General features: G+C 37.5%; 46 protein-coding genes (2 of these 46 only partly in view). 2 read left to right on the top strand and 44 right to left on the bottom strand.

Annotated features, from left to right (window positions below; genetic code table 11):
• The 26 genes from asnB (EGN73_RS00955) to EGN73_RS00830 all read right to left on the bottom strand — a co-directional run.
• On the bottom strand, positions 1-1,451 hold the 5' portion of the coding sequence (gene asnB / locus EGN73_RS00955) for an asparagine synthase (glutamine-hydrolyzing) (protein ID WP_219286198.1). The gene continues 418 nt to the left of window position 1, outside the view; only the first 1,451 of its 1,869 coding nucleotides appear in the window; it begins with the start codon at positions 1,449-1,451; the stop codon falls past the left edge of the window.
• A gap of 1 nt (position 1,452) precedes the next feature.
• Positions 1,453-2,502 carry a glycosyltransferase gene (locus EGN73_RS00950; protein WP_219286196.1) on the bottom strand — a complete coding sequence of 350 codons (1,050 nt, stop codon included), beginning with the start codon at positions 2,500-2,502 and terminating at the stop codon, positions 1,453-1,455.
• A gap of 16 nt (positions 2,503-2,518) precedes the next feature.
• On the bottom strand, positions 2,519-3,403 hold the full coding sequence (locus EGN73_RS00945; RefSeq protein WP_219286194.1) for an NAD-dependent epimerase/dehydratase family protein: 885 nt from the start codon (positions 3,401-3,403) through the stop codon (positions 2,519-2,521).
• 64 nt (positions 3,404-3,467) lie between these two features.
• Complete coding sequence (locus EGN73_RS00940) at positions 3,468-4,661, bottom strand: glycosyltransferase family 4 protein (protein ID WP_219286192.1); 1,194 nt, start codon at positions 4,659-4,661, stop codon at positions 3,468-3,470.
• 37 nt (positions 4,662-4,698) lie between these two features.
• Complete coding sequence (locus EGN73_RS00935) at positions 4,699-5,805, bottom strand: glycosyltransferase family protein (protein WP_219286190.1); 1,107 nt, start codon at positions 5,803-5,805, stop codon at positions 4,699-4,701.
• Positions 5,806-5,807: 2 nt separating this feature from the next.
• Complete coding sequence (locus tag EGN73_RS00930) at positions 5,808-7,004, bottom strand: phenylacetate--CoA ligase family protein (RefSeq protein WP_219286188.1); 1,197 nt, start codon at positions 7,002-7,004, stop codon at positions 5,808-5,810.
• A 119-nt stretch (positions 7,005-7,123) separates the two neighbouring features.
• Positions 7,124-8,539: an O-antigen ligase family protein gene (locus EGN73_RS00925; protein ID WP_219286186.1), complete on the bottom strand. Its 1,416-nt coding sequence runs from the start codon at positions 8,537-8,539 to the stop codon at positions 7,124-7,126.
• Between the two features lie 68 nt (positions 8,540-8,607).
• Complete coding sequence (locus tag EGN73_RS00920) at positions 8,608-9,777, bottom strand: acyltransferase family protein (protein ID WP_219286184.1); 1,170 nt, start codon at positions 9,775-9,777, stop codon at positions 8,608-8,610.
• The gene (locus tag EGN73_RS00915) at positions 9,777-10,751 is read right to left on the bottom strand and encodes a hypothetical protein (RefSeq protein WP_219286182.1); all 975 of its coding nucleotides are present in this window, start codon (positions 10,749-10,751) and stop codon (positions 9,777-9,779) included. Before EGN73_RS00915 ends, EGN73_RS00920 begins: the two co-directional genes overlap by 1 nt.
• A gap of 13 nt (positions 10,752-10,764) precedes the next feature.
• Entirely contained in the window at positions 10,765-11,853 is a 1,089-nt protein-coding gene (locus EGN73_RS00910; protein WP_219286180.1) for a glycosyltransferase, read from the bottom strand.
• Between the two features lie 7 nt (positions 11,854-11,860).
• Positions 11,861-13,006, bottom strand: coding sequence for a glycosyltransferase (locus EGN73_RS00905; protein WP_219286178.1), 1,146 nt, complete (start codon positions 13,004-13,006; stop codon positions 11,861-11,863).
• Between the two features lie 8 nt (positions 13,007-13,014).
• Positions 13,015-14,166, bottom strand: coding sequence for a glycosyltransferase family 4 protein (locus EGN73_RS00900; RefSeq protein WP_219286176.1), 1,152 nt, complete (start codon positions 14,164-14,166; stop codon positions 13,015-13,017).
• A 13-nt stretch (positions 14,167-14,179) separates the two neighbouring features.
• Positions 14,180-15,553 (bottom strand): hypothetical protein, encoded by a 1,374-nt coding sequence (locus EGN73_RS00895; protein ID WP_219286174.1) that lies wholly within the window; start codon positions 15,551-15,553, stop codon positions 14,180-14,182.
• A gap of 1 nt (position 15,554) precedes the next feature.
• Complete coding sequence (asnB, locus tag EGN73_RS00890; protein WP_219286172.1) at positions 15,555-17,246, bottom strand: asparagine synthase (glutamine-hydrolyzing); 1,692 nt, start codon at positions 17,244-17,246, stop codon at positions 15,555-15,557.
• A 6-nt stretch (positions 17,247-17,252) separates the two neighbouring features.
• The gene (locus EGN73_RS00885; RefSeq protein ID WP_219286169.1) at positions 17,253-17,954 is read right to left on the bottom strand and encodes an acylneuraminate cytidylyltransferase family protein; all 702 of its coding nucleotides are present in this window, start codon (positions 17,952-17,954) and stop codon (positions 17,253-17,255) included.
• A 68-nt stretch (positions 17,955-18,022) separates the two neighbouring features.
• Complete coding sequence (neuC, locus tag EGN73_RS00880; protein ID WP_219286168.1) at positions 18,023-19,177, bottom strand: UDP-N-acetylglucosamine 2-epimerase; 1,155 nt, start codon at positions 19,175-19,177, stop codon at positions 18,023-18,025.
• 18 nt (positions 19,178-19,195) lie between these two features.
• Positions 19,196-20,194, bottom strand: a complete 999-nt coding sequence (locus EGN73_RS00875; protein WP_219286166.1) for an N-acetylneuraminate synthase family protein — start codon at positions 20,192-20,194, stop codon at positions 19,196-19,198.
• A complete protein-coding gene (gene asnB / locus EGN73_RS00870; RefSeq protein WP_219286164.1) occupies positions 20,191-22,074 on the bottom strand; it encodes an asparagine synthase (glutamine-hydrolyzing) in 1,884 nt (627 codons plus the stop codon). The genes EGN73_RS00875 and asnB (EGN73_RS00870) overlap by 4 nt, the downstream gene beginning before the upstream one ends.
• A gap of 5 nt (positions 22,075-22,079) precedes the next feature.
• Positions 22,080-23,117 (bottom strand): glycosyltransferase family 4 protein, encoded by a 1,038-nt coding sequence (locus EGN73_RS22735; protein ID WP_219286163.1) that lies wholly within the window; start codon positions 23,115-23,117, stop codon positions 22,080-22,082.
• Positions 23,118-23,161: 44 nt separating this feature from the next.
• Positions 23,162-24,964, bottom strand: a complete 1,803-nt coding sequence (locus EGN73_RS00860; RefSeq protein WP_219286161.1) for an ABC transporter ATP-binding protein — start codon at positions 24,962-24,964, stop codon at positions 23,162-23,164.
• A gap of 30 nt (positions 24,965-24,994) precedes the next feature.
• A complete protein-coding gene (locus EGN73_RS00855; protein WP_219286159.1) occupies positions 24,995-27,352 on the bottom strand; it encodes a GumC family protein in 2,358 nt (785 codons plus the stop codon).
• Positions 27,353-27,357: 5 nt separating this feature from the next.
• Positions 27,358-28,101 (bottom strand): polysaccharide biosynthesis/export family protein, encoded by a 744-nt coding sequence (locus EGN73_RS00850; protein ID WP_219286157.1) that lies wholly within the window; start codon positions 28,099-28,101, stop codon positions 27,358-27,360.
• Between the two features lie 678 nt (positions 28,102-28,779).
• The gene (gene rfbA / locus EGN73_RS00845) at positions 28,780-29,652 is read right to left on the bottom strand and encodes a glucose-1-phosphate thymidylyltransferase RfbA (protein WP_219286155.1); all 873 of its coding nucleotides are present in this window, start codon (positions 29,650-29,652) and stop codon (positions 28,780-28,782) included.
• A 245-nt stretch (positions 29,653-29,897) separates the two neighbouring features.
• Positions 29,898-31,298, bottom strand: coding sequence for a UDP-glucose 6-dehydrogenase (locus EGN73_RS00840; RefSeq protein WP_219286153.1), 1,401 nt, complete (start codon positions 31,296-31,298; stop codon positions 29,898-29,900).
• A 97-nt stretch (positions 31,299-31,395) separates the two neighbouring features.
• Entirely contained in the window at positions 31,396-32,184 is a 789-nt protein-coding gene (locus EGN73_RS00835; RefSeq protein WP_219286151.1) for a glycosyltransferase, read from the bottom strand.
• Positions 32,185-32,298: 114 nt separating this feature from the next.
• A complete protein-coding gene (locus tag EGN73_RS00830; RefSeq protein ID WP_246611409.1) occupies positions 32,299-33,816 on the bottom strand; it encodes a capsule assembly Wzi family protein in 1,518 nt (505 codons plus the stop codon).
• 179 nt (positions 33,817-33,995) lie between these two features.
• On the opposite strand from EGN73_RS00830, the gene EGN73_RS00825 reads away from it, so the two are divergent.
• The gene (locus EGN73_RS00825) at positions 33,996-35,342 is read left to right on the top strand and encodes a pectate lyase (protein WP_219286147.1); all 1,347 of its coding nucleotides are present in this window, start codon (positions 33,996-33,998) and stop codon (positions 35,340-35,342) included.
• 2 nt (positions 35,343-35,344) lie between these two features.
• On the opposite strand, the gene EGN73_RS00820 is transcribed toward EGN73_RS00825, so the two are convergent.
• From EGN73_RS00820 to EGN73_RS00735, 18 genes are all read right to left on the bottom strand, one after another.
• Positions 35,345-36,628 carry a TolB-like translocation protein gene (locus tag EGN73_RS00820; protein WP_219286145.1) on the bottom strand — a complete coding sequence of 428 codons (1,284 nt, stop codon included), beginning with the start codon at positions 36,626-36,628 and terminating at the stop codon, positions 35,345-35,347.
• Positions 36,595-37,461 carry a glycosyltransferase family 4 protein gene (locus tag EGN73_RS00815; protein ID WP_219286143.1) on the bottom strand — a complete coding sequence of 289 codons (867 nt, stop codon included), beginning with the start codon at positions 37,459-37,461 and terminating at the stop codon, positions 36,595-36,597. Before EGN73_RS00815 ends, EGN73_RS00820 begins: the two co-directional genes overlap by 34 nt.
• A 217-nt stretch (positions 37,462-37,678) precedes the next feature.
• Positions 37,679-38,941: a hypothetical protein gene (locus EGN73_RS00810; RefSeq protein ID WP_219286141.1), complete on the bottom strand. Its 1,263-nt coding sequence runs from the start codon at positions 38,939-38,941 to the stop codon at positions 37,679-37,681.
• A 1-nt stretch (position 38,942) separates the two neighbouring features.
• Complete coding sequence (locus tag EGN73_RS00805; RefSeq protein WP_246611433.1) at positions 38,943-40,001, bottom strand: glycosyltransferase; 1,059 nt, start codon at positions 39,999-40,001, stop codon at positions 38,943-38,945.
• Between the two features lie 43 nt (positions 40,002-40,044).
• Positions 40,045-41,106 carry a GumC domain-containing protein gene (locus EGN73_RS00800; RefSeq protein WP_219286137.1) on the bottom strand — a complete coding sequence of 354 codons (1,062 nt, stop codon included), beginning with the start codon at positions 41,104-41,106 and terminating at the stop codon, positions 40,045-40,047.
• Entirely contained in the window at positions 41,087-42,217 is a 1,131-nt protein-coding gene (locus tag EGN73_RS00795; RefSeq protein WP_219286135.1) for a glycosyltransferase family 4 protein, read from the bottom strand. The genes EGN73_RS00800 and EGN73_RS00795 overlap by 20 nt, the downstream gene beginning before the upstream one ends.
• Entirely contained in the window at positions 42,195-43,304 is a 1,110-nt protein-coding gene (locus EGN73_RS00790; RefSeq protein ID WP_219286133.1) for a glycosyltransferase family 4 protein, read from the bottom strand. Before EGN73_RS00790 ends, EGN73_RS00795 begins: the two co-directional genes overlap by 23 nt.
• Before the next feature lie 4 nt (positions 43,305-43,308).
• Positions 43,309-44,205 (bottom strand): glycosyltransferase, encoded by an 897-nt coding sequence (locus tag EGN73_RS00785; RefSeq protein ID WP_219286131.1) that lies wholly within the window; start codon positions 44,203-44,205, stop codon positions 43,309-43,311.
• Positions 44,198-45,190, bottom strand: coding sequence for an NAD-dependent epimerase/dehydratase family protein (locus tag EGN73_RS00780; RefSeq protein WP_219286129.1), 993 nt, complete (start codon positions 45,188-45,190; stop codon positions 44,198-44,200). Before EGN73_RS00780 ends, EGN73_RS00785 begins: the two co-directional genes overlap by 8 nt.
• Complete coding sequence (locus tag EGN73_RS00775; RefSeq protein WP_219286127.1) at positions 45,183-46,397, bottom strand: ATP-grasp domain-containing protein; 1,215 nt, start codon at positions 46,395-46,397, stop codon at positions 45,183-45,185. The genes EGN73_RS00780 and EGN73_RS00775 overlap by 8 nt, the downstream gene beginning before the upstream one ends.
• Positions 46,398-47,252, bottom strand: a complete 855-nt coding sequence (locus EGN73_RS00770; protein WP_219286125.1) for a sugar-transfer associated ATP-grasp domain-containing protein — start codon at positions 47,250-47,252, stop codon at positions 46,398-46,400. It lies immediately after the preceding gene.
• Between the two features lie 130 nt (positions 47,253-47,382).
• Positions 47,383-48,477, bottom strand: a complete 1,095-nt coding sequence (locus EGN73_RS00765) for a DegT/DnrJ/EryC1/StrS family aminotransferase (RefSeq protein ID WP_219286124.1) — start codon at positions 48,475-48,477, stop codon at positions 47,383-47,385.
• Complete coding sequence (locus EGN73_RS00760) at positions 48,474-50,264, bottom strand: ABC transporter ATP-binding protein (protein ID WP_219286123.1); 1,791 nt, start codon at positions 50,262-50,264, stop codon at positions 48,474-48,476. Before EGN73_RS00760 ends, EGN73_RS00765 begins: the two co-directional genes overlap by 4 nt.
• Positions 50,265-50,283: 19 nt before the next feature.
• Positions 50,284-52,851 carry an SLBB domain-containing protein gene (locus EGN73_RS00755; RefSeq protein WP_425515016.1) on the bottom strand — a complete coding sequence of 856 codons (2,568 nt, stop codon included), beginning with the start codon at positions 52,849-52,851 and terminating at the stop codon, positions 50,284-50,286.
• Between the two features lie 225 nt (positions 52,852-53,076).
• Positions 53,077-53,583: an ArsR family transcriptional regulator gene (locus EGN73_RS00750; RefSeq protein ID WP_219286122.1), complete on the bottom strand. Its 507-nt coding sequence runs from the start codon at positions 53,581-53,583 to the stop codon at positions 53,077-53,079.
• 152 nt (positions 53,584-53,735) lie between these two features.
• Entirely contained in the window at positions 53,736-54,107 is a 372-nt protein-coding gene (locus EGN73_RS00745; RefSeq protein WP_219286121.1) for a hypothetical protein, read from the bottom strand.
• Positions 54,108-54,115: 8 nt separating this feature from the next.
• On the bottom strand, positions 54,116-56,539 hold the full coding sequence (locus EGN73_RS00740; protein ID WP_219286120.1) for a penicillin acylase family protein: 2,424 nt from the start codon (positions 56,537-56,539) through the stop codon (positions 54,116-54,118).
• A 134-nt stretch (positions 56,540-56,673) separates the two neighbouring features.
• Positions 56,674-57,252 (bottom strand): DUF2911 domain-containing protein, encoded by a 579-nt coding sequence (locus EGN73_RS00735; RefSeq protein WP_219286119.1) that lies wholly within the window; start codon positions 57,250-57,252, stop codon positions 56,674-56,676.
• A gap of 228 nt (positions 57,253-57,480) precedes the next feature.
• Here EGN73_RS00735 and EGN73_RS00730 point away from each other — a divergent pair, with 228 nt between their 5' ends.
• A protein-coding gene (locus EGN73_RS00730; protein WP_219286118.1) for a M24 family metallopeptidase crosses the window boundary here: on the top strand, positions 57,481-57,671 show its 5' end (the start). Its footprint extends 1,153 nt past the window's final position; only the first 191 of its 1,344 coding nucleotides appear in the window; it begins with the start codon at positions 57,481-57,483; its stop codon lies off the right edge, out of view.

The following is a 57,671-nucleotide window of genomic DNA, read 5'->3' as shown; positions in this document are numbered from 1 at the left end:
GTCCTATCGTTCTTGTCATTTAGGGAATGTAGATGTGAGTGTTGTTCCAGGTATAGTAACTGCCTATACCTGTTTTTGGGATAAAGTGCTTTAGCTTCCTCAAGGACATCTACCCTATATTGCGGCATCAGGCTGGATGATAAAATCCCAAGCCTTTTTATATCTGATAGATAAACTTCATTGGCATTCATAATCATTTGGGCATCCGGATTCCTAAGTGACATGTATCTTTTGAGTTTTTTCAACCTGTCCTGTTTGAGAAAGCGATCGGGAACAAGATTCATCAGTTCCAAAAGCCTGTATCGCATGGCTCCATCATGCACCTTATACCTGACATATCCACCAAGCACCTCATCTGCACCTTCACCTGTAAGTAAAACAGTAACCTTCTTTTTGGCTTTTAGACTAAGTCCCAATAAAACATTGTCGGTAAAGTGCATCAAAGGCTCATCATTGATCTGAATGGCTTTTTTTGTCAGCTCCACCTGCTCAGTTCCCAGAAATTCATGACCGTTATAATTCACGCCCAATTCCTCGGAGAATCTTTTTGCAATATGGGATTCATCATGTTCATAGCCTTTGAACATCACGTTCCAGGAACTGAGGTCCTTAAAGCCCTGTGATGCTTGGCTCAATACAATTCCGCTACTGTCCAGCCCTCCGCTAAGAAGTGTACCTACGGGGACGTCAGCGATCATCCTAAGCCTTACACTGTCATTAAAAGTCTCTTCAAACCACTCATAGGGTTTGGAAATGCTCCCAAAATTTCTTGCAGCATCCGCAAGGTGAAACCACCTTTTGGTCTTTACTTGTTCAGCATTGGTAGATAATGTCATTAGGTGTCCGGGAAGCAAACGTTTGATACCTCTGAATATGGTATTCTCTCCTGATACATATCTGTAAATAAACAACTCATCCAAGTGGTCTGGATCTACAGCCTTTGAAACACCTCCTGCAAAAATACCTTTTGGCTCACTTGAAAAGCTGAATCCTTCTTTGCCAAAATGATAGAATAAAGGTTTAACCCCAAACCTATCCCTTGCCAAACTTAGTGTTTGCTTCCCCTTATCCCAAAAAGCAAAAGCAAAGAAACCATTGAGTTTTTCAAGTACCTCAAAGCCATATTCCATCAGAAGAAATAAAAGTACTTCAGTGTCTGAGGTGGTGTTAAATGAATAACCTTTGGCTTTCAGCTCTGGATAAAAGTCCTGAAAATTAAATATCTCTCCATTGTAAACTAAGGTATAATTTCCACAAGGAGAGTGAAATGGCTGGTTTGCATGTTCTGAAAGATCAAGAATTGAAAGCCTCCTGTGCCCTAAAGCCAGCTTGCCTTCAAGAAAAGAGCCCTCGGCATCAGGCCCCCTGTGATAAATGGCATCACTCATATTTTTCAGTCTACCCAAGGAGGCTGGCTCATGATGCTGCCAAAACCCTACAATTCCACACATATTATTTTCTTTTTTTCTGTTCCAAAAGCTGTAAATACCGAGCAAAGATAAGCTTCATATTCTTATCAAAACTTACCCTGGATTCAATAAAATCCCTATTCAATTGAGTTTGAATTCTATAATCATTCTTATTTAAAATAAATTTTTCAATAGCTGATGCTAAAATATCCGGCTTGCCTACTGGTACAAGAAACCCATTTTGTCCTGGTCGTATGAAAGCCCTATTGGCTGGCAAATCAGTTACAATTGGAAATGAACCGCATGCCATTGCTTCAAAAAGAGATGCTGAAACGCCTTCTGTTTCCGGTACAGCAAGGTAAAAATCGCTTTCTTCTAACAATTCAGGCAATAATTTATTGTCTATCCTACCAAAAAACCTTATCCGATCTTCAATTTTAAGGGCTTTACTGATACCTTCTAGCTTATCCCTTAAGACACCATCCCCAACAATCCAGCAATCGACTTTTACCCCCTTTTCTTTAAGGATTTGAAAGGCTTTCAGAATATCTTCATGCCTGTAAATCTCAGACAGAGACCTCGTAACTATCCCAATGGGGTCATGATTTTTTTCCGAAAAAGTTCTGTAATTATACAGAGAGAGGTTGATGCCTTTTGGCAAGACCATAATTCTGGAAGGAGGCGCTCCTGACTCCAACATCGCATAGGTCATTACATTTCCCCAAGCATGGATCAAATCCACATTTTTGTATACCTTCCTTTGAAAATATCTTTTATAAACTCCTGTAAATCCTGACTCCGGAAAAGCATCAGTAATTCCCTGCTGTGCCACAACTTTCAATTTAGACTTGACCAGCAATGCAAAAAAACCGTAACTCGTCGCTCTTTCGGCCAGAACAATATCATATGGTTTTTTGAACCTCAAGATAAAAAGTTCGCCCAAAAACCTAAGGAAATAAAGAATGCGTTTCCATCTTTGGGGAGTAAAAGGCACCTCCTTCGTCTCAACTTTTTTTCCAAGATTCAGTTCTACACCTTCTATCCAGGTTTTTGCATCCGCTCTGTACGTTTCACCTAAGAATAATACTCTCATAATTAATCTCTATCCATTAAGATTTTAAAAATTCCAAGACAGAGCTTGGTCTCCAGCCTAATTTCCTGCTGGCCAAATTATCACTAAAGGTAAGTGAGGAAGTAAGTTTTTCAAGACGATAGGAATTCAAAGGAAAGAAAGAAAACCTGTCACCTAACCATGCAAATGGCTGTAAATAGGAAATCGGGATTCTTCTGATCTTTTTTTGGTACTTTTTGGCAATGGCTTCCTCTATATCATACATACTTGGATGGATAGTATCAGTTAGATTAAAAATACCACTTTTTCCTTCAAGATTGGGGATAAAAGCTGCAACATCCTTCGCAAGGACAGCTGATTTTCTTGACGAGCCATCCCCTATGCCTAGATAATAGCCCTTTCGGATGGCCTTTTCCAAGGCACCAAGATTCCCCGGTGCATTGTTACCAACAACCAAAGGCAACCTTAAAATCACCAGATTTACCTCCTTGTTTTTACACCAATTTTCCAGACATTCCTCAGCCTGAATCTTACTCTTGGCGTAAGGCGTAATTCCAAGTAAAGGAAACGTTTCATCTATTTCCTGACCCTCTTCCCTCCCGTACACAGCTACTGTGCTGATAAATATGAAATTTTGTGGCAAATTTCCGGAGGATTCCAAACCACGAAGCAGGTTTACCGTCCCCTGATAATTGATTTTAAAAAAAGCCTCTTTTTCTTCCTCTGTCTTTGGGACTACATGAGCTTTCCCTGCACAATGGATAAAAGTTCTTACTCTAGGAAGTTCCATTCTCTCACTTTCCAGATCGAATTGTATATCATTTTCAGCCCCTCTTCCAAGGGTATAACAGTCATTGGCAATCTTTTTGTGAATTTCTTTTCCCAAAAACCCGGATGCTCCTGTCAATAGATAATTTTTCATTTGATCAAAAAAAAATAAATAAATTTTTAAAAGCTGGGACTGCTTCAGATAATCCCAAATTAAATTACAGTTCTTTAATTCTTTGAAGATAGCGCAAAGCCAGCTTCCCCCTGTCAAATGTTTCTTTGGCTACTTTTTTTGCTGCATCAGCCATCGCCTGCCTTTGTTCAGGTTGGGAATGTAACAGTAAGATAGCATCTGAAAACGTCTTAGGATCATTAGGATCAACATTGATTCCGCAGCCTGTCTCATTCACAAAATCCTTGATCCAGCCTTTTGTAGACTGTATGATAGGTACTCCTGCAGCAAATGAATCAAACATTTTATTAGGTGAATTTGTATGGAGCACTGGAATATCCTTAAAAGTGACAAAACTGGCTTTTGCCACTGAAAACCATTTCACAACCTCACGCTTTGGGATCAATCCAAAAAATTCAACGGTTTCTTGCAATCCCAGTGATTCTACCAAGCCTTGTAGATGCTCTCTTTCAGCACCATCTCCTATGAAAGCAATTTTGATATCCTCATGGTTTACCTTGGAGATTCCCTTGATAATCTGAGAACACTCATCCATTAAGCCTAAAGAACCCGCATATATAAAAACCGACTTTCCCTTCCAATATTGAGGAAATTTATCTGGGTATACGCTTTCTGAAAGGTAAAACAAATCGTTATCAGATGAATTGGGAATTACTAGAGTGGGTGATTTTGCGTTAACCTGTAACACCCCTTCTTCCATTCCTGGAGAACAGGCCACTACCAAGTTGGCATTTTTGTAAATCCATTTTTCAAATGCAAAGCCAATTTTGACAGCTATGGGATTTTTGATTTTCTCCAGTTCAACAGCGCCTCTTGGCCAAAGGTCCCTAACCTCAAAAACAAATTTCTTTCTTCTAAATACAGAAGCAGCTAAACCAGGTAATGCTATAGTAATTGGTCCAGAGCTACACAAAACTACATCATATGACAATTTAAGAGCATAGAATACTGATACAGAGGAAAAAATAAAGGCGTTGAGCATTCTGCGGAATAAACCAGCCTTATTTGAATCAGGAGAATTAATTACAATTAAATCAATATTTTCTATCCGCTGTTTAGAGATGAATTTATCGGCTTTGATATCAGACTTATAGTATGGCGAAGTCACTACTGTCACCTGATGGCCTTCGTTACCCCATCTTTTTGCAAACTCGTAAAATCGGGTACTCCACCCTCCGTTAGGTGTGCCGAAATACTGATAAAAAATAAGGATTTTCAAAATATTATATCTTTAAATGGGTGGGATTAATTATTTACTACCTGTTTTCAAAATTCTCTTTTGCCTTTTCAAGGATCCCCCTAAAGTGCCTGACAAATTCAGGACCTGAAATTTCAGGATTGATAGCATTATCAAAATCCATCTTCCCCCTATCGGCCAAATGCTGGTATGCACTGGGGTCAGCTAAAACCCTGTTTATCTTTTCTTCAAGATCTGAGGCATCCCAGTTGTAACTGATATGGTTTTCTGGTTTGTAAATATCAGGATAAGTATCAATATGGCTCATGTCAGGCTTAAAGAGCAATGCGCCTGATTTAAAGGATTCAAAGTCTCTGTAACATATTTCTCCCCAACCAAATGGGGATAGACTGATTATAGTATTTTTCATCTGGTCCAAGTAAGCCTTTGGACTGATTTTAACATTCGCTACAGATGTGGTGACAAGGTCAAACTTTTTAAAAACCCTTAAAGTCAAAAGGCGGTGAAGCCTGAAAACATCATGGTCTTCCGGGAAAAGATTGCCCCTAAACATAATTTTGATTGATCTCTGATCAAGGGGATTCACAGCCTCTGGGGATATGACACTGTTGTTTTTGGTGAAAATTTTAAAGTACTTTTTAAGCTTGTTGCTGGATTGCGTTTTCCAGTCTATGAGTGCTAAATTCCAAGAAACCCCAATTTTTGGCAAATGGCTTTTATCCAAAGCAATAGGTTCGAAATCACCTGCATTTTTAAATTTAAATTGGTTCATCATTTTATCTCTGAAAAAATGACGTTTCAAGGGTTTAAGGTAGATTGATTTGTCTTTGAGAAGTTGCTTGACTAAAAACAAGTCCACTTCCTCTACAAAACTGGGAAAAATAGGACCTGTAGCATCATTGGCCGACAGAAATACTACGGGACAATTTTGAGTCTTTCTTAGCACCTTCAAAAAATCCAGCTTGGTAGACCTTCCCTTTAAAAGCTGCGACAGAGAAATATCCGAAACTATCAGAAAATCTACCTTAGTTGTTAAAGCCTCTTTATAGGAATGAATATAAACAAATTTCAGTCCTTCCCTGCGAAGCGCTTCTTTGAATGCCAAAAAAGGGAATATGGAGTTGTTACCTTCTCGATGAAGCGAATAAATAACACCTATTTTCATAGCTATTCCTTTACATCATTTATGATGAGTTGAAATTTCCCTGATTTGCTTCTGGGTAATTTTTCAACAAGCTTGAATTCAAATATTAAGTCCTCCTTAAAAAGAGTATTGAATGATTGCTGTACATTCCTTTGACTTACTTCTGATAATTCCTGGGAAGCAATGTACTGGAGCTGAAATTTGTTTCTTTCTTTTTGGATAAGCGTAAACTGTTCAACCTCTGGGAAAAATTTCAAAACTCTAACTACAGTTTGAACAGTTATATATTTGTTTTCTGGAGTTTTCAAGAATTCCGTAGTCCTTCCCAACACTTCTTCAATCATGGGCAAATCCAAACCACAATCACATTTTCCATTTTTACTTTTGATTACCAAATCGCCGATTTCGTATCGGATCAGTGGAGTTGTGAAATTATCCAAACCGGTCAGTAACACTCGCCCCATTTCACCCGGTTCTACCTCATTCCCTTTTTCATCCACTATTTCGAGGTAGACATGTGGTGTCATGACATGATATGAACCATGACTACACTGGGAGGCTACCATCAGACCTTCAGAGCTACCGTAGGTATCGTACACTTTGCAATGAAAAGCCTTTTCGATAGCTTCTCTGAAATTGGGCAATAGCTTTTCACCTAAAGAGATTACTGATTTGAATTTAATATCCAGGATACCATTTTCCAGTGCGGTTTTCGCAAACAGATATAAACTGGAAGCATACGCCACATAGTGATCTTTTGGAGTCTTTCTCAAACCTTCCAGTTCCTCCAGAATCTCCTGTTCATTGTGCTTGAGCGCCTCAATATACTTTGTCCTGAAAAATAAGTCCTTAAGTCTTTTTTCTCTCGACCGATTTAAGTTTACACCTGTCTGTAAAATACTGTTGCCATATTCGTATCCCGCCCAGGACCACCAAGTGAGTTGTACTGCCCTAGTAGCAGCCATTTCTTCTTTGTTGAAATACACTTTGCTTGGGGGGCCAGTAGAACCACTGGACATAACAGATTGCAAACCATGGAGAGACTTTACTGTAACCAGTTGATCAATTTTTTCCCTAACGGTTTGTTTATCCAAAACAGGAAATTCTGAAAGTAGCTGCACTGGATCATCAGAGGGACTAATATTTAATGCTTGGTAATAGGGGCTATTTAACAAAGCGTATTTAAGGATCTCATTAAGCTTATTTTTTTGAAGCGTCATAAGCTCGCCCTTGGGTAGCTGGCTCAACTTTTGAAGATTCTTGATTTTTTTCGGCAGCCCACCTCCCAAAAATTTATCTCCAAAAGGAAGTAAAAAGTTTTTTAACAGAAACGAGTAGATCATAATATGTTCAAAACAGGTTTTTGCTTTTCTTCTGACTTTAATTTTTTAATTGGTTTTTTCCTCTTCGGCTGAACCACAAAAAGAAGGCTTAAACCAATCATCATGGGTGATATAAAAGTACGCATGGCTGCATGAAAACTGGTATATATTCCGACCAGAAAGAATGCCAATAAAAGTCCCCTAATCATAGGGTTTCGGTGTCTTTTGAAGTTGACCAATCCCACATAGCAGAGTAAAATAAAATAAATCAACCCCAGAAGCCCATGTTCTGCTAACAATCTGCTCAACTCAACATGGGCAGCAACTTCCTCCATGGTATTTCTGAGATACCTCGAAGCTCCTGCTCCAACACCCAAAAGAATGTTCTCTTCCCATAAATCCAGATCACCTGTAAAAATTTCAAACCTGCCTGTAGTATATGTATTCAAATCCTTTTCCTTGGCTCCTGCAAGTGTACCAGCAGTCTCTCCCTGATACCTCAGTAAGAGCATACCTCGTGTAAGTTCATTGGCAACATAAAAAGCTGAAACAATCAACAAAATTGCTGGTATAACATAAATGCCAATTTTAGGAAGCCTGTAGCGTCTGATTTGCTCTCCCGAGCTCATCGAGAGGAAGAACAATACTACAACAACACCGACTACCGTTCCAAACATTCCTCCCCTAGAAAAAGTAAGTAATCCTTGCACACTGAACACCAAAAATATAAGCGCATCTATCCACCTTAGCCCTGAAAGTTTCCATTTGTTCAACCAAATCACAAAAACCAAAAAAGCACCCAAGCCCAAGGCTGTGGAAACCTGATTTGATCCGAAACCTGCACTAGCAAGGGTATTGGCACCAAGCTCAAAATCTACATCATCAAAATCAGGGATTCTGTATAGTGTAAAACTTAAAACTGAAACCAAGGGCAATACAGCCAGCAATATAGTATATGAAAGTACCTTTTCAGGAACCCTTTTCTTATAAAAAAACCAAACAGCTAAAGCCACATTTAAAGGCCCCAAAACATTGAAAACCAAATCAAGCCACTCAACTCTTCCAGATTCATCAATAATCAATGCGGGAAGCAAAAGAGCAAACATAACCAGGCCTATATAGCTTTTGGTCTGGTACATGAACACTCCAAAAATCATTAATGCAAACAAAAGATATTTACCAAGCTCATAGGGAATGAAGGGCGAGGTTCCAGCCATCCTGGCTAACAGTTCAAATGAAGTCAAATAAACTGTATAGAGAATAAGTGGGGCTGGTGAACGGGTAGACTGCAATACCCAGAAAATAGATGATATAGCAACCAGGTAAAACCAAACAATGACCGGTAATGGTGAAAATGCCGATGCCAAACCCAAAAGCGCATGGAATGCCAGCCAGATCATGGGGTATTTGGATGTAACTATATACTTCAGCAATTTTTACCCAGTTTAAATGTTTTTCAAATTAGAAAGGCGATATAAAATATCCTGAAAGATACGCTCCTTTAATTTATCAGGTTTGACACTTTTGCTTTTATTTTTTTTGGCCAATCCTTATTCATACATGGTTTTTCCACAAGGACGAAAAATATTACTGAAACCAACAATACCAATGGAATTCCAATTCCTAATTGCCAAAGTAGATTCAGTAAATAATCATTCGATACTGAATACTTCACCATAAATTTCATCAGCAAATGAAAAAAAGGATAATGAATCAAGTAAATGGTGTAACACATTCCACCTATTAAATAAATAATTGATCTAGAAAAAAACCAGTTGAATAGGTTCCCTTTGAAAGTCGCTATGAAAAGCAGAAGTATTGACAGGTTAAAAAGAAAGTTGTTCAACATATCCACTTGCGGCTTATAAAAATAAAAAAGTGTGAAAATGGAGATCAAACCAAAAACATCCCATAAAACAGACTTTGTCTTGAAATAAACCTGATAATGCAAGTATAGCAAGGCAAAAAAGAAACCTGTCAAAAAATTACTTAAGAAGACGAATACTGTAAAATCCCACCCAGGAGTAACGTGGGAATAAATGTAATTTTTTGCAAAAATCGATGCCATAAAAAATAGCAATAAGCTTAAAAGAACCCACACACTATGTTTTTTTAAAAAAATCACCATGGCCAAAAATGGAATTATGGTGTAAAATTGGACCTCAGTCTCCAAGCTCCAAGTAACCGGGTTGATGATGGATGGCATCTCATATACAATTGTATGCAGGTAAAACAGGCTAACCCAAAAATGCGGCAGCATTTCAGCGGTGTCTGCTCCAAGTACAAGAATATGTACCAGAAAAAACAAAACCAAGGTCACAATAAATGGTGGTTCGAGTCTTGTCAGTCTTCTGATAAAGTATTGCTTCAGGGAAATTGCCCTACCACCATACCAATAGTGTTTGATAAAAGGAACCGCCAATATGAACCCAGAGATACCGAAGAATACTTTCACTCCCAGATCCATTCTTACAATCCACCAACCTATATTTAAAAAACTGTGATCCGGCAGATAGACCAACCAATCCACGCCTAACTCTCTGGAATAGGACGTATTGAGATGGAATATTAGAACTGTGAAAATAGCAAAAAATCTTAGACCGTCAATTTCAGGAATGAAGTTTCCACCCGAAGTCTTTCTCCTTAATAAAGTTGTAAATTTCCAATTCATTATTGACTACTCTGAAGGGGACTTGTATTACCTGAAAGTACATCGATCAAGTAGCTTACCTGTGTTTCAGGCTTGCAATACTTTTCAAAATATTGTTTTCCCCCAAAAGCAATTTTTTTGTGATATGCTTCATTTCGGGCTATAAAGTTGATCACATCAGGCAACTCTCCACTGTCATGAATGTAATGTATTTCCTCTTCGTGTCTGGGCATGACAGGAAGATAAATTTTGAAAGGAAAAGATAAGACAAAGGACCCAAAATTCAGGCTTTCGGCCAATCTCCAGCTAACTGCTCCCAATACAGCTGGGTTGTTAAATATGATCATGGACTTCTTGGACCTCTTTGCAAAATCCGACGGGCTGTAAGCCCGGTTGTTCAACAAGTGGTCATAAGCACCATGAGCTCCATCTTTTCTCCTTACAAAGCCACCCTCAAATTCTATTGATGGGTTTTGTTTGCAAGCTTCAATAAAAGCTGCCCTAAGTTCATTGGCCCATTTTTCCTTTTTCCATATAGATCCCGAAAAAAAAACATAATTCGAAAAGCTGTAATTCAAAACCTCTTCCTTATAATTAGTTCTCAAATTTTGAGCATATAATTCCTTCAAAAGAGCAATTGGAGGGATTTTGATGAAAGGCTTTAGTTTAAAGACGCTGAAATAATCTTTATGCACATTGACGGGGTAATGGGGGAACAAAGGGAATACATTTTCTCTTTCATAAGCCTCGTGTCCTTTCACCTTGTTGGTGGCAAAATAAAAGTCGACTTTATCAAGAAGTTTTTCATCTACCCCCATGGGGTCATGATTGTCAACTACCCCAAGCTTTCCGCTGATTTCAAAAATCAGAAATCCTCTGTTGTTATAGGTTTCAAACTCTTTGGAACAGGTAAACTCCAAATCTGCTGCTTTATTAAAACCATGCAAATAGTAAGAAGAATAATAATTTGAAATGTTATGAATGTAAACTTTCAATGGGATACTAATTTTAATTTTCTAAACCTAAACCAGCTTCGCGGAAAAATTCAAAATATGCTGTCAAAAACTGTTTGCTTCCATAAACTTCCTTTACATGATACTGGAAATCCATGGCTTTTTTTTCTGATGAATTAATTTCCTGGGACACATGCTGAATAGCCAATGCCAATTTATCCGGACTGTTGGCAGGGACAACACTTCCGAATTTGCCGTGTCCCAACACTTCAGCACATATACCCACATCTGTAGATATGACTTTTAAGCCTGCCAATCCATATTCAAGTAATGCCACAGGTAAACCCTCCCTATCTGAACACACAAGACCTATATCACCGCTCTGGAGAACTTTCCCAATATCTTCCACAGGCCCAAGTATACTTATTTTTTCGGCCCACCCATTGGAATCTATGAGTTTCTTTATTTCCTGGTAAAGCTCCTCATCCATGATCTGTCCGATAAGCTTCAAACGAAAATCAAATTGTTGACTTATCAGAATTTCTACAGCCTTAAGAAGATTTAGGTGACCTTTCTCCTTTCTGAAATTGGCCACATGTAAAATAATTGGAATTCTGTTTGACACTTTTTCCCCCTCAATATTCAAAAATGGAAAATTTTTGATATATCTTATTTTTTTTGGAGAAAAGTCAATCGTCTTTATCCACCAGTCCCTTATCTCAGAGTTTACCGTGATTATGCCATGGAAAAACTTGCTGAGTATCTTTAGCTCCTTTCTAGGATTTTCACTGATCACTTCCTCATTCACTCCAAGATGATCATGCCATACCAATTTCAGTTTAGGAAAAAAGAGTCGGACTGCTACTGCCCAATAAATGGAGGTGGAGTGCGCATGAAGCACATCAGGTTCAATATCTTTTACCAGTTTTATCAGTTTTTTGAAAGCTGCAAAGTCTAAAGTTTTTCTTTTTCCTAGGCAAAAAAAACCCACTTGTGGCAGCAAAAATTTTGCAAGTGGTCCCTCCTTTCTGGAAACAACCAAAAAAGACGCTAATCCGTCTTCACTAAGTGCATTAGCTATATTGACAGCCATTCTTTCCGCTCCGCCCATTTCCAATGTATCAATAATTTGAAGAATCTTCATGCTTGAATCAGTTACTTAGGATGTTAATTATTTCCGATTCAAACTTTTCAAGGGTGAATTTTCTGGACCATTTCATGGCATTCATCGCTTTTACAGTATAGGTTTTAGGAGATTCCAGGTAGTTTTCGATTTTTGAGGCTATTTCTTCTACATCATCACCTACCAAATCTCCCCTTAGGTCATTTCCCAGCATATAGGGAACGCAAGAAACAGGAGAAGTCAATGGGAGACAAGCCCAGAACATAGATTCGGCCACAACTTTTGGCCAACCCTCACTTTCAGATACAAAAATGAGGAAATGAGCATTTTGAAATCCATTTTTCACTTCCCGAGCAGGAACATTTCCATGAAAACTCACTACATCAACCAGTTCGTTTTCTAAAGTATATCTTTTCAGGCTATCTAATTCTGGTCCTTGTCCATAAAAATCAAGCAGAACACTATAGCCTTTTTCCACTAAAACTTTACAAGTTCTTAAACTAAGCATAGGGTTCTTGGCTTTTTGTAGCCCACCCACAAAAATCAGCCGAATAGGCAAGTTTTTCTGTAGAATTCTGGGTTTACAGGCTTCCATCTCTTTTTCAGAATATGACGCCGTGAAAAAAGGTATGAGATTGGGGTTTCCCGGTTCCCAATCTCCATAAGTCAACACAGATATGTTCTTGCTCAAGACTGTGTTACTAACCAGTTTCTGCTGAAGTTTGTAAGTGAAAGGTTGGCGACTTTTGGGATCCCAGTTTGCTGCATACTTCACCGTCTTGGATTTCTTGGGGAAAAACAATTGAGCGATTGCCCCAAGCATTCCCATATTTCCTGGACATCTCAGGTGAATATGGTCAGCTCTATTCATCTGATAACATAATTTCACCATAATAAAAGGCACATTCAGTAGTGCCTTTAGTATAGACTGAACACCTATTAAGTCAAAACCTTTAACTGACTCGAAATTAATCTGCGCATGCTGATAGCTTAAATCAATCGGATCGGGCTCTTCATCATTGCTCAAAGGAGCAACAATGGTGACTCCTTTAACTTGTTTGAGCCAAATATTCATTTCTTTAACATATGGCCCATAAGCCCAGTATTGACCATTTCTCAACACGTGAGGGACATGCGTTACTATCAGAAAATTTGAAACTTGCTTCCCTCCCATGGGAACAATCAGTTTTGTTTGTTTTGAACCAACTTTGAATAATAGGCAATGCTCTGGTCGGCTATGGTCTCCAAGGAAAACTCTTTCAAAACCTTTTTTCTGGCATTTTCTCCCAACCGGACTTTCAATGCCTCATCCGACAATATCTCCATAATTTTGGAAGCTAGTTCATCATGGTCCAAGGGGTCTGCCAACAATCCGGAAACCCCATCATCAACCAGTTCAAAAGCGGGTCCTATTTTAGTAGCTACAAACGGTTTACCCATACTCATTACCTCAATCCATGCCAAAGGCATAGCTTCCATATGTGAGGGGTAGACACAGATTTCACTTGACTCTATCCATTGGGGCACATCTAAATTGGGCAATACTCCTAAAAAATGGATGGAAGACTTGATTTCCTCCTCAATAATCTCTTTGATTTTTTCAGTATATGAGCTACCGTCAGGATAAGTCCAATCCCTTCCAGCCAAGTAAAGTTCTGTATGTGGAAATTTTCTTTTTACCTGATGGAATGCTTTGATGATTTGCCGGACTCCCTTCTTTTCACAAATAGTCCCTGCAAAAAAGAGTCTTCCGGAGACTGCCTTTTCGGGATCTGCTTTGTAAAAATTTGTAAAATTGGCTGGATTAAAAATCACTGGGCCTTGCTTTTCTGAAAAATCAATATAATTTTTGGTATGCTCCATTACATAATTACTCACCCCGCAAACTGCATCTGCATTCTCAAATGACCTTTTTTCTTGATAGGCCTTCCACCTGTCTACCCTCCTTTTCTCAGCCTCGGAAAAAAAATGATGGCCGCCGTTCATCCTGATCAGATACGTTACACCTGGTATTTTTCGAATGAATGAAAATGACATTTCAGGTCCTTCGACCACATCTATTTTCAATTGTCTGTTAATTTCTTCCAAGGCCTTGTTGATTTTTTTGAAATTAAACAGAGCCTTCACTTTAGGTGTTTTGGAGAAAGGAATGGTGATTACCTTTACGCCTTCCACTGTAACTGACTGCATCTGAGAAACATCTCCAAGACCCAAAACTGTTACCTCATGCCCTCTTCGTGCAAGCTCGGGACAAAGAAGTTTTAAAAAAGTACCAACTCCTCCATGAATGACACCTTCAAGCGGATATTCATTCGTCAGAAAAACTATATGCATAATGCGTGATAAATTACTGTGTTAGTGATCGGACAATCCTTTCGGAAGAAGTATGATTTTTATCAGGCTCCACAATTCTATGGAACCACTTTAATCTGTCGGGCCCGATACTTTCAGGCCTCTCCAATGCTGCATTGACTTTAGAAAGAATATCCTCTTCAGCATCTATCCAACCTACGGGATCTAAGCCCTTCATGGTCGAAAAATGCTCGTAATTATAGATATGTTTTACAAGCCTTTCTTTTTCATATGGCTGGTCATATCTCAGGTAAAGTCCATTGCTATTGAAAACTGCAAAATCCAGTGCCATTGTAGATCCTAGGTTGATGACTACATTACAGTGATAGGCTAAGTTTACCAAAAGCCTAATATCACTAGGCATAGGAAAAAAGCTGCCCCATTGAGAACTTTTTACCCATTCAGGAGATATATTAATGATTTCAGGATGCTTTTCAAAAACTTTTTGAAACCTTTTATTGGATTCAACTGGGACCTCTCTAAAAATCAATTGCACATTTTCATTCTGTCTAAGAGCGCATGCTATCTGCTCCAGGTAATCCGGATCATGGGGAGAAGAAATACTATCGGAACCAGAATAACACACCCATTTTCTAGTAGGGTTTAAGCCATACTTCTGGGCAAATTCTTCCCTGGAATAAATTAGTTCTTTTTTCCTATAAAAATCAAACTGGGGAGTACTTGTAATTTCAATTTGATTTTCATTGATATCTGGATAATAAGTAAGCAACTCATTTTTCATATACTGAGACCAGACCAAATATTTATCAGTTCTGAAAGGCAGTCGTGCTTTGGGGAGATTATCCCAGGAGAATATTGCTGTGTAGGTTTTAATGCCTATCGCTTTGGCTGCCATCAATGCTGAGGTGACAGAAGGTACTCTTTGGTGGGTACAGAAAAGTATATCAGGCTTTTGCTCTTGAAGAAAAGATTTAGCCTCCTGAAAGGAAATACCTGATTTCGATTTTTCAAAACCATATTCCTCCCATTTACTGATTGCCGAAAAATCCTTGAGGTAGTTTGAAACAATCTCAACCCCCTTATAAAAAATTTTGTTTTTCCAACCCTTTTTGGAAGGGTTCCAGTTACTTAAAATTGTCGGGTTTGACCGTATTTCCCTGTTTTTCCTCAGTCTTGCTAAAACTGCTGATTCCCTGATGAACTTGACTATAGGTGCTTCAGGTCTGTGGATGAAGTCAAAATCCTCAAAATCCACATCAATATATCTCTTTACTTGAAGGATAAGATCTTTCCCCAGACTATGCCACACAATGACCTCATGGCCTTGTTCAATAAGCCCCTTTACAACGTCGCTGTACAAATAATTCCGAATACCTACCCCGTCAGGGATTAAAAAACAAACTTTCATATTAAATACAATGCGCTGCGTTCACCAGTTGCCAAAGAAAATAACTATTTTCCTGATCACCATTCATATAATTGTCCAGGGCCGCTTCTGTCTGGTATTTATCAAGCCAACCAGTCTTGTACAGCAGGTTGACATGATCCATTACCCAAGAAGACAATTCATTTCCTAGCCATTCTCTCTGAGGTGTCTGAAGTGGTCTCTTTGGTGCATAAGAAATCTGATTGTTTAAAAACTTGGAAGAAATATCCCTTAAATAAGATTTTTGCACACCATCCTTAATCTTAAAGTCCATAGGTAGATTGAATACAAACTCCATAAGTTCATGGTCAAGGAAAGGCTCTCTCAATTCCACAGAATTAATCATACTTGCCATATCATTGTATTTCAGAGCTCTGGGCAATTTTGAAAAGAAAATATCTCTATACTGAAGATTTAAAATACGGTTTTCAAATGGCTTGACGGTATCTGGGTATTCAGAATGCATCAAAAACTCTTTTTGAAGCAATTCCGGCTTTACCGGTGACTTTTTACTCCCCTGTACCAGTTTATCCTCGGATTGCAGGTAATAATCATAACCTGCCCAAACCTCATCAGAACCTTGACCATCCAAAAGAACCAAAACCCCCGATTCTCTTGCAATGGAGAATAGCTTGGAATAAGCTAGTGTGGGAATTCCGCCAAATGGTTCACATAAATGATCGGACATTTTTTTTGTTAATGCTGGAACCTCTTCACTTTTTATAAGGCATTTATTAAGCTGAAAACCAGTATTTTCCAGCATTTTTTCAACCCAGAATAACTCATCATACCTTTCATCTCCTGTAAAGAAAGTAAAAGCTTGGATATTTTCCTTTCCATAAAACTTCAAAACCATTGAAAGCAAAAAACTGGAATCAACACCTCCGCTTAAATTGAAGCCTACTGGTACATCAGCACGAAACCTGAGTCTAATAGTTTCTTCATAAAGCTCCATTAATCTCTCTGTCACATCATCGATTTTGGTAGGCATACCTTTTTGGCTGACGTTTTGAACAAAGTCATACCATCTTTTTATCCGTAACTCCTTGTCTTTGTATATCAAGTATGATCCTGAGGGAAGTTGAAAGACATCTTTCCAAAATGAATCCTTGCCCGTCCCATTAAAGCCGTATGCGAAAAAAGTACTCCAGACTTTCTCATTAGGATACTTATGTATGCCTGCTTCAAACAGAGCTTTGATCTCAGAGGCAAAATAAAAACAGTCGTCTTGTCGCGAAAAGTAAAAAGGCTTGACACCAAATCTATCTCGAGCAGCAAAAAGCACTTTTTCATGGCTGTCCCATACTGCGAAGGCAAACATTCCCTTTAGTTTATCCAAGCATGCTTCACCCCACTCCAAATAAGCATAAAGCAAAACTTCTGTATCAGATTGTGTTTTGAAAGTGAATTTATTTTTAAGCTTAGATCTCAGTTCAATATAATTATATATCTCTCCGTTAAATGTCAGGAAGTAACGCCTATCAGGAGATACAAAGGGCTGATTTGCAGCCTCTGTTAAATCCAAAATACTTAATCGGTTATGTCCCAATGCACAGACTCCGTTCACAAAAAAGGTCCCGGTATGATCTGGACCTCTATGATTTTGGATTTTGAGCATTGATTCTAAGGCGTGAATATTGGCCTTGTGACCAATAATTCCTGCAATTCCACACATATGATATTATGAATTATTGATTTTCTTGATGATTTTTTCTGCCTCATCCCAGTCTTCCAGTGTATCTAAATTGACATGGAATTTTGGATCCCCCAAGATATAAGTTAACTTTTCCCCAAATAATGAGTCTCTTTCTTTTATTACTGATGATTTGGTTAAATAGATTGCTCCGTCCCTGAAGTATGCTTTAGGTAATTTTTGTCTTTGTGAAATCAAAGCTTCATCTCCCGTAGATATGAAAAGAAAGCCCTCTTCATTTTCCTCAAAAATCCAATGTGGGTTATATTCATGCGGGACAGGAAGCACAGAAACCAAAGTATCTGCACCCGAACTGCTGAATTTTTGAATCGCTTCATCTATCATCCCTCTTCTTCTAAATGGGCTGGTAACCTGTAGGATACATACTGCATCAAAAGTTTCTCCTTTTTTTTCAAAGTAATCCAGACAATGGATAATCACTCCCAGAGTAGGCGCCTGATCATCTGCCAGAGATGAGGGTCTTGTAAAAGGCACATCCAAACCCAAGTCCAGAGCAACTTTACTGATTGCGTCATCATCTGTACTTACCACAACCTTACTGAGTAAAGAAGATTCGTCTATGGATCTTTTTGTATAAGCAATCAAAGGTTCCCCTCCCAGTAATTTAATGTTTTTGCCAGGAATTCCTTTTGAACCTCCCCTAACTGGAATTATGCCAAGGATTTTCATTCTTTAATTTTGATTTTTCGCATTTGATCAGAGTCTTATATGTTGATCATAATATTTCACAGCGATTCCTAAAATGTAATGGTCTTATGGAACACCAAAGGAAGTGTTGACAACAGTTTGGCTATTTGTTTACCTGCATCTCCCCCACCGTAAATATGAGAAGTTGATGGCTTATGACGGGTATGGGCTTTTATAGCATGAAGTATTTCATCTTTTGAATAACCAACATCTATGACATTGTCCCCCCTGTCTCTTTTGTTTTGCCTACTTCCAATATTGACTACAGGGACACCTAAAAAAGCACATTCTCTGATACCTACACTGCTATTGCCGATTAATCCTTTGCTATTGCATAAAACACGTAGAAAGTCTAAAGGCTCCATATTTTTGAAAAAATGGAAATGATCCAGCTTGTGGGTTTCCCTGAAAGACCGGATACCTGTACTTGTCCCATCTGCTCCAGCATCTACATTTGGCCAAAACATCAAAACTGGTTCCTTGATTTCGTACATGGCATGCAAAGTTTCCTCAATCTGTTTTCTAGAAAGTGACACTTCTGTAGTAACCGGATGCTGCATGACCACCCAATACCCATTTTTCAAATCAGGAGCAGCTCCTACCCCACCATACTTTTGATAAGGCTCAAAATCCAGGCGGGGATTTTCTTTTACACCCGCAGCCAAATCTATACTTGGGCAGCCCGTATTGAATACAAATTCAGGATTCTCCCCGAGCTTCACTACCCTTTCGTAAGCTCCATTAGAGGCCACAAAGTGGTAATCGGCCAATTTAGTGATAGAATGCCTTACTTTTTCATCAATATTACCTGTAACCTCACCACCCTGTATGTGGGCAAGTGGGATATTCATATAAGATGCGGCAATAGCAGTAGCCATAGTTTCAAACCTGTCTGCTACAGTGACCACTATATCAGGAGCTAGGTTGTCAAAAACAGTGGAGAGCTCAAGTATCCCAATTCCTGTAGTCTTTGCTGCGGCAGTCAAATTCTCACCTTCAAGGATGTTGAAAACTTTTGCTGAGATTTCAAAACCATCTTTAACCATATAATTGACTGCTGAGCCATACCTGTCCAACAATGCAGAGGCAGCAACTACGAGCTGAAGTTCAAGATCAGGGTGTTTATTGATTGCCTCTAGGGCAGTTTTTATCCGGGAATAAGACGGCCTTGCTGTAATTACGACACAGATTTTTCTTTTTGCCATTGTTGATTTTTTTTAGGATCAATTTCCTGAAAGCATTTCACTGGTGATAAATTCCCATTGTTGAATATCTCTTACAGCTTTCTTACCAACAACAGAAGCATAGTTGCTGGCAGGAATACCTCTATCTCCCGGTTTTTTTGCTTCTAAATCTTCTATTAAAATCAGTTCCCCTTTTCTTTTGGATTTGTTGAGGGATAGACTTTTTTCAAAAATCTGTTTCAACTCTGAAAATTTAGAATTATCATTTTTATCTATTGGGTTTTGGGTAGCCATTTGAATCTGCTTGATTCCCTCACAGAGTTTTGCCACATCATCAACCTGAAGGCTAGATGCAGAATCAGGGCCAAACTGCCTCTTGTCAAACACAACATGAAACTCAAATATAGTGGCCCCCAAGCTGGCAGCGGCAAGGCATGCAAAAATATCTCCACTATGGTCTGAAAAACCCACAGGAACATTGTACCTTGAGGAGAGTTCATTGATGACATTTAGCCCCCAAAGATCCGGGGACGTTGGGTAAGCTGTTGTACATTGAAGAATACTTATATCTGCACCTCTATTTCTGAGGAATCCAACGCTTTGGTCTAATTCTGCGTAGGAACTCATGCCTGAACTCAGCATAATAGGTTTTCCTGTTTGTGCTATTTTTTCCAGCATCAGATAATTACTAACTTCCCCAGAGCCTATTTTGTATCTCTGAACCCCAAGTTTTTCCAATAATTCCACAGCCTGAATACTAAAAGGTGATGAAATGAATTCCATCGCCTTTTCTTCACAATGCGCTTTGAGCTCTGACCACTGGTCAAAGCTAAATTCCATTCTTTTCCAGTAATCGAACCTAGTAGCGTCCTGATAGCTGAATTTTACTCTGAAAGGTTCATACCGAGAACTCTCTGCCTCAGCAATGTGGGTCTGGAATTTAACAGCATCAACCCCTGTGCCTGCAAGGGCATCAATAAATGCATGAGCCTGACCAAGGCTTCCGTCATGAGCCTGTCCTATTTCTGCTATTATCATATTTTTTGGGTTAAGAAATCATGAGGTACCTTGAGGTGAAATACTCTTAGCCAAATTTCCAATACCAATATTCCGAACAAAACCCTCGCTAGTGTTGGTGTAGGCGAGGTTCGGTGCTGCTTGATCAAGCTAATTATACCCTCCCTGTTAAAATCAAAATATGTGGAAGATACTCCTTCAAGAATCATGCTTTCAAGCAGCTCTCCCCATTCATTTTGCATAAAACTTGCATAGGGTATGGAGAAACCCTTTTTAGGTCCATGCTTTACCTTTCCTGTAAAATCCTCCAAAATTGATTTTGTAAGTTCTTTGTCAATCCGGTTCGGCATCATAGAATCAACAGGAACAGACATCAAGTAATCCACTAGTGTATGGTCTAAAAAAGGGGCTCTAACCTCAACGCTACTGTGCATGGCCGCAGAATCAATCTTATACAGAAATGCACCCGGAAGTTTGGTTGCATAGTCTATATGGAAGCTAATTTTGGAGTGATTTTCCCCCAGCTCTTTCTCCAATTCTACGAATTTCTGCCAAGTCGCATGAATATTTTTACTTTTGTTAAAAACTTTGGAAACAAGTGAGTTATTCAAGTTGTGTCTTCTGTAATAACCACTCCATCCACCAAGGGTCATTCTATTTCGGTCATTTAGCCGGGTTGCAAACTGCTTTTCAACCCAAGAACTGTGGTTCCCAAGAACCTTTTCTATAACTTTATTACCTCCTGGAATACCACGGAATTTCACACTCTGATAAAGGTTTGTCCTGTTATAAGAACCGAATAATTCATCCCCTCCATCCCCGGACAACATGACTTTGTACCTGCTTTTTATTTGATCAGTCACCATAAATGACGGAATTAGCGAAGCGTCTGCAAGGGGCTGAATATCCTTCAAAATATTTCCAAGCCTACTCAGTGAATCTATATCAACGGGAACGACCTCATGATTAATGTTCAGTTTTTTGGCAAATTCCTTCGCCCCTGAAGTTTCATCCATATTTTTATCACTGGTTCCCATTGTAATAGCCTGAATTCCGGGCTTTAAGTCATTTGCAATAGCTGTAATGAGGGAAGAGTCAATTCCAGAGCTCAAAAAGGAGGCTACGGGAACATCAGCATGCAGTTCTCTTTGTATGATTTCATAGAGTTTATCTTTGGTGTGCTTTTTAAGCACATCAAAAGGGATATTTTCACCCAACTCCGAAGGAAGTTTATAGTATTGCACTAATTCAAACTTATGCTTTCCCAAAAGATAATGTGCTTTAGGGAATTGGTTAACTTCTCTGTAAATCGTGTGGAAATCACTGATATAAAGGTTTTCAATAAGGTCTACTACAGCATTTTGATTTATGGTAAGATCTCTTGGGTAAATGCTTGCCAATGCAGAAAGTTCGGAGGCTAGGTAAACTTTGTCTTCCCCGTCAAAAGTGTAAAAAATAGGTTTTTCTCCGAACCGGTCTCTTGCAACAAAAATCGACTTCTGCTTCTCATCGTAAATCAAAAAGGCAAACATACCTATTAGTTTGCTGCAGACCTTATTCCCATACGCTTTGTAGGCCACTAAAATTACTTCAGTGTCTGAGTCGGAATGAAATTCAAACCCCTTTTGTATCAACTCCCATTTAAGCTCGCGATAGTTGTATATTTCTCCGTTGAATATTATTCTGTAACCAAAATCAGGCCTGTAAAATGGCTGGTTGGAACTATCTGAAAGATCAATAATGGAAAGTCTATTGTGCCCCAGAACCACGTGATCATCACTAAAAACACCTGTTGCATCTGGCCCCCTGTGATTTTGGAGTAAGATCCCCCTATCCATTCCTTCCTTATCTCCTGATGAGATGTTTCCGGAAACAGAGAAAATTGCAGCTATTCCACACATATATCTTAAGCCTCTATGGCCGATTTAAATTTCAACTCCCAATTTTCATAATTATGGAAATTATTTAATTCTTCATTTGATGGCACTTCATGTTCCATTTCCCTGAGTTTTTCAAATGATTCGACCCACGCCTGCACTTTGTTAGGTTCATTAACCTTCAAAACGCCCTTGGAGCCTTCAATCACTTCTCCTATTCCTCCATTAATTGAAGTGAGCACCTTCAACCCACACTTTATTGCCTCCACTAGAGATAAACCGAAACCTTCTTTCCAAAGGGAAGTGAAGAAGTAATAGTCTGAAATTTGTAAATAAGTAGATAATCGGTCATGAGAGACTTTACCAATCTGATAGATTTTTGCATTCCCTGTATTTATCACTCCTGTATTTCCTATGATTAAAAATTTGAGCTTTGGATACATTATTCCAAGTTTCTCTATCACTTTTAGAAAAATATGAAGTCCTTTTGCTGGTCTGGCATTGGCCATCCAGACAACCAATTCATCTTCAGGTTCAAAACCCATTTCTTTTTTAAGATGAAGTTTTTGATTGGCTTCCAAAGGAAAAAAGAGATCAGATTTTACTCCATTACCAACAATAAATACTTCCGGGGAAAATACTTTATTTACGGCCATGGATTCTAGATAGCCCAAGTTGGTCAAAAAGAAAACTTTGTCAATTTCATGCCCGAATCTTTCAGGTAATTGAAGCTGATGCCCATGATATGAAAATATCAATTCAACGTGACAGGACATTTTGTATTTTAGGCTAGCCAAGGCCTCGCATAGCACTAAATCATCCATCACTACCAATTTGATACTTTTTGCACCTTTACCAAGCATTTGAACCGCACGGATAAAATCCTTTGCTACCCAATTGCCTAGCTGAAAATTATAGAAAAAAGGATGATACGTAATCCATTTTCTTTTAATACAGACCACATTCTTCTGAGGAATTGAATGCCCTGGGGAAAGAATAAAATCGAAAAATTCAGGATTATTCTTGATCAAAACAGAAATTCTGTTATTCCAACTACCTAGTTTCACGGAAGGAATTTCAACATTTGAAATAAGAATTTTTAAATCTCTTTTCAAAACTCCTGTAATTCTACCATCCTTTTAAATTTCTTGCTTTTATCGATCAGCTCATCAAATGTCCCCTCATCCTTGATATTACCTTTTTCCATGAGATAAATGGTATCGGCTTTTCTGATCGTACTCAACCTATGAGCAATAATGATTATAGTAAACTTGCCCATCAGATTGTCAATATTTGTCTGAATAGCTTTTTCTGTTTCGGAATCCAAGGCCGAAGTAGCTTCGTCAAATATCAAAACATCAACATTTTTATACAGCTCCCTAGCAATCGAAACTCGTTGTTTCTGTCCTCCACTGATCAAGACTCCGTTATCCCCAAGGTAGGTGTCTTCTCTGTCAGGCAGTTCTGATAAAAATTCCTGCAGGTTTGCCAACTGAATTGCTTCCCCGAAACGTTTTAAATTTAAAGCAGACTTCTCGTCCCATAAAGTGACGTTATTAAAAATTGTGTCATTGAAAATAACAGGCTCCTGAGTAATATATCCAAAACGTTTCCTATAAGTGGAAATATTTACATTTTTTCTTGCTACTCCGTTTACTTCTATTAGGCCTTCGGTAGGATTAATCAAGCCAATAATTAAATTGACCAAAGTTGTTTTACCGCTACCGCTTTCTCCAACAAAAGCATATGTACTCAATGGCCTTAAGTTGATGTCAACATTTTCAAGCACGCGAAAACCATTAGGATAGGAAAAAGAAATGGATTTCAACTGCAGACTTTGAATTTGATCTACAGTTGGTTGTTCTTTGATTTGTTCTCTGCCTAGTTTAAAATCTCTTATCAAGTCTACTGAAGCCAGAAGCCCGCCAATATTTGAAATGAAACCTTGCCAACTTCCCTGTAAGGTGACAATATAATTCAGTGCCCTGTAAAGAAAAATCAAACTCAGAAGAATAGAGGACATGGTTCCTCCTAATACATTTACCTGAATTAGAATAATCAGAACCACAACTGCAAGAATAATAGGTTCTCTTGCACTGGACATGATAGCGGAGTAAATCCCTATTTTTCTTTGATTATGTTCAATTTTATCTATGACATCCTTCAATTTCAATTTATAGGATGAAAAATAATCAGTAGCCTTGAGATACTTGAAATTGTATACAGCCTGCACCAGAAATGATTGAAATGTATTTCCAAGTTTAGATAGACCAATAGAGGCTTTTTCAGTATTGGTAAAAAGGTATTTAAATACAAGGTTGGACAGATATCCGCCGATACTAACCAAAATCGCAAACTGGAAGTTAGAAAGCATAGCCAACCCAATGTAAACCAATAGCAAAATTGCATGCTGTAAAGAGTTGAAATAAGCTAAAAAGCCGTAAGTTAGTTTGATTCCCTCCGATGCAAGTGTATTTTGGATTTTGCCCGAATCAAAATTCAAAAACTCTTTATATCCCAAGTCACTTAGTCCATCTACGAGCTGATACCTTAGCTTTTTCACAAACTGGTTCTGAAGTTTGATCTTAAAATAACCGTCCAAAAATCTCATGATCGCTTTTAAAACAAAAAGAATGACCATAAATGTAATGACGACATTCAGGTTGAGATCAAAACCAAGCCCTTCTATCCAGGTCAGCAAAAACCGGAGTTCACCCATAGAATCAGCTTCCGCCCCAGTTATGTCAGAACCATCAGCTGCTATTTGGAAAACAGGTATAAAGAGGGCCAGACCAAAACCATCCAGTAAACCTACCAATAAACTTGATACGAGCAGAATGATGATTTTGTACCCTAAAAAAGAATAAAAAAATAGAAAATGCCTGAAATATTTTTCGAAAATTCTCTTAATCATCGTGAAGATATGTAAACTGAAAATTCTCTCTTATTTTTTATCATCTTCATAATAGCCATATCCATAGCCATAGGTGTAACCATAGCCATATGTAACTTTACTTGAATCTACACCATTGAAGACCGCATAAATATTTTTTAGGTTCTTACTTGATTTTAACCCATTCAATGCCTCCACAAAGGCCCGCTGACTGTAATTTTGCCTAAACAGGAATAGTGTAAAATCAACATGGGCCAAAAGGTCTAATGTTTCGCTGACCAATCCCACAGGAGGGGTGTCCAGAATAACTACGTCGTATTGTTCCTTGAGCTCGTTCATTAGAACTTCAAACCTTTCCGTAAAAAGCAACTCCGCAGGGTTTGGCGGTGTTGGCCCTGAAACCAGAATATCAAGATTATTGAATTCAGTGTGATTAATGACATTTTTCCAATCCTTTTCTTGCCCACTCAGATAAGTTGACAGCCCCTGATTATTGGAAACATTAAAGTCTCCAAAAATCTTAGGTTTTCTCATATCACAACCAACCAAAATAGTTTTTTTACCGGTCAGAGAGTAGACTGAAGCCAAATTGATGGCACAAAAAGTTTTTCCTTCGCCTGAAATTGTAGAAGTCACCATCAGGGAAATTTTATCCTCGTTGGGCTGTAAAAATCTCAAGTTTGCTCTTAATGATCTGAAGCCTTCAGCAATTCCGGATTTCCCATGCTTGAGAACTACCAAATTGTCTGTGGTTTTGTTCAATAAGATTGTAGCCACAACAGAAGTTTTCAAAAATTTCTCCAAGTATTTGACATCTTCAATTTTTGTTCTGAAAAACTCTCTGGAAACCACTATTAAAACAGGAAACAAAAATCCCAAAAAGATGGAAGCCATATAATTTCTCAAAGGTCTTGGAGCTAACTGAAACCCTCCGTCTGCTGGTTCTATGATCTTATTATTGGCTGTATTTGAAGCTTTGGTTATTGCTGCTTCAGATCGCTTTTCCATTAAAAAAGTATACAGGTTTTCATTTAATGTAAATTGTCTTTCAATTCGAATGAGATTCTGCTCTGTTTGTGGGAGGTTTCTGAAGGAACCTTCAATTTCAGAAATTCTTCTTTCCAATTCAGAAATTAAACGTTGAGCATTTTGATCAACGTTGGTCAAAACTTCTCTTATAGAACTATTAAGATTATCAATTTTTCTATTCACTTCTCTAACCGCAGGAGAAATTTCCTTTTGGGTGGCCAGGAGTCTTGATTTTTCAACCTGAAGGGAAAGCAAATTTTCTATTTGCGCATTTAAAATGGGATCTTCAATACCTATTCCAGAAGGGACAACCAAGTCCCGGTAATTTTCTCTTACCAGATAGTCTTTTAAGCTTTGATAATAAGTCCTTTTGAATTTCTCCTCACTTAATTGACCCTCAAGTTCGGAAAGCTGTCCAAATACAGCAGAACCTTCTGCACTCAAATCAAAAAATCTATTTTGGGATCTAAAGCTTTCCAGTTGTCTTTCAAAAAACCTCAATGAATCTGCTATTCCCGAAACCTGACCGTCGATAAAAGCTATCGTATTGGCATATACCTCATTCTTTTCCTGAAGCTCGTTAGCTAAATAAGTTTGCATTAGAGTATTCAAGTAGTTTTCACCAACAGCAACATTGGTGGTATTAATGGAGAGGTTCATAATTGACGCTCCTCTTTCAACGGCAGACACTTTCAATGCACTAGAAAACTGATTGGTAAGGGACTTAAGATCCCTTACTTTAAACAGTATGCTCCCTGATTTTTCAGGGTCTACTTTGGCAATGTTCAACCTGAAGTGGTTTGTCTCGACCCATTCTCCAAAAGGAAATTTTTCTGGTTCAGGTATGTTTTTAAAAGCGGTTGAAGTTCCGTCTGGAAGATATTTTGTGTAATTATCATCCTCAAAGGTTAGTGTAAAATGAGTGTCATTTTCCCAAGATAAATTGACCAGCCCGTTAGTAACCTGAGCACTATTCCAGTCCACTTGTATTAATACAGGGGTATTTTTATAAAGCCTATGATCTATAAAAGTCCCTCTTCGGAAATATTCAACGTCAAAATCAAGATTTTTCAAAGTTGCTTCTGCTGTAGGCTTGGATTTCAGAATGATCACTTCATTTTGAAGCCCTACATTTCCCACCTCAGTGATGCTTGGTTTTTCGAATAGCGCTAACGCTGACTCCTTCTCTTTAATAAAGAATTTTGAAGTAACAATGTAGGTGGGTACAGTTGTCTTTGTCCAGTAATAACCCGAAAGGAAAAAAACAAGGATAGAAAGTAGGATCCAAGGCCATATTTTTACGACTTTTGGTATCAGACTTTTAATATCAAACGAACTTTCTGACCGTTCAGAAAATTCGTTTTCATCGAATTCATTCATATAAATTAATTTCTAACAAGTGTCGCAGTAATTGCAATAGCTGTAATAGTGGAGGTAATTAAAGTAAGGGTTTGTATAAAGTTGGTGGCAGTACCAACTTCTCTTACTCTTAATGGCTCTGCATAAAGTACATCATTGGGTCTGATAAAATAATACTCAGAACCTAATATATTTTTATCGTTTAAGTTTATTCTATGGATTTGCGACCCATCAGGATATTGCCTTACCAAAACAAGCTCATTTCTCTTAGCTATAATATTCATATCCCCTGCAGCAGCAATGGCTTCAAAAATAGTAACTCTGTTTTGTAATACAGTTAACTTTCCTGGAACATTAAACTCACCCAAAGCACTGAACCTGATTCCACCAAGCCTAACTCGAACGAAAAACTCATCTTCATTTACATATTTTTTTACTTCTTCTTCTATCAGCTTCTTGGCTTGTTTGGTTGTATATCCTACAAGGCTAAGCTCTCCTATTATGGGTAATTCGACTTTTCCTTCATCATCAAGTGTATAACCATTCATGAAAAAGATATCACCTCCTCCTTGACCTCCTCCCATCATTCCCATATTATTATTGCCATCACCGCCAGTTACCACTGCAAAAAGTTCATTAAGTTCAGGACTAGTGGTTTTAATATTTATCTCAATTATATCATAAGACTGCAATAAATATTCATCAAATTGATACCTGATTTTCTCACCTGTGTAGACCATTGGATCAGATTCATCACCAAAATCTTGCATATACATGATCCTTTTATTGGAAATACATGAACTTATTGAAATGACTATCAATAAGTTAAAGAATAAAGCTTTATTTTTTTTCCTTGTCATTTTCTCAATTATGAATCACACAACTATGATATTAAACTCTTCAAATATATGTATTTTTTTTCCAATGAAAATTAATAGCATTTTAGTATCAAGTAATTTAATTAGGCAGATTTTTTTGAAAGAATCCATATTTATAATTAACTCTTTAAGAACCCTAGAAACTAATCAAATACTTTCAAAATAAAAACATTAACTTTATTCGGATCCTAATGTAAATTTTCTTTCTTTATACTCTGGTTTTAAATAAAATCTTTCTATTAAAATTTTTTAAAGAAAATATTAACCTTTAATCCCTGCAAGTGAAACAACTGCTAAAAGATTCTGAGAGCTTCGCCCTTTCAGTCCCATTTGGATAACTTAGCTTGTTCAACGATTTAAAAGACAAAAAATTCCCAATCGCTTTTCAGCGTAATTAAAGTTGTGGATATTAAGAAGAATATAGGGGTTGAATTAACAATAGAAATTAATCATTCAAATTAAATCCAATTGGAAAATTACTTCAATTAATGAGGCCAACAAAATAATTTCTTCAATTCGCCAATTAAATGACCGCATAAACAGAAACACAGGATATCAAAAGACTACTTTTTATTTAATTTTCTTTTTGAGGTACTGACCATACTCCGTTTTCAATAAAGGCTCAGCCAATCCCTTTAATTGTTCAGCTGAGATGTATCCCATATCATAAGCAATCTCTTCCAAGCAAGCTACCTTTAAGCCCTGCCTTTTCTCTATGGTTTGGATAAAATTCGAAGCTTCGAGCATTGATTCGTGGGTACCTGTATCCAACCATGCATATCCCCTACCCATAAGTTCAACTTTCAAATTCCCCTTGTAAAGGTAATCTTGATTGACAGAGGTGATTTCCAGCTCTCCTCTTTTGCTTGGTTTGATAGATTTAGCGATTTTGATCACGGAATTAGGATAAAAATATAACCCAACAACAGCATAGTTACTCTTAGGGTCTTCTGGTTTCTCTTCTATTGAGAGAGCGTTTCCGTTTTTATCAAAATCAACAACTCCATACCTTTGAGGATCTTGGACATAATAGCCAAATACAGTAGCTTTTCCATCTTTTTGGACAGTTTCTACGGCATTTTTCAATAATTGAGTGAATCCATGACCATAGAAAATATTATCCCCTAATACCAAACAAACGTTATCACTTCCAATAAATTCTTCTCCTATTATAAATGCCTGCGCAAGACCATCTGGACTTGGTTGTTCTTTATAAGACAAACTGATCCCCAAATCCTTCCCATCTCCAAAAAGATTCTTGAAATTTGGCAAATCTTCCGGGGTACTGATTATTAAGATATCCCTTATACCTGCCAGCATTAGCACACTCATAGGATAATAGATCATGGGCTTGTCATAAATCGCCAAAAGTTGTTTAGATACTCCTTTGGTGATCGGGTATAACCTCGTTCCTGAACCTCCAGCTAATATTATTCCTTTCACTTTAAGTTTAATTTTGAAAATCTCAAACCTCAAAAATCTAAATATAAGACAGAACCCATATTAATTCAGGGTTCATGAGTAGTTAAATACAAGATCATCCGCATTTATTCCAGTAGAATCATTTTAATTTAGCAAGCCTTTGAATTCAAGCTAAAATCCATGCATATCTTGTCCCGAAGTCGCAGGGTCTTTTTGATCTGTGTCCCTTAATTGATTGACTAGTGGTTTAATTGCGGACATTTATATTAAATATTCGCTTTTCCTATGGCACTTACTCTAAACCCAAGTTTTTTGAGTTCCTGATGTGGTAGTATATTCCTGCCGTCAAAAAGCTGTGCGGGCTGTAGCATTGCATTGTATATTTTAGACCAATCGTAAGAAACAAATTCATCCCATTCGGTCAATAATGCTATGGCATGTGAATCCAAACAAGCTTCGTATGGATCATTTACAACCGTAACGTACTTTCTATTCTCCTCCGAAGACCTTGTATTCAGATAATCTAAATCCGAATAAATTTTCTCTGCACTTACTTTTGGATCATAAACACAAATCTGGGCCTGCTCATTCAATAAATGGTCTGCTACATAAATGGCAGCGGATTCTCTTGTATCATTGGTATCTTTTTTGAAAGCCCAACCTAGAAAGGTTATTTTCTTTCCATTAACAGTGTTATACAATGACCTAATGATATTTTTGGCAAACCTTGCTTTTTGATGGTCATTCATCTTGATTACCTGTTCCCAGTAATCAGCCACTTCATGCAAACCATAACTTCTGCTGATATACACCATATTGAGTATATCTTTTTGGAAACAAGATCCGCCGAATCCAACTGATGCTTTCAGAAATTTGGAACCTATCCTGCTATCAGCACCGATAGCCCTTGCCACCTCTGACACATCGGCTTCTGTCACTTCACATAATTCAGAAATAGCATTGATAGAAGATACCCTCTGTGCCAAGAAAGCATTGGCAGTCAATTTTGACAATTCTGATGACCATACATTAGTAGTCAAAATTCTATCCTTAGGTACCCATGAAGCATAAATTTCTACTAAGGCATTAATGGCCTCTCTCCCTTCAGGAGTATCATCTCCGCCTATCAATACCCTGTCCGGATCCAGGAGATCTTCCACAGCAGTTCCTTCGGCCAAAAATTCAGGATTAGAGAGTATTTGGAACTTTAAACCATTGCCGGTATTGTCCAGAATATCCTTCACTGCTTGAGCAGTCCTTACAGGCAGTGTTGATTTTTCCACTACGATTTTATTCTTTTCAGAAGCTGCCGCGATCTGCCTGGCACAGAGTTCTACCCATTTCAAATCTGCTGCCATCCCTTTCCCTTCTCCATAGGTTTTGGTAGGGGTATTAACAGAAATAAATATCATTTCAGCATCTTTGATTGCCTTGTTAACATCTGTTGAAAAAAACAGATTTCTTCCTCTAGCTTCTGCCACAACTCTATCCAGACCTGGTTCATAAACTGGAAGTTTATCCAGATCTTCACCATTCCAGGCGTCTATCCTGGCCTGATTGATATCTACTACGGTAACTGTAATTTCGGGACACTTCTGCGCTATGACTGCCATAGTAGGACCACCTACATAACCTGCACCAATGCAGCAAATTTTAGATACTTTCATTTTATCATTTGAATTTATTCCAAAAAAAAACTCTAATTCTTAGAGCAAAAATCATATTATGATTATTAGATGCCAATATTAAGAAAAGAGAATCATTTTACCTGAGAACATGCTGATAAAAATATTTCCTCAAAATAATAGGCATAACTCTGACTGTACCTCTAATAAAATAATTTCTTAAATATTCAACCTCTGAAATAAACCCGATTTTAAGAAAATCCTTCTGTACAGCAACTTCATTTTTAAAATACTCCAAACCTCCTCTTCTTCCAAACAATTCATTGTTAGCTCTCATGAATAATAGAACCGTTGGAATATTTGCAATTTTAAATCCTGAGTTTAATAACCTGCCCCAAAGGTGATAATCCTGTTGGAACCTGAAATTATCATAACTGCCGACAAATAATACATCTTCCTTTCTGTACATCACCGTAGGATGATTAAGCGGACACCTTTTTTTTGCAAACTTATACAAAACTTCGGGTTCAGATGGAAGGGTTCTATATGTATTGATATTATCCAGTTCAGCGGAAAACTCAGCTATCCAACTTCCTACCACAGAAATCTGTGGGTTGTTTTTGAGATAATTAAGCTGCATTTCGAATCTCTTGGGATGTGCAATATCGTCGGCATCCATTCTTGCGACTATCTTTTCAGAACACGCTTCTAATCCCAATTTTAAAGAATATCCCAATCCAAGATTCTCCTCATTAATAATTCTCCTTATTGGAAGTACCTTTTCCCATTTGATCACTATTGACTCAAGTTCCCCTGAAATTTCCCCGTCCTGTATCAAAACAATTTCAGATGCTTTTAGGGTTTGTTTATGTAGGCTTTCAAGTGCATCTTCAAAATACTTGGGATTGTCTTTCTTATAAAAAGACATTAAACATGAAAATTTATCCATTCTCGAAATCTTTGATATTGGATGATTTAATACAAATTTACAACATTGCTCTGAAGTCGAAACGATTGTAGCAAGAAATATGCTACATGTCATTTAATTATTTTCCTTCTTTTTTCTTAAGAAATAAATCAAATGAACCTGAGAATACACCGAAAACAAATTCAATCCTTTTGAAAAAGACTCTTGACGATTGTCATTCAATTGCCATTGATAATTATTTGCATGGATAAATTGTACCTTAGAACTCATAATTAAGCTTTTCCATTGATGGTCCCACAGAACTCCAAGACTTAAATCAATCCAGGGTTTGATCACTTCTTGCTGACCAAATGCTCTGTAAAAAAAGTCTTGGTGATTTGCCAGCCTCTCAATAACAATGCCTTTTTTTTGTATTTCATCAACTAGGGCTAGTTCAAGTGTCTGCGAATTTGATCCAACGCCAATTCCAACTCCTAATGGCTGCCCTAAATTTGTAAATCCCCTTGCTCTTCCATGAGTATGCCAAGTTTGATTTCCTCTTAATCCCGGATACCTGATATATCTATTGACAGATTCCTGTTGGTGAACTATTTCTCCTCTCAACTGAAAATCATATTTCGAACTTGGAAGGTCAAGCAGCTTATTGAACCCAATTAAGAATGCTCTTGCATGTTCTGGATTGAGAATCGCTTCTCGCCAATTAAATGCATGATCTCTTCTCCCATATTCGAAATAAAATTCAGCTTGTGCCTGCTGAACCAAAAACCGGCCAAATAAAATTATTTGTTGATCCCTGCCCTCTTCATCTCTGTCAAAGCCAAAATTTACTTTCTGTATTGGGTTAAAAACTGGAAAAATATCCCCTAAAGTCCCGTCCATAAACTGGCTATATTGCTGATTGGTCCTTACAAATCCTAAATGAAACCCTTTAATCCATTTAGGATTGTATGAGAACAATAGTGAATTCATATATTTCCAATCTCCTGTAAACTCCCTAAAAAAACCCCTGTCTCTATTTATAGTTTGAGAAGGGTATATTCCGGAATCATCAATTCTGCCCGACAACATATTAAATTCAAAATTTCCGATCGGTGTCTTGATAGGTTCTCTTGTCTGCAATTTTGCATGCAGAAACCCTTGAGCATTGTTACTGTAGGAAAGAGAATTAAACTGTCCCGGCCCCCACCAAATATTTTCGGTGGATACTCCAAGCGCCAGTTTCCAGATATTTACTACCAATGAAGACTGTCCCCACCATGCCTTTACTATGCTTCCAGTTCCAAATCGCTCAGGAAAATCGCCATTGTTCCAATAAAAAAAACGTTCCCTGGTAATCCTATTATTAAAGTGATCTGGAAAACCATCAAAAGACCTGTTCTGATTAAACAGGAATTCTGGAGCTAACTGGAAACTTAACCATTTTGAATTAAAACCTATACCAAAATTCTGGTACAACTGAAATCCCACTCCAGGCTGTATCATACCCATACCCCAACCGTAAGGTCTTCTGGAATTGTGAACCACTTTGCTTACTAATGGAGAAAAAAAGAGACCTTTTTCTTCTTTAAAAAGAAACTCACTTTTGTACTCCTCAGAAATAAAATTGCTCAATGCATGTAATGAAACAGGCATATTTACCAAGGATAGCTCGGCTCCAAAATTCGACTTTAATTGCTCTCTTTTTAAGTATTCATTAAATATCGGGAGATTCTGGGGTATACCTTGGCCCAATACTTGATGAAAATCAGATAGAAAAAAAATGAGTATACAAAAGCGCAATATCTTTTTACCCATATCTAAATTCATTAATTATGAAAAGATTCTTTTTTTTAGCCATTTTATTGAAATTATCATTTACGAGTATCTTCAGCCAGTCAGACCAAAGGCCTTTAGCATTCCCTACCGCTGATGGCTTTGGAAAATATACTAGTGGAGGAAGAGGAGGTAAAGTTTTTACTGTTTCCAATTTAAATGACAGTGGTAAGGGAAGTTTAAGAGAAGCTCTTGAGGCTTCTGGACGAAGAACTGTTGTTTTTTCTGTTTCAGGAAATATCGAGCTCGATCGAAGGATTGTTATCACAAACGGTAACCTCACCATAGCAGGTCAGTCAGCTCCCGGTGATGGCATAACCATCCAAAACCATCCAGTCTTAGTCAGAGCGAGTAATGTAATCATTCGATACATAAGAATAAGGTTAGGTGACTTAAGCAAAAGAGAATATGATGCTTTTGCAGGCACCAAACAAAAAAACATTATTATTGATCATTGTTCGGTTAGTTGGGGAAACGATGAAGTAGCCTCATTTTACGACAATGAAAACTTCACTATGCAATGGTGCATGATCACTGAAGCGCTCCACCATTCCTATCATGGTGACGGACCTCATGGATATGGCGGAATATTTGGTGGCAAAAAAGCCAGCTTTCACCATAACCTCATTGCCCATCATTTTGCGCGGTTGCCAAGATTTAATGGGGCTAGGTACCACAGGCAACCTAACAAAGAAATTGTAGACTTTAGAAATAATGTCATTTACAATTGGGTGAATTTCACTATGCACGGAGGTGAACAGGGAAATCATAATATTGTAAACAATTATTTTAAATTCGGACCTGCCACCCAAAACGAACACAAACACAGGATTTTAAGAGTTTTGGAACCAAAAGGAAAATTCTATATAGATGGAAATTATATTTTTGGAGATCATAACGCAAGTAACAACAACTGGCTCGGAGGTAATTGGGAAGGACCTGTAAGAGGAGAAAACATCAGAGAAGCAAGGGCTACATCACCATTTTTATTTGAAATTGAACAAACCAAAACTGCCGAAGAGGCATATGAAGATGTTCTCAAATTTAGTGGAGCAAGTTATTGCAGAGATCAAATTGACTCTAGAATTACTTATGAAGTCAGAGAAGGTACTGCTACTTACGGCAACAATGGGATTATTGATAGCCAAACTGATGTTGGAGGATGGCCAACACTCAGAAAAGAAAATGCTCTTAAGGATTCTGATGGCGATGGAATTCCCGACGAGTGGGAATTATCAAATGGATTAGATCCAAATGACCCATCAGATGGAGCAAAAGTAGCAGAAAATTCTTTTTACACTAACCTGGAAATATACCTCAATAGTCTGGTAAGTCACATTCCTTGATTTTATTTGGTCAGCGCTATCCAATGTTGTTGTCTTTTTCCGGAATGAACCGAATCAAAGTAAACCTTTGTTCCGGAGTAATTGAAGCGTGGATGTAGATCGCAGCGCGTTTCACCATAATAACTCATGGGCTCTAAAAACTCACCAAGCTTAGTAATTTGAGAATTGGCCAAATCCAAAATAAATAATTCCTTCATCCGGGATTTATTTGGGTAGGTGTCAAAGACAACTAAATTTCCAGCATGTGCATTTGGATGGCCATCACCAAACTCGTTTTGTAGAATGTCCATAGTTTTTGATTCACCTGTGCTGACGTCAAGGATGTAATAATTATCCCCAGCAGTGGAATCATCTCTCATATAAACCATCAGCAGATTATCATTTATCCAACAATAGTGACTGACCATTTCATCCTTGCTCAGCATTTTTAAATACTTTGAAGAAAGATCGTAACAAAAAAGCCTGTCAATTCTCTTGCCTCCTACATAATACCTATGTAAAAACACAAACTTCTTCTCATCAGGACTAATCATGATATGATTAAACTTTTGAGAATCAAAAGAAACCTCTGCCCCCTCCACTCCATTATGAATTGGGTATTCCTGATTGAGGCCTTTTAAAGTCAATAGAGGCTTCCATTGATTATTGAATTCTTGAGAGATAAAGATCCCTTCTTCAGGATTAGATAGATCAACTGAGTTTGGATGGCACCTATATCCATAATCCGGCCTTAATTTGTTTAATTTTTCAAAGCTTAAGCTCAATGCAAAACCTGAACAGGAATCATAAATAGGCCTGGACAATTCTATTTCTTCAGGTTCATTATTTTCCTTAAGAGTTACTAAAATAGACCCATAACCCTTATCGGGCTCAAATACATTGTAAACAAAAGAATCCTTTTTTACCCAGTGAAGCCTTGCCCCTTGTTGCCAGTTATATGCATTGGTTATTCTGCTGTAAACAACCTGATTGCTATCAATACTCATGCATACGACTTCAATTGGCTGAGTTCCTGAAGGTATTTTTTTTGTATTTCTTTGGCTTAAATGATAAAGCAAATAGTTGCCACATGGGCTTTCTGGTGACTTATCGTAGTACCCAAAGAATGTTTCCCCACTCAGGGATTCTAAAGCTTTAACTTCAAAATCAGAAAGGAAATCAAATTTTGGCTTATACACTAAATAGTTAGCCCATTGGTAAGCCTTTTTTAAAGCTTGCTTAGCACCTGGAAAAGCCGATAGGTATTTGGCAATTATTCTTTCTTTTTGAGAGTATCTTGTTGCCATTTTTTTAAATATAATTCCTGATATTTTTTTGACATTTGAAATGATGAAAATCTCGATGAAACCAGCTCACGACCTTTTCCCAAGAAATGGTCTTTTTTTTCCACAAACGTTAATATTTTTTCTTGTAAAGCTTTTGGATCAAATACATCAAAAATAAGGGATTCAAAAATACTGTTGTCAACGATTTCTCTATGTGGCTCAATGTCCGATAAGATAACCGGCAAATCGCATGACAATGCTTCAAGCACTGCATTGGGAAGTCCTTCAGCTGAAGAGGCAGAAATAAAACAATCTGACTGCCTTAGAAGTAGATTTACTTCCGCACTATTTCCAGAAAATACTATATTCTCATTTTTACTGAGTTTCTTAAGCTCTTCCATTTCTGGCCCGTCTCCTACAACTAATAGGTGAAATCCAGCTCCGAGAAGATTAAAGGTTTCTACAATTGTCCTATTGTTTTTTCTTGAAATTAAACTTCCAACAGTTATAAATTTTTTAGATCTTCCAGAAAAATCATCTCTTGATATGGGGGAATAAAAATCCAAGTCTACTCCATTTTGGATTACTTCACTTTCAATACCTACATTATTCAGTTGATTATAAATGCTTTTTGAACAGGAGACAACATTCAGTTTTCTAAAGTATTCCAACTGCTTTTTAGCCATTAGTCCTCCTTTGAGTTTACCGAACTTTTTGACATAATCCACCGTGGGAAAATTTCTGGAAGTTGTCAGGCGGAAATATCGATCATCTAAAGATGCATTGTAAGCATCAGCCCGCAACCCCATTGATTGAATTATTGATGGCTGATAGGCCTCCAAATGTTTCTTCAAAATTTTCCTGTTTTTAAAAATTCCGGAAATCCTTCCTGTTCCGATTGTATCTACAGGAATTCCCAAAGTCTCAAAATCCGACTTCATAGAATTTTCAGGCTCTTTAGAAAGAGTCAGAATCATTGCCTCAAAAACAGCGGTATCAAGATTTTTGATAATATACAACAATTGATTGGTTGGGCCCTTTCTTTCAAGGGTGGAAACCAAATACAGAATTTTAATTTTTCGCATGCCGTGCTTGATGGGATTCAGCCATCCAAAGGCCAAATAAAAGAAAGAAAATAACAAACGGTGATCTCATGGGATTGAGTACCACCAAAGTGAAACTAAGGTAAATTACTACAGACAAAACCAAGAAATTGGCCCAATTGGACCTATCAGCTAGGATATTTAGAGACTTAATCAAAGTACCCAAAAGAAAAAGTATCAAAATCACGATAAAAGGCCATTTCCCTTGTGCATAATAGGTGAGATATCCCGAATCGACCAATCCTACTTTATTGACTGCATTGACCAAAGTCCCAAATTCGAAGGATTCCAAAGCTTGGAAAACTTTTGGCCAGATTCTTTCTGTACGGTGCGAAAAAGATCTATCAGCAGTTGCCCCTCCTTCCAAGAGCCTCGAGAATCTACCAAAAAGAATATCAGTTCCTACATAGTAATCAATAACAAAATAGCCTATAAGACCGGCAAGCAAAAAAATCAAAACACTCACTAACTTTCCTTTATTGGGAATAAAAAACCACCCGACTCCTAAAATAATTAAAGCAGTCAAAACGCCTGCTCTAGATGTCGTAAGGATTAATGCAAGGAAACTTAATAAAACAAATACAGCATCCATAGTAGATTTTTTTCCAATATACCTTGCAAGAAAATAGCTCATACACAATATGGCGAATACAGATAAACCTGTGGTATTTACGAAAAATCCTGATGCCCTGATACCATCCACAACCCTAAAGTGGGAATCTACTGCAAATGGCTCCAGATGTTTGGTAACTAAAAAAGAATAAGGCAGCATTCTTACCCTCACTGCTATCTGAATTATTCCATAGATGATATTTAAAACAATACTATACCTAAGAACCTTATTGATGAAACTGTCCAAATTAAGGACCTTAGATGGTTCTGATAATAATATATAAAAATAAAAAGGCAACCAGATCAATGCCATCCTTAATGTATTCCCTACTGCTCCTAGACCTTCATAGCCAACAAACAGTCCCAAAATAGGGTACAAAAGCTCAAATAAGATGAAAACGAGAACAAAAGAATTGAGAACGGGGTAATGATAAACTTGATTCTTATGTATCAATAAAATGGCCCCAAGCCCCAAAATTGGGAATGCAAATAAGTCAGATACTCGCAAGTTATTTGATCCGATTAATGGAACACCATAGGGATACAAAAAAATCAATGACAGCAAGTATGCCAAAATCAAAAAATTAATCAAGTCTATAAGTTTGAGCCTTAAAAGCATTTCAAGCTTGTTTAGGGTTCAAAATTTCAAAATAGGCATTCAATGCCTTTTCTTTCGAAAATCTTTCAACCGACTTTTTGATTTGAACAGGATTCCATTCTTTTGAAAGAGCGCTCAGAATTGCAGATGAATACGCTTCTAAAGTACCTTCTTTCACTAAAATCCCGTTGATGTCCTGGATAATGATATCTGAAGGTCCACTTGGACAATCCAAACTAACTACAGGTACTCCAAAAGCATTTGCTTCGATCAGGACATTGGGAAAACCCTCATAATGAGAACTTAAAAGACAAAGATCCGCAAGCCGGTAATACTCTGCTACATTTTGAGATTTCCCTTTAAGAATTATATCATTCTGAAGCCCAAGGTTCAATATGCGGTTCTCTAAATTTTGTTTAAGTTCTCCTTCACCGACAATCCATAATTTCACAGCAGATCTATCTTTAACAATTTTAGCGAAAGCATCAATTAAGAAAAACAGGTTTTTTTGTTGTTTCAGTTTACCCACAAACAAACAAATTTTGTCCTGACTTTGCTTTGGAGAATTCGTAAAGGATGGTAATTTTTCTATAAAATTAAAAACAACAGTAATTGGGACTTCATTATCTCCTTTTAATTTTTCCAATTCAAGCTTCATTCCGGTGGACTGTGCAATGATATGGTCGACATCAAAAAACCATTTTTTGACCATGAATTGACTAACCCACTTGTGCCAAATGCTTTTTTCATGCTTGTATTTTTCCTCTAGGCTATTGATACTTCTGGCTATAATCCTGAAATTTTTCTTCCAAATCTTCCTGATCAAAACGAGGACTACAGCCAATTGAAAAGTAAATACAAGAATTTGTTTGATTTTGAATTCATCAATTATTTTGCTTAGCGCAAAAATTGATTTCCTTGCATTGCTTATGTTAAGGTTGATTACTCCAACTTCAGGCATTAAACTTTTTACCAAGACTGCATCTCTCAGCTCAAGGACAATAATACTTACTTTATACCCTTTGTGGGTAAGTCCATTTGCAAGATTAACACAGTTTTTTTCTGCACCTCCTAAACGCAAAGAATTAATCAAAAAGAAATACTGGTTTTGTTCTGTTTCCAAGTTATTTTTCAATTGGTCTGAATACCAAAATATAACCTATGGATAGTGCAGCGGCCAAAAATAAGAATACAACCACATTTAATATTAGCTTTGGGCTTGATTCTTTTAAGGGTACATAAGAGGGCTCTAAAACATTAAAAACGGGAGATGATCGCTGAACTCTTATTTTTGCTTGCTCTACTTCTTGGGCCAGGTTATTAAAGACATTATAATAAATAGAGACTTCATTTCTTAATTGTTCTTCTTTTACCTGAGCAGCAGCGGTAACAATATTCCTGTTTCGATCTTTAAAGGCAGCAAGTTCATCTTGAGCTTTAAAATACTGTTGCTTTGATTCTTCATACCTTTCTTCTATAAATTCAAGATTTCTGATGTCTGCACTGGATTTATAATCAGTAATATAGACAGAAAGGTAATCATGCGTCAGTTCGACCAACTTCGCGGCTACAATGGGATCTTGCATTTTTACCTGAACAGTAACGACCCCAAGCGACAAGTCTACCTCAGCACTTACCCTACTTCTTATCTGAGAAATCGCAGAGCTTTCTCTCCCCGAAAGTTTTTTAACTTTTGATGAATATGTCTGTGAATCGGACTGGATTTCATTTCCAGATTTGGGTTCACTATTTTTAAAAAGCGAAAAGATTTTATTTGGCAATTTAAATATTTTCTGCATCAAGCTGATATCCTGGTGCTTTACAAAGTATTCCTCTAATGTCAAGTTTTCACCAATTGTCGGAAAATAAAACTCTTGTTTGATCAAATATAAGCCAAAAGGTGTACTACCTACAACATCTGGATATAAGTTGGGGGGGATAGAACTTCCTGGATTAGTGGGTAAATTTATACCGGCCAATCCAGCTAAGCCACCTAGATTTCCTGGAAGCCTACTAGACTGCTCCACTACAGGCAACAAAGTGCTTTTGGTGATGTATTCATTTGGAGTAGTAGCATAATGTATTACACCCAAAACAAATGCAATAGCCAAAGAAATGAAAATTATTTTTTTCCCTTCTAAAATAGCTTTCAGAACATCTGACAACCTAAGCTCTTCTTGTTTCATCGATTAATTTTTTGGCCCTGGCATCCCAGGTGTAATTGTTTATAAAATCCTCCTTGGCCTGAGTTCCTAATTTAGCTCTTAACTTGGCATCTGCCAGTTTTTTTAAAGCATATACCCACCCATTAATGTCACTATCTTCTACCAAAATACTGTTAGATTCATTCAAAACCTCTCTCAGCACAGGTAAATCTGTAGCAACAATAGGTTTACCCGATGACATATACTCAAATATTTTTAATGGTGACATCCACTGACTGATTTCAGAACTTCCTACTGAGCCGACTTTAGATCCATATGGTGCTAATAAAACATCACATTTTTGCCTGATCTTCTCTGCTTCCTTTTGAGGTAAAAAACCGTAAAAAAAGACATTAGATTTACCTATGACTTTTTTCTTTGCTTCTTCTACTTGTGAGTCTTTCCCACCTACTATATGATAAGACACTTCATTATAAAGAGGAATGATTTCTAATAATTTTTCTAATCCTTTTCCCTTATGGAAACTTCCAATATAGCCAACAGCCATTTTATTTGTTTCGACCCAATGTTCTGATTCTTGCTCACCTGTTTGGTCCGAGACAGGGTCTGCCCCGTCCGGTAGCACACAAATATCCTCAGAACTTATTTTGTAATTTACTTCGTAGAAGCCTTTTAGTGCTTGGGAAATGACTGAAACAAAAAGAAAGTTTTTTTGCCTTCTCATTTTTTCAAAAAACAGATTGAGTAAGGGGCCTTCACTTTTTACCGGAGCATGTGACTCATAAGCCACTTTAGCTTTGGAAAACTTAGTACTGAAGAAACAGGCACTAACATTCCTTCCATATATAAAATCAGGTTTAAGATCAGAAGCTTTTTTTGCTGCTAAATATGCAAAGATCATCCCTTTCCCTTTGATTGAAAGCCATGGAAGGTAATGAATTTCAAAATTTACAGGCACATGATAGAATTCAAAAACATCTAAATCTGTATGCTCCATTTCATTTTTTGCATCCGGAACAAGTAAGCTTACCTGATGTCCAAGTCTAGCTAGTCCTGCACACATCTTCATAACATGTACAGAATTGGCACTTCTTGAAGGAATGATGGAACTAGCGATGTAAACTATTTTCATTCAGAATTTCTAATAAAAATGCTTCAACTTCTTTTGCCAAACCTTCCTGGGAGAAATTTTCTTGTGCATAAAGTTTTGCCATATCCCCCATTTCATTTCTCAGAGTTTCATTATGATACAATTTTCTGACATCAGCTTCCATTTGTTTTTCGGTTCCAGAAACAAATCCCAATTGCTGTTTCTCGATTATTCCATCTGGATCAAAACTGAGAGAGATACTTGGACACCCAAACATCCAAGCTTGGATAAAATTATTGCCAAAACCTTCAGGCTCACAGGTATTGATAAGCAAGTAAGCTTTAGATAAAACCCCATTGACTTCATCAGGATTTTTGGATCCTAAATAATGAAAGTTTGGCATTTTTGAAGCTTCATATATTGGTTTTTCATAAGCCTGTTGTTGAATAGGGCCAATCATTAAAAAATCTAACTCTAATTCTCTACATGATTTGGCCAGTTCGATAAAGGCTTCTGGTCGTTTTGAAGCTTTAATACTTGATATCCAAACTATAAATGGCCTGTCCCAATGAAAGTCAATAATCCCAGTTGGGACTGCATTCCTTATCAATCGCTGTTTTGGCACACCTACTTTCCCCAAAAACTCAGAGTTTAAGGAAGTCAATCCTGCTACGTAATTGAAATATTGATATTGCCTGGCAGAGTGTATTTTTTGCTTCCATATATTGATTATGGATTTAAACCTTCCGGTAATACCCTTCAATTTCTTTGACTTAAAGGCAAACTTTGTCACATCATTTATATGTGATACAGCAAAAACAAATGGAATTTGAAGTGTTTTTGCTGTAGGTACAATGATATTTAAAAAGTGTTTATTAAATCTCCAATAAATTATATCAGGTTTGTGGGCCAACAGGAACTGTTGAACTGTTTTTACATTTTCAAGATCAAAGTAATCTACTTGATATGGTAGGTTTTGGCCAGGTTGTCCTTTTACAGGCAAAGTTGAAGGAGTACCATAAATGACACTATGCCCCCTATTGATTAATCCTCTTGCAATAATATCACATTGCATTTCAGAACCGCCTATGGTTTGAAAAATATGCTTGTTAACAATTAAAACCTTCAAAACACTACCCTGCTAATTTTGCGAAAAAAGAAGCAAATTTGGAGAAAATCCCCTTTTTGATGACTATCATATTCTCATTTTTACTTTGCCTGTTTAAGGTTTGGGATATCTTGTTGAGATATGCTTTTTCTCCATATCTATGATCTACTCTTTTGAAAAACATAAAAGTCCAATAATAGGAAAGAATTTTCGAAGCCGACTTTTGTTCATCAGACATTTTTGTCCAGATTCCGGAATTGTGCTTTCTATATACGGCCGGTTTGATATCAGGATGGTATTTTCCTTTTCCATACATTCCTAAAAGACTTGTCAAAAAGTTATCCCCATTCTTTATCATATTAGCTTCATAGGGATAATCCCTAAGTATGTCAAGGTTTCTGAACATCATAGATAAAGTCAGTATAAAAGTACTTCCGCTTATGAGTTCTTTCTCAGAATAATCCTTTTTTTTACTTTCATCCATTTTGGACTGTTCAATTATTTCTCCTTTCTCATTGATTACTTGAGCATCATGATAAGAAACAACGAAGGATGGGTTTTCATCTAAAAAGTCAACTTGTGTTTGCAATTTTCTTTCATCAGTCCAATAATCATCTCCCTCACAAAGCGCGATATATTTTCCTTTTGCGCGGGGATAATTAAAGTTTCTGGAAATCCCTCTAAGTCCTTTTTGATATTGATTTTCTTTCTGTAAGATTGGTTTGATGATTTCGGGATACTTTTCTTGATACTCTTTGATTATTTCTTGTGTCCCATCAGTAGAGGCATCATCATGGATCAAAACTTCAAAATCAAAATTGGTCTTTTGCATCAGAAAACCATTAAGAGTCTGACGAATAAAAGATGCATGATTATACGTAATGCAAGAAATACTTACAATTGGTCCTTGATTTTTAAGCATTACCCCAAAGTTTAGCAAACCTATTTATTTCCATCTCCTCTTTAAAATCCTTTAAAAGATCTAAATAATTGTAGGCTGGGATATAATTTAATTCTTTCTTTGTTTTAGAAATATCATGAACAAACTGCCTGGAGTCAGACATTTCAGGCCTATAAATAATAGGTGATGGATTATCTTTTGGAGAAAAGACTTTAATTATCCCTTTTATTTGCTCATCTAAACTTACTCCTACTCCACAGCCTACGTTGTAAAAGCCTCCGTCTAAATGCGAATCAATGGCTTTTTCAATAATTTGAACTAAATCTTTAACATATGTAATTTCCTTTTTCAGGCTCGGATTCCCCCATATTTCGATAGGTGAGCTATTAGCAGCCAAATCCATTAAATATCTGTACGCTTTAACTTTCCGTTTTCCATTTACATAAAAATATTTGTCAGGATGAAAAGCATAAATGGTTGGTAACCTTAAAATAAATCTGGCAATACCAAAAGATTGGTAATAGTGTTCAACCAAATCCACTGCAGCGTTTTTGCAAATTGTATAGATACTGTGATCTCCAGTCATTGGGAAACTCCTTTGTATCTCTGATGGAACAGGTCTTTCAGAACCCATCAAATGATTGGAATCAGCTCTCGTTTGGGTAAAGATTATTTTTGGAATAGATTGATTTTTTACAAAGTCAAGTACATTTAAAGTCCCTGTCATTATCGTATCAATGTATTTATGTGGATTATATCCTTCCATTTTAGATGGCATAGCTCCTGCCAAATGCACCACAGCATCAAAAACATGACCCTCAAGTCTATTAAACTGATCCCGCTGAGTGATATCTAGCTGTAAGTATTCAATTCCTTTTTCAGCAAAAAAACCATTGTCACTTTCCCTAGAGCCTACTCCGACTACTTGGTGGCCCTTGGAAGCCAAATCTGTGGAGAGGTATGCACCAACAGATCCTGTGATCCCAAAAATCAATATCTTACTCATGATAGAATATAATTTTTACCAATTCCTGGATTTTGGACATTTTATCAACCATTTCTTCTACTGACTCAAATTTAAACAGGAGGATCCCTAGTGCTGCATTGGAACCAGTAAAAGGGAGTATTTCATCCCCCTTTTTTTTATATAGTTTTTGAAAAACAAGCCTCCTTTTCAATTCAGCGTCAATAGTGATTGAGTCTAAAATCCCACAACCAGAGGAATGAATGGCATGATAGGCTACAGGGAAATTTTTCTTTTCCGAAATTATGACTTTTTTGCCTTCCATCAAGTCAAAAATTGCTCCAACCATGTCAAAGCCAGTAGCATGTTGAATAGCCTGAGGTACAAAATGTCCTCCGTTTCTAGGTCCAATTTCCATAATGAATTTTTCCCCAAGATGATTGACTCGAGCTTCAATATTGATAGGTCCATTTATAAAACCACAGGCTGTAATTACTTTCTGAACATCAGCAGTAAAACTATCAATAGTTTCTTTTGAAACTTGAGCTGGCCACATCGTACCAGTAGGATTAAATTCATTTGATTTACTTCCATAGATATGGTCTCCAAGATGGCAAAAAACCAATTTTCCGTCAACTACAAATCCATCACCGTGAACATCACCATATGTATTATCAAGGTATTCTTCTACAATTACCTTTTTGCTTCGTGAAAATTTAAGAGCATTTTGAACAGCTTCATTAAACTGATCAAATGCCGTAATCTTGGATACTCCTTTACTGCCTGAAGAATCAATAGGCTTAACGATCAATGGGTAATTTAATGAAAAGTTTTCCCGTTCTTTAACTTCCCTTTCATCAAGAACGATTCTATTAGGAACAGGTAAGTTCAAATTTTCCAAAAGGTCTCTGAATGCTCCCTTATCAGTAAGTTGAAAAACACTTTCTTTAGAATTTCCAGGCAAATTCAATTTTTCAGAAACTTGGGAAGCAATAATAGCTGCAGGATCAGATGCATAAGCAAGAACAAAATTCACATTTTCATTTTTGGCCAATTCCATCACAGCAGGCAGGTCCGTAGTGCTTACTGTAAATGATTTATCTGATAGTTGATGACCTGGGTTATCTGACAAATAATCCGTTACTAAAGTAAAAAAACCTCTTTTTTTTGCTTCAATAATGGCAGGAACCTGAGCATGTCCTGCACCTAGAAACAAAATTTTCTTTTGATTAACTCTCGATATTGGCATTTATAAACTTTTAAAAAAATTACTAAAATCCTGGTTCTGAAACAATGGATTCTTCATCTGAACCAATTCCAAATCAGGAAGTGAATTTATTTCAATCACTTTAAATCCACCTTCTGTAAAAACTAGATCTAAACCACCATATTTCAGCCAAGTAAGATGGCTCAGAGTCCCAATTACCTTTTGAATCCCTTGAGACCAATTTGGAATCTGAACTCCTTTAATGGGAGCCTTTGTTTCGGGATGTATATCATGCCACCCTCCATATTTTTTATGTAAGTAAACAAAAGACCTACCTAAGACCCCGGTTTCATGATCGATTTCCGTAAATATTCCTCCTCTTTTGGCATTATCGGCAGGGGCTGAAAAGCTCGTTCCAAATCTATGTGAACAACCTGCAATATGAATTTCCTGGCTTTCCAAATCCCTAAAGAATACAAATCTGATTGTATTCAGGGAATCTGGAAAGATCTCATTACTATACCTTAATTGACTTATCTTTTCATTTATGATAAAACTGTCTCGGTTTATAATTCTTTCTTTAATTTGTTCTTTATAGTTATCAGATTTCAACTCCTCTACACCAGTACCGCCACTTCCTTGCAATGGCTTAATGATCAATGATTGGTTGTTTTTTAAAATCCATTTTTCTAACGATTCAAAAAGATCCCCCAAGTCCAAACCAACTCTGGATATTTCTTTTCCCTTCTGAAAGATTACTTGAATTTCAGCCGTGTGAGGAAATACTGTGTGCAAAAACGCCTTATTATCAATTAGTTTGGAATAAATCCCATTTATTGGATGCTTTCTTTTGTAGGTTACATTATCAAGAAAATTATCTTTATTTCCCTTATTCAATCCATACAATTCAGGATGCAAAGAGAAAAATCCATTCTTCCAACACCATATTTTTTGACTGAATGGAATGGAAGGGTCACTGAGTTTTTTTTCTCTTGAAATAAACCATCTTAAGCTATTGTAAATCTTCTTAATCATAATTGAAAACAGTGTGATTAATTATCTCAATTGTTTTCTCAATTTCACTATCTAACAAATCATGATATAGCGGCAAACATATAACTTTTGATGCTATTTCATCACTAATTGGCGTAGGCTGCTTTATTTCTAAATAGTCCAGAGAGCTCAAGGATGGGAAAAAATATCTTCTTGGAAAAATACTATCTTTCTCAAGTTCACTTTTAACAATATTCATCAATTCAAAACTATCAAAAATCAGGGGGAAATACGCAAAATTAAAAGTTGTATTCTTTTGTATCTGAACAGTTCTTGATTTCTCAAAGCTTAATCCGCTGAGATAAAGTTCAGATTGATGTTTTCTTCTCTCTAATATTTCATCTATATACCTGAGATTACATAACCCCATCGCAGCATGAAACTCTGAATTCTTACCATTTATCCCGACTCCACTAAATTTTTCAGGACCATCATGTCCGAAATTCCTCAAAAAACTTATCCTTTTTCTTAAATTTTTGTCTTGGCTGAATATTGCACCGCCTTCTATAGAATGAAAAAGTTTGGTAGCATGAAAACTTGTAGTACTAATATCGCCAAAATTAAAAATTGATTCTCCCTTATATTTAGTACCAAAACAATGTGCAGCATCATAAATCACTTTGAGACCATGCTCAGAGGCTATTTTTTCTATGAAATCAATTTCGCAGGCGTTACCAAAACAATGGGTTGCCAATATTGCCTCAGTATCCTTATCTATTACCTCAAGGATCTTTAATGGGTCAATATTTAGGGAATGTGGATCAATATCAGCAAAAACTGGCGTACAACCCTCCCAAAAAATACTACTGGTAGTAGCCACATAACTAAAAGGCGTTGTGATGACTTTACCTTTGATCCCTAAAGCCTTTAATGCTATCTGCAAAGCGACAGTTCCATTCGAAACACATGCTACTTCCCGTACTCCCAAATATTCCCTGAGGTTTTCTTGAAGCTGAATAAGCAAAGGGCCATTATTGGTATACCAATTACGTTCCCAAATTTCATCTAAATACTTTTTGTATTCTTCAATGGGTGGAGAGAAAGGCTTTGTTACGGGGATTGTTTTCATACTTCTTGCAGCTGCACCATTTTTTTAAATTTCTCCGATTCGACTATCAATTCTGAATAAGAGCCCACAGCTTCAATATTACCATTTTTGAGTAAAATAATTTTGTCTGCTGTCCTTATTGTAGAAAGACGGTGTGCAATAATTAAAATTGTTAGTTGACCTTTAAGTTGATCAATATTTTTCTGAATGATTTTTTCTGTCTCTGAATCCAATGCCGAGGTTGCCTCATCCATCACCAAAATTTCTGTTTCTTTATATAGTTCTCTTGCTATAGCGAGCCTTTGCTTTTGGCCTCCACTTACTTGAATGCCATTATTACCCAATTTTGAATCTTCCCTTTCAGGCAACTCTTTGACAAAATCATCAATTGCGGCCTTTTTCAAAGCCTTCCAAAATTTCTCTTGGTTCTCAGGTGACTTTTCAGACCAAGCTGTAATATTGTTGAAAATTGTGTCTGAAAAAATTACAGGTTCCTGGGTGATATAACCTATTTTTTTCTGAAAACTTAACTTATCAATTTTGCAAAGATCTTTATCGTCAATTAATATCTTCCCGGTATCAGCATCAAATAAGCCTGCTATTAAATTGACCAAAGTTGTTTTTCCACTTCCACTTTCACCTACAAATGCCACTGTACTCTTGGCTTGAATATCAAGATTAATCTTCTGAAGAACTTTATCTTCAAAATAACCAAATGAGACATCTTCAAGTTTTATGCTATTATTCAAGCCTAAAAACTCTTCATTTCCCTTTTTGTCTTGGGCTTTGGCCAATTGCTGACCAAACTCAATTACATTGTCCAAAGATCCAGTCACATTTAGAAAATTATTCCAGTGATTTTGCAATTCCACAAGAGAGTTCAGAGATCTATAAAAGAATAATAAGCTAAGTACTATTGCACTGATATTTTCCGAAAATAGATTTACCTGAATCAAAATCACAATTACTACCACCGTGATCACCAAAGGCTCTCTGGCTGCGACAACCAGAGAATTATAAAAACCTATTTTCTTATTGCTACGCTCTATGTATTCAATTGCAACCTTCATTTTGTCATAAAATAAAGACATCAGGCCCGTAGCTCTCAAATATTTATAAAACGCTACATTTTGAATCAAAAGTCCTTGATATATATGTCCTCCCTTGGTGATTTTTTTTGAAGTGAGCTTCGTTTTTTTGTAAATCCTGTTGTATACCAAGTTTGATAAAGTACCTCCTATTGCCACCAATATTGCAAATTGAAAATTGGTCGCAATGGCTAATCCTAAATACACGGCCACTAAAACACCTGACTGAATGGTGCTGAAATAATTTTTAAATGCGGTTGAAACACGCCCCATTTCTCCACCCATGGTGTTTTGAACCATTCCTGAATCCACGTTCACGAAAGACTTATAGGAATAATTACCCAACATTTTAGCGTAGGTGAGTCTCAGCTTTCTAATAAAGTATTGCTGGGTGAGCACATTGTAATATCCTTGGCAAAATTTAGTAACTCCTTTGAATATAAAAAAAAACATGATTACGAAAAGTACAGTCTGTAAGTTCAACTGAACTCCCAAACTTTCCAATCCTGAAATTAAAAATTGAAGGCCTCCCAGTTCTTCACCGCTACTTACTGTATCAGTATCTCCCACCATTTGCAATAATGGTAGAAACATAGCTAGGCCAAATCCATCTAACAGACCTACGCATAAACTTAAAAACAAAGCTATAAATACTTTATAGCCGAGTTTCGAGTAAAAATATTTAAAGTAAACCAACCTGCCTGATTCTCTTTTCTTCATTTTCTAAAAATTCCCTAACTCAATTTGTCAAATTACTGATCAACAAAGCCAAGGTTGCCATACTTGTTGCCAATCCAACCCAAGCCTGTGCGGTCATAGGCTGTCTTTCAGGCTTCTGAGGAACAATAATTTCCGCTCCAGGCTCTATATGGGGGTAGAACTTCAAAAATAAAAACTTCCTAGTACGCTGAACATCTCCATTTGCGTATACCACATAGGATTTACCCCTTCTGGCATCTTCTGTAAATCCTCCAGCTCTGGAAATATACGACCTAAACCCTCTCAATTCCTGGAATCTCGCTGTGGTTGGAAATAAAACCTCTCCTCTCATCCTAACTGTTTGCAATTCTTTTGGAATTGATATGATATCTCCCTCTTCCAAAATCAGATCTTGTGCTGATCCAGGGTTTGACATGATAGCTTCTAAGTTTATTCCTATAAGCTCCTGCTCTTTAAATTCATATTGAACCAAGGAAGTATCTCCAACTGAAACATCCTGAAGTCGTTCTGCCCTAAACCTTGAAGCTAGCGTTTGCTTTTCCTTTTCTTCCATTTTCACTTTGGCTTCCTCTTTGTCGGCAAGTCTTTTTTCAATCCGTTCCAAAGCTATTTCCTCTGCCTCACTGAGGCTTAAGCCTTCACGTTGTAGTTTAGCTACCACTGACCTAAGATTCTCTTCTTTTATTTCACTTTCAGTCTTAGGCTGAAAATACTCCGTCCTCCTAATCAGTGTAGCCCCCTTCGGATAAGCAAACTGGTTGAGCCCGCCGGCACGGCTTATAAGGTCGGAGATTCTTTCATTGGCATTGCTCAAGGCAAACTCCCCGGGATAAAAAACTTCCCCCTGAACCTCCACCAATCTCTCTCTCTGAAAGCCGGGACTCCTTCTTACAAAGATATGGTCAAAGGGCTGAAGCTTGACTTTAGAATCTTCAGGTCTCAGATTGAGTTGGTTATCTACATCTAGATTGATGATCTCAGCCACTTTTCCGGAAATATCGTCACGTACTCTTCTGGCTATTTCTATATAAGAATTGGAAGCTGCATCCTTGAATCCTCCTGCTTTGGTAATCAAGTCTGCTACAGTCAGGTTTTCGGCATAGGCATAGGCTCCTGGAATGTTAACTTCTCCAGTTATCCTAATGTAGTATTCCTCTTTAAGGTCATATCTGCTTGGAATGCTGAGCACATCTTCTCTTCTTAAGGCGATATCCGGAATTGTTCCGTCCAAAATCCCCCTTATATCCACTGACATGGATTCCAATGTCAAGTCTTCTTTGGTTCTGTATAAGATAGCACGACCTGTAAAAGCATCTCCCCTTAGTCCTTCAGCTTTTGCTATCAGATCCCTTACCCCCATGCCTGAATCGGGAATACTGAATTCTCCTGGCCTAAAAACTGCTCCTGCTACCTGTACCCGGTTTTCGAACCTGTTCAACCTTTCCCCAACTGTAATTTCATCTCCGTCCTGAAGTCCAAAAGCAGCAAACTCCTCAGCACTTAGATCCTGAACTTTCATTTGCTCCCCTGTAGCTCTCCTGATCGTAAGTCTTTCTCTATATGCTAAAGAAGAAAACCCTCCGGCAAAATTGATCAAGTCTGCAACACTTTCCTCAGGTTTCATTTCAAAATAGCCTTCTCTACGGACTGGACCTTTGAGTTCCACCCTGCTTTTGAACGGTTGTACGATGACCACATCATTGTCCCTTAAGGTAACATTGCTTCCATGATCTCCTTTGGTTAGAAAATCGTAAATATCCACTTCCGTAAGAAGTTTGCTGTCTCTGTATACTTGGATATTTCTGAATGTTCCGTTTTCATTAGGACCACCTGCAGCATAAAGCGCATTGAATACAGATGCAAATGAGGGCAAAGTATAGGTACCTGGCTTGATCAGCTCTCCTACCATTGAAACTGAAATAGACCTGATGTTTCCTAATCTGATCTCTAAAAAAGTATTAGGGTTTGATCCCAGTAAACCGGAATAAATTCTACCCAATTGCTGCCTTATCCTTGGCCTTGCAGCATCTATAGTAGATCCTCCGACAGTAATAGGGCCCAAATTTGGAATCATTATCCTGCCCTCTGGTGTCACTGTCAACTCATAAGATTGTTGGGAGGCTCCATAAACATCGATGATAAGCTGGTCCCCCGACCCAATCACATAACTTCCAGGAGTCGGAATGTTAAGACTAGGATTGAACGTGAGGTTTCGGTTATGAAATAGCTTATAGCCAAAAATTTTCTTTTGCTCCGGAGTCAGATCAAAATAAGGATCCGCTCTCCTAATAGAATCGAAAAGTGCAGGATCAAAATTAAATCCTTCAATCTGCCTCGTCTGTCCTGGTTGCTGACCTTGTCGCAATTGCTGCTGTGAAGCCTTTCCACCGGATCTGAGCTGCTGAATTCTCTCCCTTAACTTCGCTACCTCATTGGCAGGCATACCTCTTTCGCGGGCATAAGACTCCAGCTGCATTTCATTCATTCCTGCTGATTCTGCCCTTTTGATCAATTGCTCAATCTGCGCATCGGACAGGTTATCTACTTTCAGGTTCTGTATGTCATTCATGGACTGGGAGTAGCCCATTTGGATCAAGAGAAGAAAAGATACTATTACTAGGAAAAATACTTTTCCGGGGAAATACCCTTGCATAGGTTTTTTCAATTGTTTCACGAATTAACGTTTTTTTTTGAAGATATGAGATGTTTCACAAAAAATGATGGACGGGTACAGCTTCGCCCTTTCAGTCACATTTTTGTGCTTAACAAGATTCACTATTATTACCTTGGCTTCTGTGATGGACAGAAAGCCTTATCTTTTATACAATACCAATCCTTCAGGATCTATCTGACCATGGATTATTCTGAAATTCACCTCTTTTTCAATAAGCTCTTGGATCCTAAGGCCAAGTTTTTCCAAGTATTCCTCATTGAGATTTTGCCCCAGAATCTCCACTGTAATCACACCTGAATTATTCCCTTTGGCATAGTCCCCCACCAAAACGACATGCGAAACTTCGCCCATACGTTCGAGTATGGCTTCCAATAATCTGTCCAGTCCCAGGTATTTCCTGACCAGCTCATGAATATTTTGATATAGGGGGTGATGGGTGTTCGCTTTGTACTCTATTTTATTCTTTTCAGACTGCTTTACCAAGAATCCTGCCTCAGTTAAATGATTGAGTTCTTTTCGTATAGCATTGGTTGATTCTCCAAATTCCTCAGCTAGGCCCCTAAGATGACTTTGGTTATTTTCATTGATAAAAAACTTGACCAACAGCTTCAGTCTTGTCTTGGAAGTAATTAAAGATTCTAACATAAAAAAAGCGCTGGGAAATGAGCAACAAAAGTACTCGTCTTGTTTTCAAAAGCAAAATATTTCCAGCAGTTTTTAATATGGATGGGACATTTCAAAAAGAATATGAATATAAGGACAATAAATTTACTTCTGTTCTGATATAATAGATTATTTTAAGAACGATAGATACCTGAATCCCTTTTTTCTGTTATTCTTCTAAAAAGCGAGCCGGTCATTGAAGAAAACCCACCAATTAGAAACCCAAGAACAGCTGTGGCCACCCACAACAAATTATCATTTTTTACTCCCATCAAATCCGCCATTTGACTTGGAAGTGCGGATTCAGATTGTATAGAAATCCAAATAGTCAGTACAAACCATGACAATCCAAATGCTAATCCACCTATAAAAAAAGCAGTCCAAGGCCTCGGATTGATTATTAAAGACCAGAATCCAACCAAAACCATCAATACCCAATAGGGTGCGATTTTACCTACCAACAATACTGTCAAGCAGGTGAGTATAGCTATTAGGATTGCTTTCATATAAACTTTCAATTAATGAATTCTGTGGAAAATAATAGCTCATCACGATCGGATTTCGACCTTAAGTTGAAATTAACATAGTCGCCGTTTGCCCAGATTTTTATAAAATTATCATAAAATTTACTTCCAGGGTTGCCGGATTGCCCTCCAGGATAAATTCCGTAAGCAGTCACCGTCTCTCCCATTTCTGCCACGTACCTCCAGCTTGCACCATGACGCGAACCTGTTGCATTCAAAATACCCGATCCTCCTCCGGTGTAGATACCTTTTCTGCTAAATGATTCAAAATTAGGTACCAAATGATTGATACTTGTGTTTTTATATGCTGCCCAATTGTACTCACCTTTTTCCTCTTCCCAATTTTTGATTTTCTCAACCATTACCTCAAAACTCTTCCTGACATGATCTTCTGCTTTTAAAAGGCCCTCTTTTTTGGATCTTGAGAATAGTTCATGGGAAGGCTCGTTCATCATTAGCTGTACTGTCTGATATTTATTGGGAAAAACTACCGGCACGCTATCCTGTAGTAGAAATGACCAAACTGACTTATAAAGCTCCTCCCACCAAATATTAAACAAGGTAGGTTCTTCTTGATTGGGAAAGGTATTGAAATTCCAATCAGCCAATTTTTCGAGATATCTTCCGACTTCAGTGCTGTCAATAGCCGGGGAGGTTTGATCCAAGAGGTTCATCATAAGCGGTAATGCTTCTGCTGCATGAAGGTGATAAGAATCATACTGTAGGCTTTTCATATCCTCCAAGGTCATGTTTTCCATACTCTTTAGCCTTTCATTTAGCCTTCTGTTGCGGTAATGTTCAAAAGAGTTATCAAAAACAAAATAAGGATAATCTTCAGACACTGAATGTTGGTTGGCGGAAGATACAAAACCTCTGCTAGGGTTCTTTGTGGAAGGATTTTGATCAAAAGGTATAAAGCCTTGCCATTCATAACGAGGATCATTACCATCCATGATGAATTTACCTTGACCTTCCCATTTGAGCGGAAATCTTCCCTGTACTTTCATAGCTATATCTCCTGTATTAGATGCAAAAACGAAGTTCTGTGCAGGAGAGGTGTAGTAATCCAATGCTTCCAGATAATCTTGATGATTTTTTCCTTTATTGAGTAAAAGAAAAGTTTTCTGCTCGTTGGATTCCATATGTGCGGTCCATTTAAGTGCAACATTGACATCCTGCCGTTCACCTTTGAAATTTTTATCATAAACAACCGGACCATGATGGGTGTATACTACCGTATCATAAACTGTCGGTTGACCTTTGACCTTGATCTCTTCCACACGGAGATTGCTTTGTATCCAGCGGTCATTATAAAGATATTCTGACCTACCATCATCTTTAAACTGGATTTTATACCAGTCTCTGGCGTCTCGAGTAGCATTGGTCACACCCCAGGCGATATTTTCATTAAATCCTGATATCACCCCCAAAGCCCCAGGTAAAGTAGCACCTTTGACCGAAAAGTTTGGAGTGCTAAGCTGCATGGCAAACCAGAGTGATGGCAAATTCAGACTAAGGTGGGGGTCATTGGCAATAAGCGCATGCCCATTTTTGGTTTTCTTGGGTGCTACCGCCCAGTTGTTAGAGCCTATACCAGGTTCGGGCTGTGCAAGAGCCGGTAAAAGTATTTTATCGTTAGGGTAATCCAGATTTTCGGGTCTTTCGATTTTTAATGGTGTGAAGTTCCACCTTTTTTCCGCTTCTATAACTGGATCATTATCTTCCGGAAAATCAGGAAAAAGCTTATCCAGCAAAGTTTGCCCCAAAATACTTCTGAGATTGGTGTATTGAAGGTCAACATCCCCTACCAACATGTCCGCCATATATTTGAGCAAAAGAGCACTTTTGTAGGGTGTCCACTCTTCAGGCCTGTAATTTAATATCTTATATTCTAAAGGAAGCTCAGCATAGCTAAGTCCATTAATGTATTCATTGACACCATCCGTATAGGCTTGGATCAGTACAAAGACCTCTGGATCACTTTGTTTGAAAGCATTGAGCGCATTTTCAGCGGCGTAAGGAAGTCCCTTCCTCCTTGATAATTTATCGACATCTAAAGCTATCGGGCCAACGATTTCAGAAATCCTTCCCGCAGCCGCCAAAGTCTGGAAATCCATTTGCCAAAGCCTGTGTTTGGCAGTTATGAAACCCTGCACCCTAAAGAGATCTTCTTCATGTTCAGCAAAAATATGAGGGATCAAATGTTCGTCGTAATTTACAGTGACAGGTTCTTTCAATCCTTTTAGAGTCACTTGCTCTGTATAAGCGTAATCCTCTGAAAAAGCATTTTGCCAAAATCCCTGGTTGGGATCCAGCAATCTACCCAAGGGAGGCACTGAACCAAATTGTAAAGACAATGCAACCCCCAATGACAATGTAATCAGCAGGCAAAATAGAAATGCAAAATACCGCATAGAAATTAAGGCTATAAACCAAGGGCTTAATTTATAAAGAATACGCTTATGTAGTGCAGATAGGCACCTAATAAAAAAAATATCCCTCTTTATGACTTCAGGAGGGATATTTTTGGGGTTTTACACAGTTCAGTCTATTCAACTTTTATAGGAAGCTTTACTTTTTCCCATCTTACTACTATCCCTGGAGATTCAATAGCAATACTTAATTGCTCTTGACTTTGATCTACATATTCAGGAGTAGACTCTACCCTAAGCACATCATTTTCTTCTTTGTATTGAAAATGTCCATGCTCTAAATCCCACTCAGAATTGAATATCACTGTCCATTTTCCGGATTGTTTTGGTATGGTAAACAATGAATATCTTCCGGCTTTTAGTTCAGCGCCTTCTACTTTGACATCTTTGTCAAAATCCACGTAAGTAGATTCATTGGCTCCTGTTCTCCAAACTTCATTATAAGGAACAAGGTCACCCCATACTACTCTTCCTCTTACAGAAGGAGCACCATATTGGATTTCTACTTTTGCCTCACCAATATTGCCATCGATTTTTCTCAATGGACTCTGCCTTTGTCCGGCTTCAGAGGATTCTGTGCTTACTTCTTCCTCCACTGTCTCATCAGTTTTGTTGCTTTGGCCCCCGCCACATGATGTCATGAAGGTGAAAGCGGAAACTAATGCAACGTTCATCAAAAGATTGGTTTTTTTCATAATTGAAGGTTTTTACAAACCACAAGTTATTGAAATTTTTTCTATACTTTCAAAATCCATGCATGAGCTTTTCGTTAATGGCATTAAATCATGGTACATAAGCTCTTTTTTTGATTGAAACCAGCTCATTTTTCGGAAACATCTCAAATAATGTTACACCTTTTTACAAAAGGTTTTTGATTATAAAATGGATTTGCTTTTTTCAGGTCAAAAACCAACCAAACGGTTATGAAAAAAAATCTTTACTACTTAAAATCCTTTTGCCTATTGGCAATTGGATTGTCAATTTTATTTTCCTGTCAAAATAATGAAGCAAGCCAGGAACTTATAGAAAACCCTTTTGCAGGACCCAGTCCTTGGCCTGAAATCAGAAAAGAGCGAATTGAAAAGTTACTTCCTGAAGCAATGAAAACTTCTGG

The organism is Arthrospiribacter ruber, from assembly GCF_019343195.1.
Lineage (GTDB): Bacteria > Bacteroidota > Bacteroidia > Cytophagales > Cyclobacteriaceae > Arthrospiribacter > Arthrospiribacter ruber.
The sequence above is the reverse complement of the archived record's forward strand: the minus strand, read 5'-3'. Positions and strand labels throughout refer to the sequence as shown.

What these genes read in the sequence shown, in the direction of transcription:
- EGN73_RS00910 (WP_219286180.1), bottom strand. Translation starts at nt 11,853, where the DNA reads ATGAAGATTCTTCAAATTATTGATACATTGGAAATGGGCGGAGCGGAA.
- EGN73_RS00875 (WP_219286166.1), bottom strand. Translation starts at nt 20,194, where the DNA reads ATGATAATAGCAGAAATAGGACAGGCTCATGACGGAAGCCTTGGTCAG.
- EGN73_RS00860 (WP_219286161.1), bottom strand. Translation starts at nt 24,964, where the DNA reads ATGATTAAGAGAATTTTCGAAAAATATTTCAGGCATTTTCTATTTTTT.
- EGN73_RS00775 (WP_219286127.1), bottom strand. Translation starts at nt 46,397, where the DNA reads ATGCCAATATCGAGAGTTAATCAAAAGAAAATTTTGTTTCTAGGTGCA.
- EGN73_RS00750 (WP_219286122.1), bottom strand. Translation starts at nt 53,583, where the DNA reads ATGTTAGAATCTTTAATTACTTCCAAGACAAGACTGAAGCTGTTGGTC.
- EGN73_RS00810 (WP_219286141.1), bottom strand. Translation starts at nt 38,941, where the DNA reads ATGCTTTTAAGGCTCAAACTTATAGACTTGATTAATTTTTTGATTTTG.
- EGN73_RS00900 (WP_219286176.1), bottom strand. Translation starts at nt 14,166, where the DNA reads ATGCATATAGTTTTTCTGACGAATGAATATCCGCTTGAAGGTGTCATT.
- EGN73_RS00760 (WP_219286123.1), bottom strand. Translation starts at nt 50,264, where the DNA reads ATGAAGAAAAGAGAATCAGGCAGGTTGGTTTACTTTAAATATTTTTAC.
- EGN73_RS00930 (WP_219286188.1), bottom strand. Translation starts at nt 7,004, where the DNA reads ATGACGCTTCAAAAAAATAAGCTTAATGAGATCCTTAAATACGCTTTG.
- EGN73_RS00740 (WP_219286120.1), bottom strand. Translation starts at nt 56,539, where the DNA reads ATGCGGTATTTTGCATTTCTATTTTGCCTGCTGATTACATTGTCATTG.
- EGN73_RS00840 (WP_219286153.1), bottom strand. Translation starts at nt 31,298, where the DNA reads ATGAAAGTATCTAAAATTTGCTGCATTGGTGCAGGTTATGTAGGTGGT.
- EGN73_RS00850 (WP_219286157.1), bottom strand. Translation starts at nt 28,101, where the DNA reads ATGCAAGATTTTGGTGATGAATCTGATCCAATGGTCTACACAGGTGAG.
- EGN73_RS00735 (WP_219286119.1), bottom strand. Translation starts at nt 57,252, where the DNA reads ATGAAAAAAACCAATCTTTTGATGAACGTTGCATTAGTTTCCGCTTTC.
- EGN73_RS00785 (WP_219286131.1), bottom strand. Translation starts at nt 44,205, where the DNA reads ATGCTTAAAAATCAAGGACCAATTGTAAGTATTTCTTGCATTACGTAT.
- EGN73_RS00895 (WP_219286174.1), bottom strand. Translation starts at nt 15,553, where the DNA reads ATGAAAGTTTGTTTTTTAATCCCTGACGGGGTAGGTATTCGGAATTAT.
- EGN73_RS00885 (WP_219286169.1), bottom strand. Translation starts at nt 17,954, where the DNA reads ATGAAAATCCTTGGCATAATTCCAGTTAGGGGAGGTTCAAAAGGAATT.
- EGN73_RS00920 (WP_219286184.1), bottom strand. Translation starts at nt 9,777, where the DNA reads ATGAATTGGAAATTTACAACTTTATTAAGGAGAAAGACTTCGGGTGGA.
- EGN73_RS00950 (WP_219286196.1), bottom strand. Translation starts at nt 2,502, where the DNA reads ATGAGAGTATTATTCTTAGGTGAAACGTACAGAGCGGATGCAAAAACC.
- EGN73_RS00795 (WP_219286135.1), bottom strand. Translation starts at nt 42,217, where the DNA reads ATGAAAATAGTTTACATCGCTAGTTCCATCATTCCTTCAAGAAGTGCC.
- EGN73_RS00945 (WP_219286194.1), bottom strand. Translation starts at nt 3,403, where the DNA reads ATGAAAAATTATCTATTGACAGGAGCATCCGGGTTTTTGGGAAAAGAA.
- neuC (WP_219286168.1), bottom strand. Translation starts at nt 19,177, where the DNA reads ATGGCAAAAAGAAAAATCTGTGTCGTAATTACAGCAAGGCCGTCTTAT.
- EGN73_RS00855 (WP_219286159.1), bottom strand. Translation starts at nt 27,352, where the DNA reads ATGAATGAATTCGATGAAAACGAATTTTCTGAACGGTCAGAAAGTTCG.
- EGN73_RS00825 (WP_219286147.1), top strand. Translation starts at nt 33,996, where the DNA reads ATGAAAAGATTCTTTTTTTTAGCCATTTTATTGAAATTATCATTTACG.
- EGN73_RS00830 (WP_246611409.1), bottom strand. Translation starts at nt 33,816, where the DNA reads ATGCCTGTTTCATTACATGCATTGAGCAATTTTATTTCTGAGGAGTAC.
- EGN73_RS00755 (WP_425515016.1), bottom strand. Translation starts at nt 52,851, where the DNA reads ATGGGCTACTCCCAGTCCATGAATGACATACAGAACCTGAAAGTAGAT.
- asnB (WP_219286164.1), bottom strand. Translation starts at nt 22,074, where the DNA reads ATGTGTGGAATAGCTGCAATTTTCTCTGTTTCCGGAAACATCTCATCA.
- EGN73_RS00935 (WP_219286190.1), bottom strand. Translation starts at nt 5,805, where the DNA reads ATGAAAATAGGTGTTATTTATTCGCTTCATCGAGAAGGTAACAACTCC.
- EGN73_RS00780 (WP_219286129.1), bottom strand. Translation starts at nt 45,190, where the DNA reads ATGAGTAAGATATTGATTTTTGGGATCACAGGATCTGTTGGTGCATAC.
- EGN73_RS00745 (WP_219286121.1), bottom strand. Translation starts at nt 54,107, where the DNA reads ATGAAAGCAATCCTAATAGCTATACTCACCTGCTTGACAGTATTGTTG.
- asnB (WP_219286172.1), bottom strand. Translation starts at nt 17,246, where the DNA reads ATGTGTGGAATTGCAGGAATTATTGGTCACAAGGCCAATATTCACGCC.
- EGN73_RS00820 (WP_219286145.1), bottom strand. Translation starts at nt 36,628, where the DNA reads ATGGCAACAAGATACTCTCAAAAAGAAAGAATAATTGCCAAATACCTA.
- EGN73_RS00835 (WP_219286151.1), bottom strand. Translation starts at nt 32,184, where the DNA reads ATGTCTTTTTATAAGAAAGACAATCCCAAGTATTTTGAAGATGCACTT.
- EGN73_RS00765 (WP_219286124.1), bottom strand. Translation starts at nt 48,477, where the DNA reads ATGAAAACAATCCCCGTAACAAAGCCTTTCTCTCCACCCATTGAAGAA.
- EGN73_RS00905 (WP_219286178.1), bottom strand. Translation starts at nt 13,006, where the DNA reads ATGGGAGGGAAGCAAGTTTCAAATTTTCTGATAGTAACGCATGTCCCT.
- EGN73_RS00800 (WP_219286137.1), bottom strand. Translation starts at nt 41,106, where the DNA reads ATGAAACAAGAAGAGCTTAGGTTGTCAGATGTTCTGAAAGCTATTTTA.